The sequence below is a fragment of the Kitasatospora sp. NBC_00039 genome, from assembly GCF_045160625.1.
In the GTDB taxonomy this organism is placed as follows: domain Bacteria; phylum Actinomycetota; class Actinomycetes; order Streptomycetales; family Streptomycetaceae; genus Kitasatospora.
This window is the reverse complement of the sequence record NZ_CP108289.1, coordinates 4,737,164-4,794,834: the sequence shown is the minus strand read 5'-3', so window position 1 is coordinate 4,794,834 and position 57,671 is coordinate 4,737,164. Positions and strand designations below refer to the sequence as shown.

Here is a 57,671-nt window from a genome sequence, read left to right as displayed (position 1 = left end):
GCGGGCCGTCCGGCGCGGCCAGCAGGCGCAGCACGGTGGCGAAGCGCTCGCGGGCGACCGGGTCGGTGACGAACCAGCGGTAGAGGCCGGTCATCATCGCGGTGGCCCTGCCGTCGCCGAGCAGGGCGCGCTGCTTCTCCGGGCTGCGGTCGGCCAGGGCGTCGCGCAGGGCGACGTAGATGTCGAAGTCGGCGGCGAAGACCGGCAGGTGGTGCAGGGTCACGCCGTCCGGGGTGGTGCGCTCCACGGTGATCGGGGCGGCGGAGAGCTCGGCTGCCGCGATCTCGGCGACCGGCAGGCCGGGAACGCGGTCGGGGCCGGCCTCGCGGACCTCGTCGAGGCTGCGCAGGTCGACCACCTGGCGCAGGCCGAGCGAGCCGAGCAGGCCGAGGTCCTCGTCGGTGAGCCGGTTGAGGCCGTCGCTACGGAGCGCGACGCCGTGCCGCAGCACCCGGCCGTCGGCCGTCCGGTAGCCGCCGAGATCGCGGGCGTTGGCGGCGCCGCGCAGGCCGAGACTCCGGGCCTGTGCGGCGGCCTCCCGGGCGCCCTGCGCCGACGTCTGAGCCGCTTTCCCGGTGGCCTGGATAGCGGCGGTCTCGGTCTGCTGCTCGGTCACGCGGTGGCCTCCATTGGATATTCGGACTGTGACATGGCACAACCCAGCGCGATATTGCATGAACCTGCCCGGCGGAACGCGGGATGTGCGAGAGTGTCATGCGCAACGCCGCCAGTGTAGGGCGCGGCGGCCCCACCCCCGCTACACGGTCGGTGAGCAGCAGTTACGCTCAGGTTCCGGTTTTTAATTTTCAATTCATTATTTGCGCCGAGGGTGCAGTTCCGGCCACAATCAGCGCCTTCATGGCATCGCCATGAACGTTGGTAACAGATTCGCTGCACTCCCGCCCATTTGGTCCCAATCGGTGCGGAGTATCCACCAGGATGGGCGCCGGGCAGCCTGCTGCCCGCGAACAGCGACAGGGCAGGAGAGCGCCGAGCAGCGGAGCGCCCTGCCCAGGGGAGGAACACCACATGGGTCGAGCGACCCGAAGAGTTGCCGCGTGCGCGGCAGCAGTCCTGCTGGCCGGCGGCCTGCAGTCGTCCCTCGCACACGGTGCCGGCACGGCCCCCAGGATCGACCTCACGGTCCTGGTGATCAGTGACGGCGGGCCCGCGACGGCGGCCGTCGCCGCCGAGCTGAAGAGCCAGGGCACCCCGTACAAGCTCGTCGACCTCAACGACGCCAACCGCCCGGTCATCGACGCCGCCTTCCTCAGCGACACGGTCAACGGGCAGCCCCGGGGCAAGTACCAGGGCATCGTGATGCCCAACAACAACCCGTTCGCGGCGGGCTCCGCCGAGATGACGGCCCTCGCCACCTACGAGGCCGCGTTCGGCGTCCGCCAGGTCGACGCCTACACCTACGCCCAGCCTGACGTCGGCCTGAACTGGGCGGCCGACCCGGGCTACATGGGCAAGCTGGACGGCGTCCAAGGGCAGGTCACCGGTGCCGGCCTGGCCGGCCCGTTCGGCTACCTCAAGGGCGCCGTCCCGTTCGAGGACAACGACCCGTCGGTGGACGAGAGCTACGGCTACCTGGCCACCCCCCTGGCCTCCCTGCCGGCCGGTGCCTCGTTCACGCCGCTGGTGGACGCCCCGATCCCGGGCTCCACCGCGCGCGGCTCGCTGGTCGGCGAGTACAGCCACGACGGCCGCAAGGAACTGGTCGTCACCTTCGTCTACAACCAGTACCAGCAGCAGTACCGGCTGCTGGCCCGCGGCATCGTCGACTGGATCACCCAGGGCGTCCACCTCGGCTACGACCGCAACTACTTCGCGGCCCACGTGGACGACGTCTTCCTGGCCGACGACCGCTGGGACACCGTGCTCAAGTGCACCCCCGGCGACGTCACCTGCCCGCCCGGCACCCCCGAGACGGCCGACCCGATCCGGATGACGGTCGCCGACGCGCAGTACGCGAAGCAGTGGCAGACCGCCAACAACTTCACCATGGACATGGTGTTCAACGGCGGCGGCAGCGAGGACTGGAAGGCCGACCACACGGCCACCACCGACCCGGTGGCGGACCAGATGATCGCCGACCAGGCCAGCTACCGGTGGGTCAACCACACCTACACGCACCCGTACCTGGGCTGCCTGCAGGACGTCTCGGTGGTGCCGTGGAAGTGCACCAAGGACGCCACCGGCAACACCGTCTGGGTCGACCAGGCCACCATCACGTCCCAGGTCAAGAACAACCTCGACTGGGCCGCGGCGCACCACCTGACCGTCGACAAGACCGAGCTGGTCACCGGTGAGCACTCCGGCCTGCTGACCGCCCCGCAGGAGACCAGCGACAACCCGTACCTGGCGCCCTCGCTGGCCGCCAACGGGGTCAAGTGGACCGCGAGCGACGCCTCCCGCGAGCCCGCCCAGCGGGCCGTCGGCTCGTCCACGCTGACCGTGCCGCGGTACCCGATGAACGTCTTCTACAACGCCGCCACGGCGAAGGAGGAGACCGACGAGTACAACTGGATCTACACCAGCGCGGCCAACGGCGGCAGTGGCGTCTGCGAGAACAACGCCAACTCCACCTGCCTGCCGGCACCGCTGGACGTCAACACCGGCTACCAGTCGTACATCGTGCCGCTGGAGGCCCGGATCGACCTCGGCCACGTGCTGAGCAACGACCCGCGGCCGCACTTCATCCACCAGTCGAACCTGTCCGAGGACCGGATCGTCTACCCGGTGCTGGAGAAGGTCCTCTCGACCTACCGCTCGCTGCACGCCGACAACGCCCCGATCGTGAACCTGGCGCAGAAGGACATCGGCGTCGAGTTCCAGCGCCGGGCGGCCTGGAACGCGGCCGTCGCCGCCGGCCAGGTCACCGCGTACCGGGTCGGCGACACCGTGACGGTGTCCGCCCCGGCCGGCGTCCAGATCCAGGCCACCATGCCCACCGGCACCACCCAGAAGCTGTCCATCGGCTCGACCGCGTTCGGCACCGCCTACGCCGGTACGCTGTCCGGCTGGGTGAAGCCCGCGGCGCTGCAGAGCACGGTCACGCTGAAGCTGGCCGCAGCCCCGGCCGCGGCCCCGGCCGTCGCGCCGAGCATCGCCGCCAAGTCGGTGACCGCCCCGGCGCCGGCCGACAAGAAGGTCGTGCCGCAGGGCACCGCCGACGCCGTCCCGGCCGGTCCCGGCGACACCGCCCGGACCGACGCGCCGGTGCTGGTCCCCGGCAGCGGGGCACCGGTGGCCGGCAAGGGCGTCACCACCGGCAAGGGCGCCGCCGGAAAGAGCACCACCCAGGGCAACGCCAAGGGCGGCGCCCAGAACGGCAAGGCCTCCGGGGGGAAGGCCGACCCCGCCAAGAAGACCGCCGGCCAGACCGGCACCCGCTGAACAGGTGATACCGGTGGTGGGGCCGGGCCGTCCCCCGGCCCCGCCACCGGCACCCGACCCGGCCGCCAGGCCGGGCGCTTGACGCAAGGACAGGAGGGGGGAAGACCATGCGCGTCACCCTGCTCACCGAGGGGACGTACCCGCACCAGCACGGCGGCGTGAGCGTCTGGTGCGACCAGCTCGTCCAGGGCATGCCGGACGTCGACTTCGACGTCATCGCCGTCACCGGAACCGGCCACGAACCGCTGGCCTGGGAACTGCCCGCCAACGTGCGCTCCGTCACGACCGCACCACTCTGGGGCCCGGCCACCGAAGGCAGAGCCCCGCGCGGCAAGGAGATGCGCCGCTTCCTCAACGCGTACGAGCGCTTCCTGCACTCCATCCTGGACCCGGTCTACACCACCCACTTCGGCACCGAGCTGTACGGCTTCGCCGACCTCGCCCGGCGCGGGCTGCTCAGCCCGGCGCTGCGCAGCGAGCGCGCCCTGCGCACCCTCCAGCACGTCTGGACCCGCGACTACCTCTCCACCGCCGTCTCCCGGCCCACGCTGCACGACGCGCTCAACGCCACCGACCTGCTGGAGCACGCGCTGCGCCCGCTCTCGGTCGAACCGCCCAAGGAGGGCGTCGCGCACGCGGCCAGCGGCGGCCTGGCCACCCTGCCGGGGCTGATCGCCTCCCAGCAGTACGGCGTACCGTTCCTCCTCACCGAGCACGGCATCTACCTGCGCGAACGCTACCTCGGCTACCGCACCGGCCCGTACCGCTGGCCGGTCAAGGCGCTGCTGCTGGGCTTCTACCGGATGCTCGCCGAGGAGAGCTACCGGCGGGCCGCGCTGGTCACCCCCGGCAATCGGTACAACCGGCGCTGGGAGGAGCGCGGCGGCACGCCGTCCGCACACATCCGCACCGTCTACAACGGCGTCGACCCGGCGGCCTTCCCGCCCGCCGGGCCCGAGCCCGAGACGCCCACGCTCAGCTGGGCCGGCCGGGTCGACCCGATCAAGGACCTCGAGACGCTGATCCGGGCCTTCGCCATCGTCCGCCGCGAGATACCCGACGCCCGGCTGCGGCTCTTCGGCGGGACTCCCAAGGGCGGCGAGGCCTACCGTGACGGCTGCATAGCCCTGGCCGCCGAGCTCGGTATAGCCGACTCGGTGGCCTTCGAGGGCCGCGTCGCCGACATCACCGACGCGTACGCGGCGGGCAACGTGGTGATGCTCTCCAGCATCAGCGAGGGCTTCCCGTTCACCCTGATCGAGGCGATGTCCTGCGGCCGCTCCACCGTTTCGACCGACGTCGGCGGCGTGCGCGAGGCCGTCGGTGACACCGGCCTGGTCGTCCCGCCGCGCGAACCCGAACCCATGGCCGCCGCCGCCGTCGAGCTGCTGCGCGACCCGGAGCGCCGCGCCCGGCTGGGCGAGCAGGCCCGGCTCCGGGTGATCGAGCAGTTCACGCTCCGCCAGAACATCGACGGCTTCCGCGGCATCTACACCGAGCTGCTGGGCACCGCCCGCTGGCTGCCGAACGGCGTCGTCGCGGTGACGGACGCAGTCCCCGACGCGTGGGAGCCCGTGGCCGCCGCCGAGCGCAGCGAGGTGGGCGCGTGAGCGGGCCCCTCCGCCTCGTCCCGGACGAGGCCGGCTCCGACTGGGCCGAGCAGACCGTGCAGCTTCGCACCCTCCCCCGCAGGAACCGCCGTCCGGCGGCGCCCGCGCAGACGGCCGTGCCGGAGGAGCAGCTCGACCTCTCCCCCGACCCGTTGGACGAACTCGCCGAGCGGCTGGCCGACGTCTGCGCGGACGCCGTCCACCCCTACGAGATCGCGGCCTTCCTGGAGTCCGACGGTCTCTCCGACGAGCAGGCCGGGCTGCTGTACGGCCGCCCCGACGCGTTCACCGTCGCCGAGGAGCTGTTCGAGCGGGTCGAGCGCCGCTACCCGGGCCCGAGCGCCGAGTTCGCCAACCCCTGGCGGGCCGATCCCTGGCGCTGCGTGGTGCGCGGCCTGGTCTTCGCCCTGCCCGGCCTCGGCTACCTGCTCGGCGCCAACCTGTTCGCGGCCACCCGGATGCGCTTCGGCCTCCCCTCGGGGATGCTCGCGCTCTCCCTGTCCACCCTGGTCAGCTGGTCCTGGAACCAGGCGCTGGCGCACCGCTCGTACGCCTGGCTGGGCCGCGGCCGGCGCCGTGCGGCCGGGCGCTGCCTGGCCGTCGGCGCACCGGTGGGGGCGCTGGTCGCGGCCACCACCGGGTACGTGGTCGGCGGCCCGCTCGGCGCGCTCTGTTTCGCCGCCGGGCAGTCCGGCTACCTGGCGGCGGCCACCGTACTGCTGGTGCTCGGGCGGGAGAAGTTCCTGCTGGTCGCACTGGCGCCGTCGGCGGTCGGAGCCGGGGTGGTGCTGGCCGTGGAGGTGCCGCAACTGGCCCGGACGGTCGTCCTGCTGGCCTCGCTCGGGCTTGCGGTCGGGCTGGCCGCCCGGGAGATCCTCCGCTGCCTGCGCAGCGAGCAGGACGCCACCGAGCTGAAGCTGCCGGTCCTGCACGAGCTGCCGCACCTGCTGTTCGGGCTGGCGGTCGGCACGCTCACCCTGATCGCCGGTCTGGGCGCCACCGTCCACCAGGCGGTCCGGACCGGGGCCACCGAAGGCGCGTCCGCCAGCCCGACGGGGCCGGCCATGATCGCGCTGACGCTGAGTCTCGGACTCGCCGAGTGGCTGCTCTTCCGCTACCGGGCGATGGCCGTGGCCGCACTGCGGACCACGCACACGGCCGCCGCGTTCACCCGCCGCACCGGCGGCATCCTGCTGGGCTGCCTGTTCATCTACCTCACCACCGTGGCCGCGCTGGACGCCGCCGCCACCGTGCTCTGGCCCGGCGCCCCGGCGCTCGGCGTCCCGGAGCTCGGTGCGCTGCTGCTGCTGGGCGGCTCGCTCTGGCTGGCGCTGCTGCTGAACGCCTTCGGGCTCAGCTGGAGCACCGCCCTGATCTGTCTGGCAGCCGCCGGCGCCGAGTGCGCCGGGCTGCTGACCGGTGTGGATCCGACCGTCCTGCAGCTGATCGGCTGCGGGGGCGCGGCGGCCCTCCTCACCGCCATCGCCGGGCCCGTGCTCGGCCGCACCACCAAGCACCGCTGAACCGTCGGACACCACCGACACAGCGCCGGGCCACCACGCACCGTCCCCGCCCGGCCGTCCCCGAAGAACAGAAAGCGATTCACGTATGAGCAGCGTCGCCGTCACCGGAGCCGAGGGCTTCATCGGCTCCCACCTCGTCGAAACCCTGGTCGCCGACGGCCACCAGGTCCGCGCCATGGTCCAGTACAACTCCTTCTCGTCCTTCGGCTGGCTGGAGACCCTCCCCAAGGACGTGCTGGAGTCGGTCGAGATCGTCCTCGGCGACGTCCGCGACCCGGGCTCGGTCAACGGCCTGGTCAAGGGCACCGAGGCGGTCTACCACCTGGCCGCCCTGATCGCGATCCCGTACTCGTACCGGGCCCCGCACTCGTACATCGAGACCAACGTCACCGGCACCCTGAACGTGCTGGAGGCCGTGCGCCACCTGGACATCCCCCGTCTGGTGCACACCTCCACCAGCGAGACCTACGGCACCGCGCAGACCGTGCCGATCACCGAGGACCACCCGATCAACACCCAGTCCCCGTACGCCGCCTCCAAGGCCGGCGGGGACCGGCTGGCCGACAGCTACCACGCCAGCTTCGAGACCCCGGTCGTCACGCTGCGCCCGTTCAACACCTTCGGCCCGCGCCAGTCGATGCGCGCCGTCATCCCCACCGTGATCGCCCAGCTGGCGGCCGGCGAGACCGAGATCACCCTCGGCGACCTGCGCCCCACCCGCGACTTCACCTTCGTCAAGGACACCGCCAACGCCTTCCGCACGGTCGGCACCGCCCCGGCGGAGGCCGTGGTCGGCAAGACCTTCAACGCCGGCACCGGCGGCGAGATCTCGGTCGGCGACCTGGTCACCCTGGTCGGCAAGCTGATGGGCGTGGACGTCGCGGTGAAGGAGGACGAGCAGCGCATCCGCCCGGCCAACTCCGAGGTGATGCGCCTGGTCGCCGACGCCACCCGGCTGCGCGCCGCCACCGGCTGGGCCCCCGCCTTCTCCCTGGAGCAGGGCCTGGAGCAGACCATCGAGTTCTTCCGCGACCCGGCCAACCTGGCCCGCTACAAGACCGACATCTACAACGTCTGACCCTCGTACACCTGCCAGTCCTGGCTCAAAGGCTCCTGTCGCACTATTTCCGTGGGGGAAACACCATGCATGCAGTGATCCTGGCCGGCGGTAAGGGCGTTCGCCTCCGTCCCTACACCACCGCGCTCCCCAAGCCGCTCGTCCCGATCGGCGACCAGCACGCGATCCTCGAGATCGTGATGCGCCAGCTCGCCGCCGCGGGCTTCAAGACCGTCACCCTGGCCATCGGCCACCTCGGCCACATCATCCGCGCCTACGTCGGCAACGGCTCCCAGTGGGGCCTGCGGGTCGGCTACGCCGTCGAGGACAGCCCGCTCGGCACCATGGGCCCCCTGCTCACCATGCAGGACCGGCTGCCCGAGCACTTCCTGGTGATGAACGGCGACATCCTCACCGACCTGGACTTCGCCGGGGTGCTCAAGCACCACGAGGCCTCCGGGGCGCCGCTCACCATCGCCACCTACGCCCGCCAGGTGAAGATCGACTTCGGCGTGCTGACCACCGAGTCCGGCTCCGTCACCGGCTTCCAGGAGAAGCCGAGCATCGACTACCGGGTCTCGATGGGCGTCTACGGCGTCTCCCGCTCGGCACTCGCCAAGTACACCCCCGGCCTGCCGCTCGGCTTCGACGAGCTGGTGCTGGACCTGCTGGCCGCCCAGACCCCGCCGTCCGCCTACGAGTTCGGCGGCTACTGGCTGGACATCGGCCGCCCGGACGACTACGACCGGGCCAACGCCGAGTTCGCACTCATTCGCTCGCAGCTGATGCCGGGCGAGCCCGAGGGCCTGTACGCCGTCCCCGGCGGGCCGGAGCTGCCCGTCCCGGCCGCCCGCACCGCACCGGACGACGCCGACCGGCCCGCCGTGGCCGCCACCGGCCCCGAGAACGACGGACGGGCCGCGTGAGAATCCTGCTGCTCGGCGCGGACGGCTTCCTCGGCCGCCACGCCGCCACCGTCCTGCGGTCGGTGCCCGGCGCCACGGTGCTGACCGCCGGACGCCGGCCCGACCACGACCTGCGTCTCGACCTGGCCACCGCCCAGGCCGGCCCGCTCGGCGAGGAACTGGCCGCGCTCGCCCCCGACGCCGTGGTCAACTTCGCCGGCGCGGTGGCCGGCAGCGCGGTCACGCTCGCCGAGGTCAACGCCCGCGGCCCGGCCGTGCTCTGCGAGGCGCTCCACCAGGGCGCCCCGAAGGCACGGCTGGTGCACGTCGGCTCGGCCGGCGAGTACGGCGTCTGCGCCCCCGGCAGCTCGCTCGCCGAGGACGCCGACGCCCGCCCGGTCGGCGTCTACGGCGCCACCAAGCTGGCCGGCTCCCTCGCGGTGGCCGGCTCGCCGCTGGACGCCGTGGTGCTGCGGGTGTTCAACCCGGTCGGCCCGGGCGCCCCGGCCGGCTCGCTGCCCGGCCGGCTCGCCGCCGAGCTGCGCCGGGCCGCGCCCGAGGGTGCCGACGGCGTCGTGAAGGTCGGGGACCTCTCGGCCCACCGCGACTTCGTCGACGCCCGGGACGTCGCCCGCGCCGTCGGCCTGGCCGTCACCGCCGAGCGCCCGCTGCCGCGGGTGCTCAACCTGGCCTCCGGCCGGGCCCAGCCGGTCCGGGCAATCGCCGACGGCCTGGTCGCGGCGGCCGGCTTCACCGGCCGGATCGACGAGAGCGGCGCCGGCTCCGAGCGCTCGGCCGCCGTCTCCTGGCAGCAGGCCGACGTCTCGGCCGCCGCCCGGGAGCTCGGCTGGCACCCGGAGACCGGCCTCGCCGACACCCTGCGCGACCTCTGGCTCAGCACCGAACCGCTGGTCACCGCATGACCGGCGCGAGCCTGCCCGACGGCCGCCTGCTGGTGCCGCTGTACGTCCACCCCGCGGTGGACCCGGCGGCCTGGCAGGCGGTCGCCGCCGCCGACCCCGACCGGATCGCCGCCGTCGTGCTCAACCTCGCCGACGGCCCCGGTGACACCCCCGACAACGTCTTCGCCGAGGCCGCCGACGAGCTGCGCAAGGCCGGCCTCCCCCTGCTCGGCTACGCCGACACCGACTACGGACGCCGGCCGCACGCCGCCGTGGTGAACGACATCCTGACCTACCGCCAGCGCCACGGCATCACCGGTGTCTACCTCGACCAGGTCGCCACCCACCCGGGCGCGCTGGCCCACTACCGGCGCCTCGCCACCGCGGCCCGCGCCGCCGGCTGCGCCACCGTGGTGTTCGGCCACGGCGACCACCCCGACCCCGGCTACGCCGAGGTCGGCCTCGCCGACCTGCTGGTCACCTTCGAGGGCGACTGGACGGCGTACCGGGAGATGACCCTGCCGGTCTGGACCGGGCGCCACGCCGCCGCCCGGTTCTGCCACCTCGTGTACGACGTGCCCGCCGACCAGGCCCGGGACGCCGTCGCCCTGATCGCCGCCCGGCGGGCCGGTGTCGGCTGCGCCGTGCCGGGTGCCGGGGAGAACCCCTGGAGCACCCTGCCGCACGGCCTGGCCGTCTGACCGTCCGGCCGTCCGGCGACCGCCCGCTCCCCTTACCGTCGCCCCACGCACCACCACCGCCGCACGCACCGTCGCCGAGCCGACCTGACCCGACCCGGAGTTCGACTACCGTGACCCGCCGCACCCGGCCCCTGCTGGCCGCCCTCGCCCTGACCACCGCCCTGCTGGCCACCTCGTGCAGCAGCTCGGGTTCGGAGGACGAGGACGACCCCTCGGCCGACGCCACCGGCGCCCAGCCGCCCGCGGCCACCGCCGCCCCCGTCCCGGGCACCCCGTCCGCACCCGGGACGACCACCCCCGGGACCACGCCAAGCACGCCCGGCACCCCCGGTACCCCCGGTACCCCCGGTACGCCGTCCGCGCCCGGTACGCCGACGCAGCCCGCCGGCACCCGGTGGCAGCCCACCCCCGGCCTCGCCTGGCAGTGGCAACTCGGCGGCGGCGTCGACCAGTCGGTGGACGTCCCGGTCTACGACATCGACGGCTTCGAGACCGACGCCGCGACCGTCGCCGCCCTGCACGCCAAGGGCCGCAAGGTGATCTGCTACATCAACGCCGGCTCCTGGGAGGACTTCCGCCCCGACTCCAAGGCCTTCGCCAAGGCCCTCCAGGGCGACAGCAACGGCTGGAAGGGCGAGAAGTGGTTCGACATCCGCAAGCTCGACCAGCTGAAGCCGCTGATGGCGGCCCGCTTCGACATGTGCCGGACCAAGGGCTTCGACGCGGTCGAGCCGGACACCATCGAGGCCTACAACCAGAACAGCGGCTTCCCGCTCACCGCCGACGACCAGCTCAGGTACAACCGCATGCTGGCCGGGCTCGCGCACGAGCGCGGCATGGCGATCGGCCTGAAGAACGACCTGGAGCAGATCCCCGCCCTGCTGCCCGACTTCGACTTCGCCGTGAACGAGGAGTGCGCCCAGTTCGACGAGTGCGCCCGGCTCTCGCCGTTCGTCCAGGCGGGCAAGGCGGTCTTCCATGTCGAGTACAAGCTCGGCACGGAGAAGTTCTGCGAGCGGACCAAAACCCTCGGCTTCAGCTCGATGCAGAAGAAGCTCGAACTGGACGCCTGGCGGAAGCCCTGCTGAACCAGCAGAGCGGGCAGTCCGCCAGGCACTCCGTCGAGAGGGTTACTTGACCGCCAGCCAGATGACGGCACCCAGAACGGCCAGCGCGACGACGGCGATCACCGCGATCATGCCGGTCCGGCTGCTGCCGCCACTGCTGCCGTAGGTGGAGACGGAGCCCGGTGCCTGCGGTGCCGGGCTCTCGTCGACGAACGCCCGGAACATCTGGGTGCTGCCGGCGGGGTCGTAGTCGTTGTCAGCCATGGCACGGACTCTAACGAATCCACGGACCCCGCCGACACCCCGGACCCTCCTCCGGTCCGTTCCCCCCACCAGTGCGACACAGGTGCGACAGGCGTGTGAAGTCCGTCCGGATCATGGAATGCCCGCCCGCCCGATCCGGTTGACCCCGGGCATGACCGGAAACCGCAGTGACGCCCCCGGCCGGGTCCGGCTGGGCACCTCCGACCTCGCCGTGCACCCGCTCTCCCTCGGCGGCAACGTCTTCGGGTGGACGGCCGACGAGCAGCAGTCCTTCGCCGTCCTCGACGCCTACGCGGCCGCCGGCGGCAACTTCGTCGACACCGCCGACACCTACTCCTCCTGGGTGCCCGGCAACACCGGCGGCGAGTCCGAGACCATCATCGGCAACTGGATCCGCAGCCGGGGCAACCGCGACGACCTGGTGATCGCCACCAAGGTCGGCCTCCACCCCGAGGCCCGCGGCCTCGGCGCGGCCACCATCAAGTCCTCGGTCGAGGGCTCGCTGCGCCGCCTGGGCACCGACCGCATCGACCTCTACTACACCCACCAGGACGACGACACCCCGGTCGAGGAGTTCGTCACCGCGCTGACCGAGCTGGTGAAGGAGGGCAAGGTCCGCGAGATCGCCGCCTCCAACATCGGCGCCGAGCGGCTCGCGGAGGCACTGGCCTTCGCCGAGCGGGAGGGCCTGGCCAAGTACGTCGCCGTCCAGCCGCACTACAACCTGGTCTCCCGCGCCACGTTCGAGGGCCCGCTGGCCGACGTGGTCGCCGACCACGGCCTCGCCACCGTCCCCTACTACGCGCTCGCCTCCGGGTTCCTCACCGGCAAGTACCGCCCCGGCGGCGGCGAGGTCGCGAGCGCCCGGTCCGAGGGCGCCTCCCGCTACCTGGCCGACCCGCGCGGCCCCAAGGTCCTGGCGGCGCTGGACAGCGTCGCCGCCGAGCACGGCGCCGAGCTCGCCACCGTCGCCCTGGCCTGGCTCAACACCCGCCCGACGGTCGCCGCCCCGATCGCCAGTGCCCGCACGGTCGAGCAGCTCCCCCCGCTGCTGGCCGCCGCCTCCCTGCGGCTCACCCCGGAGCAGCTGACCCTGCTGAACACCGCCTCCGCCTGAGCCCGGCCCGACCGGCAGCCGCCGAACCACGGCAACGGCCCCCGACGGATCCGATTCCGTCGGGGGCCGCTGTTCCCACCGCTGTTCCCACCGCGGTGTAGGTTCCGGATCTTCCTGTCGTGGCTGGCGACCTGCGAGCTGCGGCTTCGAGGCGGTGTCTCACTGACTTGTCGTGGTCCGTGTGTCATCGTTCTGTCGGATTCCTCACGCCGATGGCCGGATCGCGCTCGGTCAGGAACTCGTCGAGTAGCTCGAAGAGAACCTTGATGACGCGTTCTTCGGCCTCGGGAGACAGTTCCCAGCTGTCCCAGCCCTCGGGCATCGCGATATGCCGGACCTGGCCGGGCCATGCGTGGTTGCAGTCGCGGCCTCGGCGGGCGACGAGCCAGTCCCGCCAGCCGTCCAGTCCAGGGCCTCCGTGGCGCCTCGCGTGCTGGTCATAGCCTTCCAAGTACGCGGTCAGGCCATCGAACGACGAGCGCCCGATGAACATGCCCGGTCGCTTGGCAACGTTGGCGAAGTACTCGCGCTCGCTCATTTCCACGAGGCTTTTCATGTTCTCGTCCCCCTCGACTCGTCACGATGACGTGACCGGCTCAGCTCCACCCGTCATGGATCACCTTGGGAATCCTGTCACTCGCCTGTGGGCAGGTGGGATGATCGCGCGATGATGCGAAGCGTCGAGATCACCACAGTACTGACCGGCCAGTTCCGCGCCCCTGGTTTTCACAACCTGCACTGGCGGAGCAGGATCGGCATGAATCTGGACTGCTTCATCTGCGAGCGGACCGGTCGGACGACCTACATAGAGCTCGGGGCCGAGCGTGCCGTCTGCTCGGGCGATCGGGTCCGTGGTGAGCACTTCACCGCCGCGAGGATCGCCGCGTTCGACCGCACGGAGGAGCGCGAGCGGCTGACCCTCCGAGCGGTAGTGGACTTCTGGTGGGCCCCGTTCCAGGACGAGAAGCGCGACCGAGCGGCCTCGGCGCTCACTGCGTCGCCGTGGGTGCGACTTCACCTCGGGCATCACTGCCCGGAGAACCAGGTATCCGGGGAAGCAACGATTCAGAGCAACATGGTCAGGCCGGTGGACATCCGATGTGAGTCCTGCGGCCAACTGCTCGCCAGCAGCATCGAGGCGCCGACCATCCGACTGCTGAACTGACGTGCCTGGCCCCGCTGCCGACCATGCCGGAGACCAGTTCAGTTTCGCGTCAGCCGCCCGCGTGGCGCTTTGGAGTCAAGCTCCATTGGGCGACGTGGCCTCGTAGTGGTCCAGATACTCCTGCATCGCGGCATCGAGTGGCGCAACGCCCGCGCCGTTGACAGCTCGGGGCCGGCTGCTACGGGCGGCCGAAGTGGGTCGGGTAGAAGCCGCTGCTGACGGTCGAGACCCGGACCGTTTTGCCCGGCCGGGGCGCCTCGACGAACTTGCCGCCGCCCAGGTAGATCCCCACGTGGTGGATGCCGGAGGCGCGGCCGGTGTCCGACCAGAACAGCAGGTCACCGCGGCGCAGCTGCCCCACGCCGATCGGGGTGGTGGCCGCGTACTGGTCGTCGGCCACCCGCGGCAGGCTGATCCCGCTGCGCAGGTACGCCTGCTGGACCAGCCCCGAGCAGTCGTAGCCGGACGGGCCGTTGCCGCCCCAGACGTACGGCTTGCCGAGCTGGGCGAGTGCGTAGTCGACCGCCGCCTCGACACTGTCGGAGGGCGGCGTGGTCTCCGGGGCCGGGGCCGGCTCGGCGGGCGAGGCGCCATCGCCGGACTGGCCGGTGCGGCTCAGGTAGATGTCGTAGTGGCTGGTGTACCGCCACTCGCCGCCGCTGTTCTTGAACCAGTACTTCGACCCGTCCCAGCCCTGCTTGCCGGCCGCGGCGTGCGCGGACCCGGCTCCGGCCGTCAGGCCGACCACACCGGCACCGGCCAGCACGGTGGTGGCCAGGCAGGTATTTCGCGCGGCGCGGTGTATTCGTCCGCCACCGGACGCCGCGGAGGGGCGCGCGGTGCGCGGCCGGGCCGCGCAGGCTGGGCAGGCGCACCCCGTGACCGCGGGGATGCTGCCGAGGCTCTCCTCGAAGCCGATCAGCGCGGCGTCGGCGTCGAAGCCCGCGAACTCCGCATCGAATCCCGCGAGCTCCGCGTCAAGGTCGGTCCCGAAGTCGGCTTCCGAGCCGGTGGCTGTCTTCATGCCGGTCGTCCTTCCTTCCGCCCGGCCCGGGCGGCCGGGGGCGGTACCGAGGCGGCCACTCCGGCCGGGGCGACGAAGGCGACCAGCAGCTGCTCCATCAGGGCGCTGCGGGCGGCCTCGTCCAGTTCGTGCGCGGTGGCGCGCTCCAGCCGGCGGACGGCGAGCGCCGCCGCCTCCACCGCGTCGTCCACCAGCACCGTGCGCAGGCCCGCGTCCAGATCGGCCAGCCGGCGGCGGCGCATCGACTCGGCGACCTCGGGCGCGTAGTCCAGCGCCAGCGGCTGCACCGAGTACACCTCCAGGCCCGCCGGGGCGACCTCGGCGGCCAGCGCCCGGGTCAGCTCGTCGGCGAACCACTGGCCGTCGCGCAGCGCCGGACCGGGCGCCGCGTTGCTGTCGCACGGCAGGGCGGACGCGGTGCGGGTCAGCACGGCCTGCACCTGCTCGCGCAGGTAGGCCTCGTGGTCCGCGATCGCCAGCAGCGCCCGGGCGGTGTCCTTGACCCGCCAGACGATCAGCAGCCGGACGACGATCGGCGTGCCCGTCCGGTCGACCACCTTGACCGGCTCGCTGCGCCAGTGCCGCAGCCGGACGTCCACCCGGCGGCGGCGCAGCAGCGGGTTGACCCAGAGCAGACCGGTCCGCCGGACGGTGCCGCGGTAGCTGCCCCAGCGGCTGAGCACCCGGGTCTCGCCGCCCGCGTTGGCCAGCAGCCCGGCCAGCGAGAAGACGATCAGCAGGCCGGCTGCGGTGACGGCGGTGACCAACCGGGCGTCGACGTCGGCCCGGCCGCCCGCCCGGGCGGCGGTGCCGCGCAGGTCGGGCAGCGCGTCCCAGTACGGGACGACGCCGTCGTGCAGCAGGACGAGCAGGACGGCCGCCAGGCCGACCAGCACCGCCAGCAGGGCGATCCAGCCGGGCAGTGCGGTGGCGCCGTGCTCGCGCAGCGCCTGATCGGCACGCGGGGGTCGGCGGGAGGTGGTCGCGACGACCGCGCCGGCCGGGGTGGCCTCCGGGACCTCCACGGTCTCCGGGCCCGCCGTTTCCAGCGGGTCCCGCAGGTCGACGGGCGTGACCGCCGGGCCGGGGACAACCGCCAGCGGCATGGTGGCCGGGCCGCCTCCGACCGGCTTGGCGGTCTTGGGCGCCGCGGTCGCCGGGGTCACCGGCGTCCTGGTGGCCGCCCGCCTGGCCAGCGGGCTGGAGCCGGAGGCGAAACGTTCCGGCACGGCCGGGGGCAGCGCCTTGGGCGGGTTGTCGGGTCGCTGCGAAGAGTCGCGGGTGACGTCCATGCACGGATCCTCGGGTTCAGTGTGTCGCGCAACGGGCGGCCCGGATCTGACGGGCAGTGCCAGAGCCAGGCTAAGTTCATACATCATCAAATGCGACATTTGCGATAGTACGTGTCGACATTTCCTGACGAATCATCCGAAGCAGACCTGACGCGCAGGCACATGAGCGGATGGTCGGGGTGGTTCAGCGCCGCCATGCGCCGGGGCCGCGGGCGAAGACCCGACGGGTGATCAGCCCCACCCCGGTGAGCAGCAGCAGGACACCGGCGAGGCCGCCGCGCCAGCCGTCCGACCGCGGCCGGTCGGACGCCGCCTGCGACGCCTCCGCCGCGGCCCCGACGGGCTGCTGGTCCGGTGGCGCGGCCGGTGCCCGGGAGGTCTCGGCGGACACCTGTCCGGGGGACACGGCCTCCGCCGTCCAGGGCGCGACCGCCGGGGCGGCGGCCACGGTGGCGGACGGGGAGGGCGAGGCCAGGGACCTCGGGGACACCGCCGGGGCGGACGGGGACGGGAACGAAGTGGCGGTCGGGCTCGGGCTCTGGCTCCGGCTCGGCTTTGCGCCGACCGAGGCGTTGGCCGGGGCCGCGGGCGCCGGCGGACCGGCGGCCGAGCCGGGGGCGGCCGGGACGACGATCGGCAGCAGGCCGGGAAGAACGGGCTCCAGCGCGGCCTCGGGGCCGGGAACGGACGGGACCGCCTGAACAGCCGAGACGGACGGGGCGGCCGGGACGGACGGGGTCGGCGGGACCGGCACCGTGGGCGACACCGTCGGCACGGACGCCGAGGGCACCGAGGACGTCGAGGGCGCCGTCGCCGGGTTCGGGGACGCGGACGCGGACGGCGACGGAACGACCGGCGACGGGACAGCCGGAGCCGCCCCAGGCGACGCCGCCGGAGCCCCGGCCGCCGCGACCCGGACCGTGACCGCGTCGGCCGCCGTCCCGTTGCCCGCCCGGTCGGTCGCCGTGACGACCAGCCACTGCTCGCCGTCCGCCAGGTCCCGGCCGGCCGTGCAGCTCCAGCTGCCGTCCGCGGCGGCGGTGACCCCGCAGGCTACGATCCGCTCGGCCGAGGCCGCGCCGCCCGACCGGGCGGTGACGGTCACCCCGGCCCCCGGCTCCGCCCGCCCGGCGAGCTTCGGCCGGGCGGCCCGGACGGTCTCGCCGGCGGCGGGCGTCGTCAGCACCGGCCGGTCCGGCGGGGCGGTGTCCACGATGAGCGGCACCGGCCGCCCCGGCGTCCGGTTCCCGGCGGCGTCGACGGCATCCGGGATGAGCTGGTGCCGCCCGTCCGGCAGGTTCTCGACCGGCAGGCAGGACCAGCCGCCGTCCGGCCGCACCGCCGTGCTGCACAGCTCGGCGGTGGCGCCGCCGCGGGCCCCGGCCGGCTGGTCCGTGACCGAGACGGTGCTGCCCGGCTCCCCGGTACCGGTCAGCTGGAGGCCCGGGTCGTTGGTGTACTCGGGGAGGCTGAGCACGGGGACGGCCGGCGGCGCGGTCTTCACGGTGATCCGGACCGGTTCGCCGCGCAGCACCACCCCGCCGCTGGTGGTCTCGACCGGGGTGAGGCTGTGCGCCCCCACGCCGGCCGGGCCGCCCGGCCGGCAGGACCAGTCGCCGCCCCTTTCGACCCGGGCCTTGCAGACCACCGCGTCGCCGTCCCGGACCTCGACCGTCGCACCGGCCACCGCGCCCTCGCCCCGCACCTGCGGGCGGGCGTCGGAGACGATTGTGCCGTCGACCGGGGTGGCGATCTCGGGCCGGGACGCGCCGACGGTCAGCCGGATCCGCTGGTCGGAGACCTGCCCGGAGTCGGCGAAACCGCCGGCCGGCACCAGCTGCGCCGCGTCCCGGCCGATCCGCAGCCGGGCCCAGGTCTCCCCGGACGCGGCGTCGGCGGGGACGGTCCACTCCAGGGTGGCGCTGTCGGCGCCCGCCGGGATCTCGGTCTGCACCCGCTCGACGGGGTCGAAGTGCCCGTTGCGGTCGAAGTCGACCCAGCCGGCCAGGGTGGCGGGCGCGCCGCTCACCGCGACCGGGACGGTGAGCCGGTAGTAGCGGCCGATCGCCGCCTCCGCCGGATAGCTGACGGCCGGGTCGGCGCCCTGGTACTCGCCGCGCCCGGGCTGGAGCTTCGGCGGCACCGGGTCGGACCAGACGCTGCGCCGCGCGGCGCCGTGGTCGAGCTGGACCGACGGCTCGTCGGCCGCCCCCCGCGCGACGGTGGCGGGTCGCCGGGCGAGCCGGGTCGCGTCGGTGGCGTCCGCACCGAGGAAGAGGTCGGAGAGCACGTGGGAGGCGTTGCCGTAGACCTGCGGGGCGGTCCCGACGCCCTCGTCCAGGGTGATGGTGGACGCCAGGTCCAGCGGCTGCGGTGCGGTGGTGGAGCCGGCCCGGGCGGTGGAGCGCTGCTCGACCCGGAAGACGGCGGTACGGAAGGTGCCGGCCAGCTCCAGGCTGCCCTCGGCGGCGGCCCCGGCCTCGGCGTCGGCGCTGCCGTCCGCACCGGCAGGGGCGAGTGTGTTGCCGTCGACCGTCCAGCCGGGCCAGTCGGTGCGGTTGACCAGGGTCGGGGCGCTCGGCGAGCCGCCGGTGAGCGTCAGCCGGGTCGCGGTGCTGGTGGCACCGCCCTCCCCGGTCGCCGTTCCGGCGAGTCCGCTGAGATGCAGCCGGGGATTCCGGACCGGCCGGGAAAAGCCGAGCTGAAGTGTTCCGACCGTGTGCCAGGAACCATCCGTCGGCGGACGGTCCTTCGCGATCCTGAAGATCTGCGCGGGATCTCCGGGCCGAACTCCGTCCGTATGGAGAGCGGCCGCCCGGCCTCCTCCGGCCCGGTCGGCCAATTCACCCGGTTCGGCCGCGGCGGCCGAACCGGGTGCGGCGGAGAAGTCGAGCTGGACGACGAGACCGGAGGGCAGGACCGCGCGGTGATCTCCCGACCAGGTGTCAGGGGACTGCTGGGCCGAGGAGAGCGGCGGGTTCCAGGCGATCAGCAGGCCGGCCGCCAGGGCCGCCGAAGCGCCGGCCGCCGCCAGCCGGAGCCGCCGCACCCCTCCTGCCCGGGCGTCACGCCGGTGCGGGGCCGGGGCGGACAGGGCGGCGTCGTAAGGAAACTGTCGGCTCATCCGGCTCTCCTTCGGTATCGGCTGCCGGGGGGCCGGTGGCCAGTGACCGAGGGCCAGTGATCATCGGTCGGCAGTCTGGGCACAAGATCCGACAAAACGGAATCACGATCCCGAGCCGGTCATACCGCGACACCTGCACTCATGGTCGAATGCCACCCGATCGGCGGTCATCCGACCGGCAGGACAGGATGTACCCGAAAGGGATGTATTTCATCCGTTAGGCGGCGCATCGAGGCGAATCCCGGTGAATCCCGATGAATCCCGATGATTCCAACCAGGTGCCGCCGCCCGGCACCTGACTATCCACCGGGCTGCTCTGCTCGAATTACCGGACCACTCAGCAGAGTCGGGACCCGTGACTATTGACCCCGTTCTCGTCAAGAGCGGTTTCGCGGCCGTCGAACCCCATGGCCCCGCCGTCGCCGGGTACTTCTACCAGCATCTGTTCGAGCACAATCCCGACGTCCGCGGCCTCTTCGCCGAGCACCTGGACGAACAGCAGGACCGGCTCTGGGCCGCCCTCGGCGCGCTGCTCACCCGTCTGGAGGACACCGACACGCTGGTCGGCATCCTGCGGGACCTCGGCGCCCGGCACGCCGGGTACGGGGCGGTCACCGTTCTCCGGCCACTCGTGGACGCCCGAGACCGAGAAGGCGTGGACCGAGGCGTTCACGGTGATCGCCCAGGTGATGACCGAGGCCGCCGCCGACGTCCCGGCCGGCGGCACCGGCTGGGGCAGACCCTGGCGCTGCTGGAACAGCTCGCCGCCCGCTCGAAGGGCGAGCAGTACGACCTGGCCGCCGCCGGGCGGCAGCTCGCCCGGAACAACCGGCTCCGGGTGCTGCTCGCCGCCCCCGCGCCGGGGAACCGGCGGGACGACGCGGTCGGGATGGTCCGCGCCGTGCTGCTGCGGCACGGCGACTGGTCCGGCTGGGACGTCCACCTCAGCGGTCCGCCGGACCTCGCCCCGGCACTCGCCGAGCTGCCGGCCGGCCTCGGCGCCGACCCCGGCCGGGTCCTGCACGACCCGGTGCCGGTGACCTTCGACCGGACCCGGCCGCTGACCTCCTCCGACTGGTTCCTGGACCAGCGGGACGTGCCCTGGATCAACCGCACCGAGCTGGGGTGAGCCCGGCCGGCGCCGGAAACGGGAGAAGCCCCCGGCCGGTGGCCGGGGGCTTCTCGCTGGTGCGCTCAGCAGGATTCGAACCTGCAACCTCTTGATCCGTAGTCAAGTGCTCTATCCGTTGAGCTATGAGCGCAAGTGCCGGGCGGACCCGGTCTTGCGGGGTTTGGTGCGCTCAGCAGGATTCGAACCTGCAACCTCTTGATCCGTAGTCAAGTGCTCTATCCGTTGAGCTATGAGCGCTCGCCCTGGTGAACGTGCCACCGGGGCGGTGCGGGGACAACATTACATGACCTGCGACGCGGGGCGAAATCGATTGATCCGGACACCCCAGGGCGCCGTCCCGGGGCCTCACCGGCCCCCTCCGGCCGCCTGCCGCGAGCTGCCCGGCGCATCGAGCCCGGACATGCGAAAAGCCCCGCCGACGTGATCGTCGACGGGGCTCCCGGCTGGCGGAGGCTGAGGGATTTGAACCCTCGATGGGCTTTAAGACCCAAACCGCATTAGCAGTGCGGCGCCATAGACCGGACTAGGCGAAGCCTCCCCACATGAAACGCGCCCGCGTGGCGGACCCGCTCCGTGTGCCAGTGATGATGCCACAACCCGGGGGCTCGGCACCAACCACCGACAACGTTACTAGGCGGGTCGTCCCCGTCGCAAAGAAGAATGAGATACTGCCGTCTCCGGAGGAGCTGCCCTGAGCCGAGGAGACCTGTCGACGTGAGCAGCAGGCCGATCCGAGGCGCTGCTCGCCTCGCCGCCATACTCGACGCCCTGCCCGACGCGTTGCTGCTGGTGAACAGCAACGGCACCGTCGTCGATGCCAACAACGCAGCCGTCCAGGCGCTCCAGGCGCCCGGCACCTCGCTGGTCGGCATGGGCGTCCTCGACCTCTTGCCGGAGTTCGACCCGAGCCGGATCCCCGGCTCGATGCGGCCGACCCCGCGCGAGGACGACGCCCTCGACCGCCCGGTGCGGATGACCGCCCGTCGCACGGACGGCACGACCTTCCCGGTCGAGGTCTCCGGCAACGACTTCGCCGACGACGGCGCCTCCGGCGAGGGCCGGGGCTACGCGCTCTCGCCGCTCGTCCCCTACGACCCGTACCGCGAGAGTTCCCGGCCCTCCGGCAGCGACCTGCTCCTGCTGCTGGTCCGCGACCTCTCCAGCCGGCTCGGCGTCGAGGCGGAGCTGCGGCGCCAGCACAAGCAGACCGAGATGATCCTGCGCGCAGCCGCCGAGGGCGTGCTCGGCGTTGACCTCGAAGGCCGCTGCGTGCTGGTCAACCCGGCCGCCGCGCACATCCTGGAGTACCGGGCGAGCGAGCTCGGCGGTCGCGAGCTGCACCCGCTGATCCAGCACTCCCGGGCCGACGGAACCCCGCTGGCGCTGGAGGAGTCCGCACTGCTGGACACCCTCACCTCCGGACGCAAGCACCGGGTGCGCGGCACCGTGCTCTGGCGCAAGGACGGCCGGCCGGTCACCGTCGACCTCACCACCGCCCCCGTCCGGGACGGCGACCAGCTGGTCGGCGCGGTGATGACCTTCACCGACCGCAGCCGCGAGCTGGCCCTCGTCGCCCGCAACGAGCACCTCACCGCCGTCCTGGAGAGCGAGCTGGGCGGCGCGCTGACGGCGCTGCATCGCCGGATCGACGCACTCGCCGCCGACCCGGCCGGCCAGCTCTGGCCCGAGGCCAACTGGACGCTGCGCCGGCTGGCCGACGAGTGCCGCCGGTTCGGCAAGCTGATCGACGGCGTGCTCGCCCACCAGCGCTCCGAGGCGGGCGAGGCCTCGGCCGGCTCCGGGCCGGGCGACGCCAGGGACGAGGGCAAGGAGGACGGCAAGGCCGGCCGGAAGGCCCCCGAGCGCGTCCCGGTCGCCCTGGACAAGGTGGTCCGGCAGGCCGTCGAGCACGCGGGCGAGCTGGTCGGCGCCGGCCGGGTGCGGTTCTCCGTGCACGCCGCCGCCGTCGAGGTGATCGCCGACGAGCAGCGGCTCGCCCAGGCGCTGGCCCACCTGGTCGCCGACGTCAGCGGGGTCGCGCTCTCGCTGGACGCTCCGCCCGCCCTCCCCTCCCCCGGTCTGGCCGCCCCCGGTCCGGGCATCGCCGCCGGGGCGACCCTGCCGCCCACCGGCGGCGACGCGCCGATGGTGGTGCTCGCCGCCGCCCAGCGCGGCGACGTCGCCCGGGTGGAGATCCGCGGCCCCGGCCGGGGTGGCAGCCCCGTCCACCTGCCGATCGCCCGCGCGGTGGTCGAGCGGCACGGCGGCGTGCTCCAGCCGCACGAACTGCCCGGCAAGGCCGGCACCACGTACGTCGTCGAGCTGCCGCTGGACCCGGTCGCGGCGAAGGCCGCCGCCGAGCGCGCGGGGGCCGAGGGGCGGTCGGACCGTCCCAAGGAGACCGACTCCGCCGTCCTGCCCGACCTGCCGGGCATCCCGCAGCTGCCCACCGCACACCACCCCGAGGACGACACCGACGCGGCGTCCGGCGGTGAGAGCCCGAAGCCGGTGACGGAGCAGCGGGCGGACGAGCAGCCCGCCGAGGAGCCGGTCGCCGAGCGGCGCGGACGCCGCGGCCGGCCGGCCGTCGAACCGCCGCCGGCTCCCCCCGCCGCGCCCCCCGCTCCGGCGGCTGACGCTCCCGCCGGGGCCGCCGACCAGTGGCCGCACGCCCCCGCGCGGGTCGAGCGGGCCGTCCCCGAGCAGTGGCACGGCACCGGCAACGACCCCGCGTACGGGCGGCAGGGCCTCGGCGGCCCGACCGCCCAGCCGACCGACCCGTGGGGCAAGGACGACGGCCGGTCCGGCACCGCGTACGCCGTGCCGGTCGACGGTCTCGACGGCGCCGACGGCCGCCCGGAGGACCACCGCGCCCAGGCCGGCACGGCCGGCCCGCGCGGCCCGCTCGCGCTCGGGCCCGCACCCGCGCCCACTGCCGAGGCCCCCGGCACACCGGCGGGCGGGACTCCCGTGGACGGCACCCCGGCCGCCGGCACCCCCGCCGACGGCACGCCGACCGGCGGCACCCCCGCCCGGGGAATCCAGGCCGACGGCACCCCCGCCGACGGCACGCCGGTCGGCCAGGACAGCGGCCGGGCCGACGGCGGGCAGGGCCCCAAGCCGTCCCGGCGACGCCGGGCGCTGCCGGCCAACGAGGACTCCTCAGGCGGGTTCGCCCTCCCCGGCGTCCCCGACCCCGCCACCGTCTACCCCGGCCTGGAGCACGCGCTGCCGGCCGGGCCCGCACCCGCGCTGCCCGAACCGGCCGCCGCCCCACCGACCGGCCGCCGCCGCCGACTGGCCGTCCCGCCCGGCCCCGGTGCCGAGGCCCAGGAGCCCTCCGCCTCCGACGCCGTCCCCACCGCGCCGGCCCCCGCCCGGCCGGCGCTGCCCGCCCCCGGGTCGGACGGTCCGGCCGCGGCCGGCCAGGCCGACGGCCCGCAGCCCGTCGGCACCGGGCTCGCCGAGCTGGCGCCGCCGCGTCCGCTCCAGGCTCCGGGTGCACCGGGCGGCCCGGCCGCCCTCGCCCCGGAGGCCCCCGCCCCGGCCCGGCCGGCCGGTGCGCCGCAACTGCCCGCCGTACCGGAGGCCCGGACCGCGCCGCGGCCGATGGCCGAGCTGCCCGCCGCTGGCCACGACGACCCCGCCGAGCACCCCGCGCTGCCCGCCCCCGGCGGGGACGGCGGCCCGCGCCGCCTGCTGGTCTGGCCCGAGCCCGACCCGGCCACCAAGCAGGCCCTCCAGGACCGCGGCTACCGCCCGGTGATCGTCCGCTCCCGCGAAGAGGTGGACGCCCAGGTCTCCGGCTTCCCCGCCGCGCTCTTCGTCGACCCGCTGACCGGCCCGATCACCCGGACCGCGCTGCAGTCGCTGCGCACCGCCGCGCTCAACAGCCGGGTCCCGGTGCTGGTCACCGCCGGCCTCGGCCAGGCCACCCGGGACGCCGCGTACGGCGCCGACCCGGCCGTGCTGCTGCGCGCGCTCGCCCCGCGCGACGGCGAGCACCACGCCCCGCGCGTCCTGCTGGTCGAGGGCGACCCGGACATCGCCGCCGCCATGATCAGCAGCCTGGAACGGCGCGGTATGCACGTCGAGCACGCGGTGGACGAGAACGACGCCGTCTCCCGGGCCAGCAGCGTGCAGCCGAACCTGGTGGTGATGGACCTCTTCCAGATCCGCCGCCGCCGGGTCGGCCTGCTCGACTGGCTGCGCGCCAACGACCGGCTGCACCGCACCCCGCTGGTCGTCTACACCTCGGTGGACCTCGACCCGCGCGAACTGCCCCGGCTGCGCACCGGCGAGACGGTGCTCTTCCTCGCCGAGCGCTCGACCAGCGCGGACGTGCAGTCGCGGATCGTCGACCTGCTCGGGCGGATCGGCGCCATGGGCGAGGCGGGCGTCCCGGCCGCCGGGTGACCTCGGACGGACACGGCTGAGGGCCGGTCACCCCGTGCGGGGTGACCGGCCCTCAGCCGTGGTCCCGGCCGGCCCGTCGGCTACTCCTTGCCGAGCACCGTGACGTCCAGCTCGTCCGCGGCGTAGTGGGCGCGGATCACCTTCTTGTCGAACTTGCCGACCGAGGTCTTCGGCACCGACTCGACGATCGCCCAGCGCTCCGGCAGCTGCCAGGAGGCGATCCGCCCGGCGAGAAAGGCGCGCAGCTCCTTCAGGCCGGCCGTGGCTCCCGGCCGCAGCACGACGGTGGCCAGCGGCCGCTCGCCCCACTTCTCGTCCGGCACGGCCACCACGGCCGCCTCGGCGACCTCCGGGTGGGCCATCAGCTGGTTCTCCAGGTCCACCGAGGAGATCCACTCGCCGCCGGACTTGATCACGTCCTTGGCCCGGTCGGTCAGGGTCAGGTAGCCGTCCGCGGTGATGGTGCCCACGTCACCGGTGCGCAGCCAGCCGTCCTCGGAGAACTTGTCCTCCGGGCGCTCCGGGTCGTGGCCGGCGCCGCCGTAGTACGCGCCGGCGATCCACGGCCCGCGCACCTCCAGCTCGCCCGCCGAGACGCCGTCGTGCGGCATCCGCTCGCCGGCCGGGCCCATCAGCCGGGCCTCGACCGAGGCCGGGAAGATGCCCTGGGTGACCCGGTACGGCCACTCCTCCTCGGGGGTGAGCCCGCCGGGCGGCTGGGCGAAGGAGCCGAGCGGCGAGGTCTCCGTCATCCCCCAGGCGTGCACGACCCGGATGCCGTGGCGCTCGTCGAACCCCTGCATCAGCGACGGCGGGCAGGCCGAGCCGCCGATGACCACCATCCGCAGGCTGGAGGTGTCGTAGTCGCCCGCGTCCAGCTCGTCCAGCAGGCCGCTCCAGATCGTCGGCACGGCGGCGCTGACGGTGGGCCTCACCCGGGCGATCATCTCGGCCATCGGCTTCGGCTGAAGGAACCGGTCGGGCATCAGCAGGCCGGCGCCGGACATGAAGGCGGCGTGCGGGATGCCCCAGGCGTTCACGTGGAACATCGGGACGACCGGCAGCGCGATGTCACGCGGGGTGAAGGCGAAGTTGTCGCCGGTGTTGACCTGGAGACAGTGCAGGTAGACCGAACGGTGGCTGTAGAGCACGCCCTTCGGGTCGCCGGTGGTGCCGGAGGTGTAGCAGAGCACGGCGGCCTGGCGCTCGTCGATGTCGGTCAGCCAGGGGTACTCGGCCGGCCGGCCGGCGAGCAGCTCCTCGTAGTCGTGCACGGTACCCGCGAAGCCGGCCAGCACGGACCGGTCGCCGGGGCCGCTGACCACGATGTGCCTGAGCGTCGGGCCGAGCTCCGGGAGGACGGCGGCCAGCAGGGGCAGCACGGTGCCGTTGACGATGATCACGCGGTCGGCGGCGTGGTTGATGATGAACGACAGCTGGTGCGCCGGGAGCCGCAGGTTCAGCGTGTGCAGCACCGCGCCCATCGACGGCACCGCGAGGTACGCCTCCAGGTGCTCGGCGTTGTTCCACATCAAGGTCGCGACCCGGTCGTCCCCGGTCACCCCGAGCTCGTCCCGCAGCGCGCACGCCAGCTGTGCGGCCCGCGCCCCGACCTCGGCGTACGTCCGGACCACCGGCCCGGTGCCGTCCCAGGTGGTGACCGTCGACCGCCCGTGGATGGTGGCCCCGTGGGTGAGGATCCGGGCGACGGTGAGCGGTACGTCCTGCATCGTGCTGAACACGGGTCCTCCTTGACCGGGCGGCACTGCGGCTGCGACCGCGCCGCCACTACTCGTCGGTAACGCGGGCGGTCGAGCCCGATTGTGCCTCTCCACCCACCCGATGTCAGCATTCCGACCCCGTTGCACGGGTCACGGATTCACCGCGGATGCCGCACTCCGCGCCCGCCGGGACGCCCGGACGCACCCGGCTGCGGCACCCGGGGTGGCCGGGGCGGGCGATACTGATGGGCATGAGTGGCAGAGATGGGGATCCTCGGGCCGACCGGGGGGCGGGCGGGTTCCGGGTGCCCTGCCCGTGCTGTTCCGGCGGGGTGCGGATGCGGGCGCGGCTGGGGGTGCGGGCGGACCGGTCGGGGACGGGGCACATCTCGGAGACCTGCCAGGACTGCGGGGGCCTCGGCTGGCTGACGCTCGCTCTGAAGGAGTAGGGGACACCGCCGGGTGACGCCGGGTCAGCCCTGCTCCGGGCGGTGGAGGCGGACGCAGTGCTCGGGCTCCGGCGTGTAGGCCGGGTCGAGGACGTAGCCCTGTTCGGCGGCGATGCGCAGGACCGCCTGAGCCCCGGCGCCGCGGTAGGTGGCGAGATTGATCCGGATGCGCCGCGGAAGGCCCGAGCCCGGGGAGTCGGGGCGTCGGCGGGTCCCGCGGGCCAGGACGCGGCGGATGTGGCGGTCCCAGGCGGCGGCACTGCCTGACAGCTCGGCCCAGAAGGCGCACGGGCCGACCGCCCAGCGGGCACCCCAGCGGTCCCAGTGGTCCGGCTCCGGGTGGTTCACCCAGAAGGCCAGCAGGCTGAGCACCCCGTAGACGGGGACGTAGACGATCTGCAGGACGAACATGAACGGCAGCAGGAGGGCGAACCGGCCCGGACGCGGCCCCCACGGCGTGCCGGGGGCGGCCGGCGGGTCCTGCGGGCCCGGAGCGGGCACCCGGGGCGGGGCGGGGAAGACGCGGCGGATCCAGACGCTGCCCGCGCCGGCGCCGACGGATCCGCGCTCCCAGCCGTACCGCTCGGCGAGCCGCACAACGCCGGCCGCGCCGAGGCCCCGGTAGAGGCGGACCGAGAACTTGACGTGCATCACGCGGGTGAGGTCGTCGCCGACCTCACCGCCGCCGGCGGCGTGCGTCGCCTCGGCCGCGCGGATCCGCCGTTCGAGGATCGGCGTGAGGTACCGCTCCCAGACCTCCGGCCGGCCGGTGAGCTCCGCCTTGAGGCGGCGCGGCGGGATGAAGGTGCGGTTGACCTTCAGCCAGGAGTCGGAGCCGGACGGGCCGCTCGCACCGCTCCAGAGCAGGGCCACGAACAGGGCCGCCAGGGCGGCGATCCAGAGCGGCGCGTAGATCCACTGGAGGGTGAACTGGAGCAGCACGCCGACCCGGCTGCGGCGCGGCCCCGGGCCGAGGTGGCCGGTGCCCAGGGGTGCGGCGGGCGGCGCAGCGGGCGCGGGCGCGGGCGCGGGCGCGGGCGCGGGCGCGGGCGCGGGCGCGGGCGCGGGCGCGGGCGCGGGCGCGGGCGTCGGCTGCTGGTACGGGGTGCCCTGCGGGTACGGGCCGGGCTGGGGGCCGGGCTGCGCGTACGGGTTCGGCTGCGCGTACGGGTTCGGCTGCGGCGCGCCCTGCCCGTACGGACTGCCCTGCCCGTACGGGCTCGCCCCGCCCTGCGTGTACGGGCCGGGCTGCTGACCCCCCTGCGCGTACGGGTTCGGCTGCGGCGCGGCGCCGTGCCCGCCCGCGCCGCCGTAGTACCCCTGGCCTTCCGACACGCTCGTCCCCCTCCGCGTGATCGAGCTCTGCCCGCCCGAGTCGACGGGACACCCTATCCGCTCACGGGTGCCGGACCGTCAGCCCGCCAGCGGGGCGTCGACCTGATTGCGGTCGATGGTGAGCGTGGCACCGCCGTACGTCTCCTCGACGTTGCCGTGGTACTGGTGGACGCGTTGGCGGTCGGCCCACAGGTCGGGGGTGAGGGCGCCGCCGCCGGCCGTGTCCGCCTGGTCGTTCCAGCGGGCGTACCAGAGGGTGTCGGGCAGCGGGGAGCTGCCGGCGCGGGCGGCGGCGGCGAGGTCGGCGATGCCGGAGTCGAGGCTGGAGTAGAAGCCGGACCGGTAGCCGGCGTTGTGCAGGCCCTGGGTCCAGCCGAGGACGAAGTCGACGACGGCCTGACCGCAGGCCGGGTCGCGCATGGGGTAGGCCTCGATGTCGAGGAAGACCGGGCTGCCCTTGCCCAGGCCGACGGCCTTGAGGCCGCGGACCGCGTCCGCCGCCTCGTCACGGCCCTGCTGGGCGGCCCGGGCCGGGTCGATGCGGCTCGGCTTGCCCTTGAGTTCGCTGCACGGCGCCTGGAGGCCGACGTGGACGGGGAGGAACCGCCAGCCCATCGCCCGCGCCTGGCGGACCCAGTCGGCGGTGAGCCTCGGCTGGGCGCAGCCGCGCTGGGCGCCGCTGGTGTAGATGCCGATCGCACCGTACGGCGAGGCGCCGCGCCAGGCACGGAGGGCGTCGAGCGGCGGCGCGGTGCAGGCGTCGAAGGCGGCGCCGCTGTAGAGGTCGCGGACGCGGACGTCGGGGGGACCGGCCCGGTCCGGGAGGACCGAGGCCCGGATGCGGGGCACGGCGGCGGCCACCGGGGCGGTCGCCTCGGCGCTCACGTCCGTCCCGTCGGTGGCCAGCAGGAGGACGAGGGAGGCGGCGGCCACGGCCGCCGGGCGGAGATAGCGCACCCGGCCTTGATACTGACGGACCATCGGACGAATCCGGCAGCCGCGCCGCGCACGCCGGAGAACCCCACCCTTTCGGTCCTACCCGTCCGCATCCGTCCCGATTTTTGTAACGAGCTTGCCCCCACCTGACTCCTTACGGCAAACTCGCCAGCATGCCCACGCCCAACCCCAGCGAAACCGTCGCCGAGGCCCTTGCCATGCCGCCCGCCCCCAAGGGCGAGCCGGCCGGCGAGCGGGGCGGCCGGCGACGAGGCGGGGCGCCCGGCACCGGGACGCCACCGGACGCGGTCCCCGGCCGGCCCGCCGGCCGGCGGTTCCCGAAGTTCCTGCGGCGCCCGATGGGGGACCCCCCGGCCGAAGGCTGGGGGAGGATCCCGGCGCCGCTCTTCTGTCTGGTCGCGATGTTCCTGGTCCAGCTCGGCATCGCGCTCTCCAAGCCGCTGTTCGGCCCCCTCGGGGTCAGCGGCACGACCTTCCTCCGGCTGAGCTTCGCGGCGGTGATCCTGCTCGCCGTCACCCGGCCCCGGCTGCGCGGTCGCCGTCCGCGCGACCTGGCCGCCGCCGGCCTGCTCGGCATGGCCTCCGCCGGGATGACGCTGCTGTTCGCCGGGGCGATCGACCGGCTGCCGATGGGCACCGCCGCGACCATCGAGTTCCTCGGGCCGCTCGCGGTGGCGCTCGTCTTCGCGCGCCGGGCCAGCCACCTGGTCTGGGCACTGCTGGCGGCCGGCGGCGTGGCGCTGCTGACGCTGCTCGGCGAGGGCGGCGGCGGATCCTCGCTGGACCCGGTCGGCCTCATGTACGCCTTCGGGGCCGCCGCCTGCTACGCCGCATACATCCTGTTCACGGACAAGGTCGGCGCCGCCTTCCAGGGCTTCCAGGGGCTCGCCGTCTCGATGACGGTGGGCGCCCTGACGCTGGCGCCGTTCGGGCTCGGCCAGGCCTGGGACGGGCTGACCGCGCCCGGCGCCTCACCGCTGACGCTGCTGCTCGCGGTGGCCGGGGTGTCGCTGCTGCTGCCGGTGATCCCGTACGCGCTGGAGATGACGGCGCTGCGACGGATGCCGCAGCGGGTGTTCAGCGTGATGGTCAGCCTGGAGCCGGCGGTCAGCGCGCTGGTCGGGCTGGTGGTGCTGGGCCAGCTGCTGGGTGCGGCGCAGCTGGCCGGGATCGGCTGCGTGGTGGCCGCCAGTGTCGGGGCCACGCTGACCGGTCGGCGCTGAGCCGCGCCCGGTGGGCGCGCGGGGCGCCGGGTGCGCCGTGCCCGGCGAGGTACGCCGGGCTTGCGGCGCACGGCGGGCGGGCCGGTGGCCTGCGGCGCACGGACCGGCTACGGCCAGAGCAGCGTCCGCGACCACTCCGGGGTGCGGACCGGTCCGGTCCGGGTGTAGCGCAGCCGGACGTGGCGGCGGTCCGCGTCGCCCTGCCAGAACTCCACCTCGTGCGCCCAGAGCGTGTAGACGGCGTGCCCGGCGGCCACCGCGTCCGGGGTGGCCTCCAGGCGGCGGCGGGCGACCGCGACCGCCTCGTCGTACTCGGCGAGGGAGGCCAGCGGCTCGCTCTGCCGGCCGACCAGCGCGCCGACCCGGGCGGCCGGGGAGCGGGTGGCGAACTCGGCGCCGGCGACCTGGTCGGCGGCCCGCTCGACGGTGCCCCGGACCCGGACCTGCCGGCCCAGCGGCGGCCAGTACAGCGTGAGCGCGGCGGCCGGATGATCCGCGAGCTGGCGGCCCTTCGGGCTGTCGGCGGCGGCCGAGAAGACCCAGCCGGTGCCGGCCGCGTCCACGTCGCGCAGCACCAGCACCCGGGCGTCCGGCAGGCCGTCGGCGTCGACCGTGGAGAGGGTGGCGACCTGCGGGTCCAGCACACCGGCCGCGAGGGCGGTGGCGAGCCAGTCGACGAAGAGCGGGCCGGGCTCGGCCGGGGCCGCCTCGGCGTCGAAGGACGGCAGTGGGCGGGCCATCGGCGGGCGGCCGAGCAGCAGCTCGGGTACGGACCTGGGCTCGGGCCTGGTCTCGGGCCTCGGCGCCGGCCACGACTCGGGCCCCGACTCCGGTCCCGGTGCGGGCATGGCCTCGCCCGGACCGGTCAGGCCCTCCTCCTCCGCTGCCATCGCGCCCTTCCTTCCGGTTGCCGCGGTCGCAGCCCCTCGCCGGACGGGCCTCGGGGGCCCGGGCACGGGGTGCGCTGTCGGAGCGCAACCGTACCGCCGAGGAGTGACGGCTCCGCGCGCGCCCTGGCTCGACGAGGGTCCGCGGGCGGCCGGATCGGCGGCCGATGACGCGGTCGCCCACGCGGTCGGGGCGGCGGCCGGATCGGCGGGCGTGCACGCGTTCGCGTCGGCGCCCGCGCCTGCCCGGGGCCGGCGGCCCCGTTCCCGGGCCAGATGTCCCCGGCCCGGGCGGGCTGCCCCCGGCCGGCACCGATGCGTGCCGGAAGGACCCGCGCCCGGACGCACTCGTGGGCGGCGCCGTCGATCGGCACCGCCCACGACGCCGGTTGGCGGTGACCCTTTCCGCTGCCCCGGTCGTTCCCTGCGATTTTCGCGTCGTGTCGCTTCGAGCCCCACCGCGAGTGCTCAGCTCACCCGCGGCCGACCACCCCCGGCGCCCCCGCCGGCGGTGGTACCCGTTCCGGTCAGTGGAAGACCGGGGCGAAGACGAGGTTGACGTTCTTGTTGGACTGGCTGGCCAGGATGACGCCCGAGTTGTCCTTCACCGTGAGGGTGTTGGCCTGGTTCGAGGCTCCGGAGCCGGTGGCCGTCTGCTGGGTGGAGACGTAGTTGCCGTCGACCGAGCCGAAGACGTTGCCCGTGCCGACGTTCGACACCACGCCACTGTTGGAGCCGTCGTTGGCCGCCGCGCCGTTGTCGGCGGCGGCGGAACCGGCGCCCGCGAGCAGCAGACCGGCCGCGAGCGGAGCGGCCAACAGAAGTCCGGCCAGTCGGCGATTGCGGATGCGAGCCATGAGTTGCCTCCAAGAAAAACTGTCAATCAGGTATTCGTGCATTGGTGCGGGAGTTCGTCGGCCAGACGAACACCTGCCGGCTGCGACGCCGAGGGAAAGACTTCCGCAACAAATCGACAAAGCACCACCTCGCACCGGAAGTTTCGCCCGTTAGCGTGATATCAAGGGCGGCGAGGAATAACGGACGGCCCGACGGAAAGCGCTCCGACGCACCGCCATCGACCTGGGACTTTGCCCGATGAATGGCAGGCGCCGGAGCCCTCGGGAACAGCGCACGGGGAGCACACGGAGAACCCAAGCGCGCCACCCTGGCGCAGGGATTCGCCAGTCACACCCCCTCAAGGTGGCGCGACCGACCCATGTCGATATTTCCAGCCATCCTGCGACTATTCCAACAATCCTATTTAGCCGACGGCGACAGCCTTCGACCAGCGGCAGTTTCCGACGGGAAAAGCGGTCCGCCCGGGGTCGGCAGAGCTCGAAAAGCCGACCATCAGACCGCCTTCCCGGGATTGAGGATGCCCAACGGGTCGAAGACCGCCTTCACCTGCCGCTGCAGCTCCACCGCCACCGGCCCCAGCTCGCGCGCCAGCCACTCCCGCTTCAGCAGCCCGACCCCGTGCTCCCCGGTGATCGTGCCGCCCAACTCCAGCCCCAGCGCCATGATCTCGTCGAACGACCGCTGCGCCCGGGCCGTCTCCTCCGGATCGGCGGCGTCGAAGATGACGATCGGGTGCGTGTTGCCGTCCCCCGCGTGGCTCACCACCCCGATGGTCAGCTCGTACCGTTCGGCGATTCCGGCCACGCCGTTCAGCATCTCGGCCAGCCGGGAGCGCGGCACCGCCACGTCGTCGATCATCGTGGTACCCAGCCGGTCCAGCGCCGGCAGCGCCAACCGCCTGGCCTCCAGCAGCATGTCCGACTCGGTCTGGTCCTCGGCCGGCACCACCTCCGTCGCACCCGCCGCCCGGCAGATCTCCCCCACCACCGCCAGCTCGGCCGCCGGGTCCGTCCCGTCGAAGGCCACCAGCAGCAGCGCCTGCGTCGACTCCGGCAGCCCCATCTGCCCCAGCTCGTTGACCGCCCGCACGGCCACCGAGTCCATGAGCTCCATCAGCGACGGCGCGAGGCCGCGGGCCATCACCTCACAGACCGCGGCGCCCGCCGCGTCCGCGCTCGGGAACTCCGCCGCCAGCGCCAACTGCGGTGCGGGCGCGGGCCGCAGGGACAGCACCGCCCGCACCACCACCCCCAGGGTGCCCTCCGAACCGACCAGCAGCCGGGTCAGGTCGTAGCCGGCGACGCCCTTGGCCGTCCGCCGCCCGGTGGAGAGCAGCCGCCCGTCCGCCAGTACCACGTCCAGCCCGAGCACGTATTCGCTGGTGACGCCGTACTTGACGCAGCAGAGCCCGCCCGCGCCGGTGCCGATGTTGCCGCCGATCGTGCAGGACTCCCAGCTGGAGGGGTCCGGCGGGTAGGCGAGCCCCAACTCTCCTGCTGCCCGAGAGAGTTCCGCGTTCACCACACCCGGCTCGACCACCGCGATCCGGTTCACCGGGTCGATCTCCAGGATGCGGTTCATCCTGACCATCGACAGCACGATGCAGCCGTCGACGGCGTTGGCCGCGCCGGAGAGCCCAGTCCGGGCGCCCTGCGGCACCACCGGGACGCGCAGCTCGGTGGCGGTCCGCAGGACGTGCTGCACCTGCTCGACCGTCTCCGGGAAGACCACCACAGCTGGGGTTCCGGCCTCGCAGAACCCGGCCATGTCGTGGCTGTAGGCGGCCATCACATCCGGGTCCACCGCCAGTGCGCCGGTCGGGAGCCCCTGGGCCAGCCGGTCCGTCAGATCACTCATCGCCGCCTCCGATCACCACCCGGCGCACGCCGTCCGGCGATACGCCGCTCTGCCACGCGCGCCGCCCGACGCCGTACGCCGCTCGGCGGCCGCAGGTGCCCGGACGCGGGCCACGCGGTCGCACGCCGCCCGACGCCCCTGTCCGCACTCTGCCCGGCGGCCGGACGAGCGGCAAGTACGCCGCTCCGGCGCGACCCCCGGCCTGGCCCCGCCCACCCATGACCGAGAGCAGCCCCCAGGGAGCCGTTCAGGGAGCTGCGCGGCGCGCCACGCAGCGGCATGCGTCTGACCCGGCGCAGTGCGGCCGACGTCAGCGCGGCGAACCCGGCCGCACCGGCCGCGAGCGCGCAGAGCACCATCGGCGGGCGCGCCCCGGCCACGTCGGCGAGGACGCCGAGCAGGCCCGTCGACAGGACCAGCGCGGCGCTCTGCACCAGCGTCAGCAGGGCCTGCACCCGGGAGAGATGGCCGGCCGGGGCGCTCCCCAGGACCAGCGGTCCGAGGCGGCAGGCGAAGAGACCCGATCCGGCCCCGGCCACCACGCCGCCCGCGACCGCCGCCGGCACACCGGGTGACCAGGCCAGCACCGCGATCCCCGCCGAGGCCGTGCAGAGCCCGGCCGGTCCGCCACCGCGCCGCCCAGCAGCACCAGGGCGGTGCGCGGCAGCGTGATCGCGGTCAGCACCAGGCCCGCCGCGCCCCCGCCGTGGACGGACGCGGCCCAGCCCAGCGCGAAGTGGAGCGCGGCATCGCCCAGCAGGCCGGTGGGCACCGGCCAGCCAGAGCAGGTACGGGCCTGGGAGCGCGGTCCGCCGTACCGGTGCGGCGTCGGCGCCGGCGGGCGCGGCTCCGGCGAGTGCGGTGCCGGCGGGCGGGGTGCCGGCAGGCGTGGGTGTCGTCGTGCTCCCGGTGGCCGTGTTGTCCGTGGTCGTCGCCATACCCGCCGACCGTAGGACCCTCGACCGGGTCGAGGGCAAGCCACCTCCACCGGCCCCGCTGTACTACACCCGGGCCACCGGCTCCTGGAGCTCCGTCACCCAGTCCGCCGGGGCGTCCGGGCACTCCAGGTACACCTCCCGGGCGTACCCCGCCGAACGGTAGCCGTTCTCGTCGACGAAGCGGGCCAGCGTCTGGAAGGCACCCACCGTGTCGTCCATCGACCCGCGGTGCACGATGGTCGCCGCCTCCTCGATCTCCGGCAGGTCGACCACCGCGAAGCCGTACTCCCCCTCCACGGCCAGGGACGCCGAAACAGGGACCGCGACCCGGATCAACACCGCGCCGTCCCCGTCCGGCACGTCCTCGTACCGGGCGACCGACGGGCCGGCCTCCGCCACCCCGGCCTCCGCCAGCCGGCGGCAGAGCTCGGCGAACAGCGGGCCGATCACCGGCCCGATCTCCTCCGGCTCGTAACTCGCCGCGACGCCCGTCAGCTCCGCCACCCGGACCGACGGCACCCGCTTCACCACCACGTCGTGCGCAGACATCGTTCCCTCGCTCTCGATCGTCCGGAGCCTCGCCTCGACCCGGGCCAGCCGCCGGGCGTCCGCCGCCATCGCCGCGGCGAGTTCGGCCCGCCGCAGCCGCAGCATCCCGCGCAGCTCGGCCGCGTCCACCCGGTCGTCCAGGACGGCCAGCACCTGGTGGAGCGTGAAGCCGAGGTCCTTGAGCGCGATGACGCGGTTGAGCCGGGCGAGTTGGGCGGCCTCGTAGAAGCGGTAGCCGCTGGCCGGGTCGACACGCGCCGGGCGCAGCAGCCCGATCGCGTCGTAGTGGCGCAGCATGCGGACCGACACCCGGCCGTGCTTGGCGAAGTCTCCGATGTTGAACATGATTCCTCCAGTGCAGGCCCTCACACCGTGTCATGGTCAAGCACCCGGTCCGTCCTCCCGGCCGCCGGCCCTCCGCCGCCCCTCAGTCGGTCACGTCGAACCCCCGCCGCTGCCCCAACTCCCGCAGGCTGCGCTGCCCCGGGATGCCGTTCGCGTCCGAGCCCGCGTAACCGAGGCTGCGCTGGAAGGCCGCGTACGCCTGCACCGTCCTGGTGCCGAGCGAGCCGTCGACCCAACGCTGCTCCAGGAACCCCTCGTCGGCCAGCGCCTGTTCGACGATCCGGACCTCGCCGCCGTAGGACTGGTGCCCCTGCTCGGCACCGGGGTCGGTCCGCGCCGCCGTGACGATGTGGGCCAGCGAGACCCGGTTCGGCGAGGGCAGTCGGCCGAGCAGCCGGCGCAGCGAGTCCTCGCCCGGCACGCCGTCCGCGGCGGATCCCGAGTAGCCCAGACTGCGCTGGTAGTCCTGGTAGTTGAGGGTGTCGGCGTCCCGCCAGTCCTCGTCAGGCCCGGCCGTGTAGTGCGAGCCGTGCCCCGACGCCACCAGCGCCTCCCCCACCTCCCGGACCTGCGGGCCGTGGGCGCCGTAGCCGTACTCCAGGCCGTTGATGGTCACCCGGTACCGGGCCGGCGGCGGCAGCGGTGTGCCCGCGCCGCCCGCACCCGCGGCGATACCGGGCAGCACCGCGTCCCTGAACTGCTGCACCCGCGCATCGCCGGGGCAGGCGGTACCGCCGTCCGACCAGTCCGGGAAGAGCCGGTGGTACCCGAAGCCCGGGTCGTCCGCGCTGCGGCAGACCCGTACGGGGATCCCGTGCTCCCTGTGCAGCCAGACCCCGAGCGCGATCAGCGCCGCGACCTGCGCGTCCGTCCACGGATCGGTGTGCCGGTCGTTGCTGGCCGACTCGACACTCACCGCCCCCGTCCCGTCCGCCCGCCGGTTGGCCCGCATGTTGGCGTCCGCCCGGGTCTGCGTGCCGATGAACTGGCCCACGCACCCGTCGTAGCCGACCCCGAAGTGCGACTCCAGATTGGTCGAGTCCCGCCAGTACTCGTACATGCGCCGCGGCGTCCACGGCGCCGCGATGCTGTGGAAGATCACCTGCGTCGGCACGATCGCCGGCTGCTCGTCCGACTCGGGCTGAAGCTCCATCTTCTCAGCGCCGGGGTACCAGGCCATTCGTCTCTCCTCGCCGGGCCCAGGGCGGTCCGCCCCTTACCTCCGACTAACGAGACCTCCGCCCCCACAAGAGGACACCCCTCCCCAAACCCCCCGTTCAGGTGAAACCGGACTCCCCTCACGACCCCGGAAACGCAGAAGGCGGGTGCCGACGCGATGTCGGCACCCGCCTTGAGCAGGTGGTTCTCCTACCGGCGGAGAGCGTGGGATTCGAACCCACGGTGACGGGTCACGCCACGACAGTTTTCAAGGGCACCCGGCCAGACCGACTAGTCCCCTCTCCGTACCTGCGAGACCGTCACTGCCTGCTCGTCAACTCCGAAGGTTCGTTCCACGCATGTTCCACGACTCAGGCGGGGCAGAGCTCATCCCTCTGAGCTGGGATATCGACGCCTGCGGGCCTACCACTCATCGCCACGCGAGCACCTGCGGTTCCCTGGATCCCCCTGGGTTCCGTGGGTTCCCCGTCCAACCTGGCACAGCCGTGGCACGCCGAGGACGGTTGCTGGGCACCCGATCCCCAGAGGAGCCGACCAATGTGCTGCCATGCGGTGTCGTAGCTCGAAGGACTTAACGAAACGATGTAGTCCAGCTGACGCCAGTTCACTCAAGCCCTAGACTGATCCCAGGTGTGACTCGCAATAGTCGACTGTGATTCACGGGTGCGTACCAAGGGAGGCGCAGCTAAAGTGTCACCACTTGTTGCCCCGCGTTTTACTAAGCGCTTTCGCCGCTTGTGTCAGGTTGCTGCAATATCCGGAACAGGTCGAAGCCAGCAAGTGGTAGATGGCCTACTCCCCGTTGCCATGGTTTATGGCAACGGGCAGTGGCAGGATCCCGAAGACTGGATAAGCGCCATTGAGTCACTATTTGGCCTATCCCTGTCGGAAGCCGACATTTTGGCCGCGCGAGACCGGGCTATCCGCACAAATATTCTCGCCTACAATACCTACCGCGGTCAGTACGTGCTCACAACTGAGGCACAGAAAGCCACAATAGACCAGATCCAGGCGGGCGAGGATCTGGAGCGCAGAGCGCAGGCTTCCTGGCTGGCCGAGGTAGAAAACCTGCTTCCCGAGCAATCGAGCGATGCCCTCTGGTCCTGCCTTCTGGCCTACGCAGGAAGGGCATTTCTTAGCCACGGGATTGACGCAGTGAAGCTCCTCGACCCATCCGCAACTGACTTTTCTGACCTTTCAGGTGATGATTCACCAGAGTCTCTCCTCAAAGAGGCAGTATCCGAGTCGGGGCTACCTGATGGCATCTTTCCCGAGATATCGCAAGCAGTTGCAGTATTTTTCGACGGGCGCAACATCGATCGCGTAGAATACGTTTCAGAGCTCGTCAATAGCACATTCAACTTCTTGGCACTCGGCCTCGACGACGAAACTCGCGGAAGCCTTATCGAGAATGTCCCCGAGCTGACTATTTTCGTGGATACCAATGTAATTTACAGCATTATCGGAGCCCACGCGAATCCCCATGATGCCATTTCTGCAGATCTATTCGATCTGCTACGAGAAGGCGGATTTCCGTTCAAAGTGTTTTACCACGAAAAGACCCTGGGCGAACTCGATAAGACGATGTCTGCCATCGGGGACCGGCTACGACAGTTGCACTACACGCCTGCACTCAGCCGTGCGCGCCTCAGCTTCCCCCGCGCAATGTCTAGCATCGAGATAAGATACCATCAGCTCAATAGTGAAATCGCCACTTCAGTGGATATCTTCCTCGGGCGCTATTCAAACCTTCCCGTACTCCTTGCACAGCACGGCCTCACCATCTTTCGCGAGTCAGAAATGTCACAAGAGGAGAGCCGCAGGCGCGCCGAACTGGTAGAGGAATACAAGGCCTACATGGCCGAGAAGTATCACAAGGAAAAGGCATACGCGACCTTGGACCATGACGTCGCTATTTGGCTGGCGGCAGCCAACCGACAGAAGCCGAGAGGGAAGGGCCCGCTGTTTTCTGGGGCTCTCATAGTTAGCGCGGACAATATATTCCGCAGATTTGATCGCGACGTCCTCTCGCCAGTCTACGGATCGGGTACGTGGATCGTTACGCGACCTGACACTCTCTCGCGGGCGCTTCGCCTCTTCCTAGCATCGAACCGACAATCCGATGGTGCGTTCGCCCAAATCTTCGCCATGCCCGAGTTTCGTGGCATCGGGCAAGGTCGTAACGAGATCGTTAGCAGAGTTGCCGCCTATCTTGCAACCTATGCAGGCCTCCCCGAGGAGACTGCGACAAAGCTCCTGACAAACGACTTGCTCATGTCGCGCATGAAAGATGCTGACAGAAGAGACGGCTCTTTTGAACGTCTCATCCAAGAAGAGCTTGTGCGGGAAAACGAGTCGCTCTTGGAGGAGCGGGAATCCGCCCTAGCCCATGTGCGGCGAGTAACCAGTGATGTCCAGAAGGAGATGGCGAGCATATCCGGGGAGCTCGGCGCACTGGGAGAACCAGACCTCGTTGATCGGATCGAGAAGCTTGAGAAGCTCATCAGCCGGAGCTTCCCAGTAAATATAGGAAAGGTTGTCATGACGAACGACTACTCGGGCGGATATTTTGACAATAATCAGAGCCAGGTAGGAGCCCAAGGGCCCAACGCGAAAGCCCAAGATTTCACCCAACAGGCAGATCAGCGTCAACTGGCAGCAGATCTGCCGACATTGGCGCTTGAGCTTGAAAGGCTGAAGCAGCAGCTTGTTCTAGAAGCGACGAGCTCATCCGACTATCAGGCCGTAGCTGAAATTCAAGCCGCGAGGGAGGCCGCAGATGAGGGGGACGAGGGCGGAGCGGGCCAGCACCTTGCGAGGGCTGGCCGGTGGGCTCTCGACGTAGCGACCCGGATCGGGACGTCGGTGGCAGAAGCCGCACTTATGCAAGCTCTCGGTGCTGGATGACAAAGTCGGATGCGCATTGCGGATCCGGAGGTCGGCCGAGCAGTGTTGAGATGACCACGAAGCGTACTAGGCGCGAGACGTCTTACGGTAACCGCTCGCCGCAGGCCCGGCAGATACCGGGCCTGCGGCGAGCGGGGCGCGCGTTTTGATGAGGGTTCGAATCGGGTAACAGTCACGCTCAGAGCAGGGCCGTCGCGATGGCCTGCATTGAGGTCACGATGACCACAGCGCCAGCGGCAGCCAGCCGCACATCCTTCCCCGGCTTATTGGCGTACCCGATGGTGGCGACCCCTGCGGCGTCACCGGCCTCGACATCCCTCTCTGCGTCACCGATGAAGATGCACTCTTCCGGCTTATGGCCAGTGGACTTCATGGCCTCCAGGAGAAGCCTCGGGTTCGGCTTCATGGACGAAGGATCACCGGGCGTCCGGCCGTACACACCGGCTACGTAGCCACTGAGTCCGTGATCGGCAAGATAAATCTCGATCGCGGCGCCCGCGTTATTGCTAACCACCGAGACAGAGCGACCGGACCGAGAACACGCACGCAGAACCGATTCACCTCCTGGAGTCGGCCGGCCGACGCATACCGCCTCGGTCTCCAGCTTTGCGAGTGCGCCATCCGTATCTTCGACAAGATCCGGCCGAGCATCAGCAATCAGCCGGAGCAGGGCAAGCGGGTCTGCCTCGGCCTCCACCTCAGGCGGGACCTCCTCACCAGAAGCAAGCAGGCCCGCTCGAAGACGTCGGGCGACCTCCGGCGCCGGCAGCCCTGCGAACACTGAGCAGACCGGGCCGTCGAAGTCGAGCAGGACGTGCTTCACGGGGCGAAGCACGTCAGCGAGCGAGGAGGAAGCCGCGGTCACGACTGACGCTCGTACGCGATCGTCGCCCAGACGCTGTCAAACCACATCTGGGCCTGCTGGACGTACTGCGAGCCCAGCGACGCATCGTCAGGGCCGGCAGCGTGGTGGAACAGGGTGGTGTCCTTGCCGGTCACGTCGTAGAAGGTGTGCGCCGCGCTGTCGATCGAAATGGTGCGCTCACGCAGGGGGTAGAAGCCGAAGAACGCCTCCGACCGGTTCAGGATGTAGAGCTTGAACAGGCTGGATGCCCGGTGGACCTTCACCTCGACGCTGGCCGACTGGACCAGGCCGAGCTCCGCCAACATCTCCACCGAGTGCGCGATGCCGCCGGCGTTGGTGAGCGCGATGTTCCGGGCGCGCTCGCGGAGTGCTTCCTCGTCCTTGAGACCGTCGACCAGCACGGGGACGGCCATCGGTTCCGTGGTGTCCGGCAGCAGTAGGCGCACGGTGATGGACTCCGGGGTGAGCCGGCCTGAGCGGACCTTGTCGAGCGGCTCCTGGAGCGCGTTGTGGAGCGTCTCACTGGAGAAGCCGGCGAAGTCGAGCGTCACCTGCTTCTGCTCGAACGCCGCCTCCAGGTGCGGCCGCAGCCCGACCGGGCGGGACGTGCGCTCCCGGACGAAGGACCCGCTCCCCTGGCGCGTCACGATCAGGCCTTCAGTACGGAGCAGGTCGAGGGCCTTGTCGACCGTCCCCCGCGCCACGCCGAAGAACTTGGCCAGCTCGGGGCCTGACGGAAGTTTGTCGGCGGTCTCGTAGCCGGGCTTCTTGGTGAGGATCGCGGCCCGCAGATAGCTGCCGACCTGCTGATACGGGGGACGCGAGTCGTCCGGGTCTAGGGCCATGCGCCAATGCTAGGGCAGCCACCCAACACAGGCGAGAAACCCAACTCTCTTGACCTGCCTAAGCAGGTTCTCTATGTTGTGAGTGTCGCACCGAGTGAGACAGGCGTGACACAGAGGGGCCTTCTTTGGGCTGCTCTGACCTGCACGAATGCGCCCGTAGATGGCCGGCCTTCCGCCGCGCCCAGGGCGAAGGGGCCCGGGACAGATCGGGCCGAGGCATCCCGGCGCCTTGTCAGATCGGAGACCTAGATCAAAAGGCCGCGCCCGCCTACCAGGGCGCAGACCTGCTGGCCGTCCCGGGCAACCGGGGCGGCCAGTGCTGTTGATCGCACGTTGGCCTGGCCTGTGAGAACGGGGCCGCCGCGCCTTCCTTGGCCGGAGCGCGGCGGCCCCTCACGGGCCCACACCCCAGAGAAGAGGTAAGCCCATGAAGCTGATTATCGCGGGCCAGACGGCCGCGGACGAGGACGAGTTCGCCGAGTTGGCGCTCGGCGTGGACGAGCAGCTGTTCGCCGGTGTCGCCGGCGAGGACGAGATCGAGCGCGCGGCCCGGCTGGACGCGGCGCACTCGATGCTGACGGACCTGCGCCGGGAGGACCCGGAACTGGCCGCCTACGCCGAGCGCCTCTTGCGGTCGGCGCCGGTGCCGTTGCGGCGCCCTGCGGTCATCCGCCGTACGGCGAGCGTCGAGCGGATGGCCGCGTGACCACCATGACCGCGCCGGCACACGTTTCAGCGCCGCCCACTGCGGCTTCAACCGCACGGCCCGCCGCTTCGAGCGCGTCGGTGACGGCGCCGGGCGCGCTGATGCTGAGCCTGACGATCCTGGCCGCCGTCGGCGGTTCCGTGCTAGCCGGGATCGGCTTCTCCGGCTCGTACTCCGCGCTTCGGGACCTCGGTTTCAGGCACGGCCTCGGCAACTTCAGCTATGCGTTCCCGGTCGGTGTGGACGCCGGGATCGTGGCCCTGCTGGCGATGGATCTGCACCTGATCCGCAAGGGCACCCCGTGGCCGATGCTCCGTCTGCTGGCCCACGGTTTCACCGCCGCGACGATCTACTTCAACGCCGCGAGCGCGGGCCCGCTGCTGGTCGATCCGACCGGCACGGCGATGCACGCGGTCATCCCGATCATGTTCGTGGCGGTGGTGGAGGCGGGGCGGCGCCTGGTCATCCGGATCACCCGGATCGAGGCCGGCGACGGCCGCGACGGGGTGCCGCTGCACCGCTGGCTCCTCGCCCCCTGGCGAGCGTTCACGATGTACCGGCGGATGCGCCTCAACGGCATCCCTTCCTACTCCCGGGCGGTCTCCCTGGAGCAGGACCTGCTCGTCTACGAGGTCATGCTGAAGCGCGAGTACGGCGACGACCTGTCCGACGTGGCGCCCGACCTGCTGCTTCCTCTCACCATGGCCCGGTTCGGCCTCGGCGTGGACGAGGCCCTGGCCCTGCCCATGGAGGCCGAGGAACAGGCCCGGCTGCGGGCCGAACGGCTGCAGGCATTCGAGGCCGAGGTGAACTCCCGCGCCGAGGCTCGCGCCGCCGAGGCCCGCATCACCCGACTGCGGACCGAAGGCCGGGTCCAGGCCGCCGGGTACGAGGTCGGCGCCGAAACGGCGACGGCCAAGGCCCACGCCCACGCCCGCACCGTCGCCGCCGGCCGGGAGGCCGAGGCCGCCGAACGCCTCGACCAGGCCGAGGCCGTCATGGCCGCCGCCACGGCCGAGCAGGAGGCCGCCGAGGCCCGCCAACGCGCCGCCGAAACCGACCGGACCGCCGCTGAAACGGAGCAGGCCGCCGCTGAAACCCGCCGCCGCGCCGCCGAAACAGACCGCGAGGCGGCGGCCGTCGAGCGGACCCGCGCCGAGGACGACGAGGCGGCCGAGCAGGTCCGGCTGCGCAGGGCCGAAACGGCCAAGGCTGCGGCTGAAGCCGAGGAGGCCGCCGCCGAAGCGCGCCGCCGCGGCGCTGAAGCCGACCGCGACGCCGCCAACGCCAAGCGCGTCCAGGCCGCCGACGAGCAGGCCGCCGAGGCCGCCCGCCAGGGTGCCGCAGAAGCGCGCGAGCGCACCGCTGAAGCGGAACTGCACGCGGTCGAAGCGGAGGACGCGGCGAAGCTGACCCCCGCCGCCCGCGCCACCCGCAAGGTCGCCCGCATGATCCTCGCCGACGGCGCCGGCAACCCCGAGAGCGTCACGCTCCAGACCATCGCCGAGGCCCTGGACGTCTCCCTCGCCACCGCCTCTCAGCGCCGCTCCGAGGCCGCCGAGCTGATCGCCTCCGGCTACCACCCCGCCGCCTCGACCCGCTGACCAGCACAGGAGTCACCATGCAGACCGCATCCGACCTGCTCAACGCCGCCGGGGCGCTGATGGCCGCGCTCAGCGCCCACGCCGACCTGCCCGTTCCCAAGGTCACCAGCGAACAGGTCGTGTCCGCCGAACGCGACGCCTCCGGCGACCTGGTCCTCGTCTGGGGCCTGGGCTTCGGCTTCCACCGCGACACCGCGCTGAGCGACTTCGAGCAGTGGCGCCAGGCCCTCGTGGTCGACCCCGCCACTGTCGACCACGGCAGCACCGGTCCCCACGCCTGGCTGAGCGCCGCCACCACCTACGCCGGCGTCCCGCTGACCCTGACCGGCTACTACAGCCTCGCCCTCGGCAATCACGTCCGCGACCCGCACGTCGACCCCGGCATGCCGGTCGGCGAGGACGGCGGTGCGAAGTGAGCAAGCCGATTACTTCCCTGCCGCTGGTCGGCATCGTCCGCCGCGACGGCATCGCCTACCGCGTCGCCGACCCCGTACCGCTGGACGTGGTCAGCGGCCTGATCCGCGAGCCGTGGTGCTCGCGCCTGGTCGTCACCGACGCCAGGAGCGGCGGCGCCTGCCCCGGCGAGTTCACCGCGATGTGCGTGGTCGACGGCGAGCCGTTCGTCCTCGTCGGCCGCATCAGGCAGCGCTGATGTTCGACCGCGACCCGAAGCCGCCCGAGTCCGGCCAGCAGCGGCGCGCGAAGGCCGTCCGCGAGGCGGACCGCGCCGGGCAGCGCCAGATCGACTCCCGCCGCACCAGCCGGTCCACCACCGCCTGGCACCGCGCCAAGTCCCCCCGCGCCTGGTGGCGCTCCTCCTGACCCACTCCCCGATGCGCGCCCCGCACCCCCTCTGTGTGCGGGGCGCGCATCCTCTCTGACCTGGGAGTTTCCATGGGCTACCTGCTGAGCCTGTTCCTCGTGCTCCTCGACGCCGCGATCGCCGGCATCGCCGTCCGCGAGCTGATCCGCCGGGGGTCGAACCGATGACCACCCCGCACAACGGCGACTGGGACGACGACCTGGCCGACGTCCTGCAGAGGCTCGTCACCCTCGCCCCTCCTGCCTCCACCCCGTCGGCCCCTCCCGTTCCGCCGATGCCGTCGGCGCCGCCGACGGTCCCGCCCCAGACCCCGCCCGCCGCGGCCGGCACCGGGCCGGTGGTCGACGAGTGGTGGCGCAAGTCCGGCCCCGTCGTGCACACGCCCGTCCCGCTCGACGGCGACCAGCCCGCCCGGCCGTCCTTCGAGGCCGCCGCGCAGGCGTTCTGGGCGCCGGTCGGCCGGATCCTGTCCGAGCAGGTCCCCACCATCGCCTCGCAGGTCGGGCAGCAGGTCAACCTGCTCCTGACCGAGACCGAGGCCCAGCGCGCGGCCCGCGAACAGGTCCAGTACGAGACCCTGATCGCCCAGCAGCGCGCCGAGCGCGACGCCGCATTCACCGCCGCCGGCGAGAGCGCCGAGCAGCGGGCCGAGCGCCACCGCGTCGAGCAGCTGCTCGCGCCCGGCCACCGCCGCGACGACCTCGTCGGCATGGTCGACCTGCTGGCCGAGCGGATCGGCGAGACCCCCGAGGAGCGGGCGACCCGCCGTCAGGCCGAACACGAGCTGGACCGGCAGCGGGCCCGTGCCCGGGAGGACGCCGAGCGCGCGGCCGCCGGGGAGACCCCCGAGCAGCGCACCCGCCGCCACCGCGAGCAGCGGCTCGTCGACCAGCGCGAGGCCCGCACCCGGGCCCGCCGCCAGCGCCGCCGCGCCGCCCGCACCGCCGGTCCGTCCGACCGCACCCGACGCTTCCGCCGCTGGTGCGTGCTCACCGCGATCAGCGCGACCGGCGGCTACGCGACCGGCCTGGTGTCGCTGATCGCCCCCGGTGGGCCCTTCGTCGGCCTGCTGGTCGCCGCCTTCGGCTGGGCCCTGGACCTTCAGGTCCGCGACCGGGGCCGCCAGCGCGTCTCCGAGGTCCGCGGCCCCTGGCCGCTGGTGACCCTCGTCGCCCTGCGCGTCCCGGTCGCCTCCGGCCTGGCCGTGGCCGCCGGCATCGACCGCCTCTTCGCCGCCCTCCCCCTCCACTGATCGAAGGAGACGCACCATGAGCAGCCTCATCGCACTCGGCACGGGCGGCGCCGCCACCGTCACCACCATGTACCTCTATGTCGGCGTGCGCGGCAAGAACAAGATCAGCGTCGCGGACGAGCACGTCCCCTACTGGGCGTTCGGGATCGGTCTGCTGTCGGCCAACGCGGGCACCGCGTTCCAGCAGCTGGCGGGCATCGGCCAGCAGCTGAGCAGCTCTTTCCAGGGCAACGCCGCCCTGGGGGAGTGGCAGACCGGCGCCACCGCGGCCGTCCTGACGATCGCCGTGTTCGGGCTCAAGCCGAAGCCGTGGAAGGACGCGCTGTGCGGCGCCGTCGCCCCGTCCCTGTTCGCCGCCGCCGGCGGACTCTGGGCCCTCCCGGCCAGCATCCTCAGCGGCCTGATCACCTCGTTCATCGGCTGACCGCCATGGCCGAGAAGATCTTCCCCACCGACACGGTCGTCGCCACCATCCTGTACCCGTTCACCGGCCTGGCCGCCGGGACGCCCGTCCTCGTCCGGAAGCTGATGGCCCCCCAGCGCGAGCGGCGCGCCGAGGCCGCCGCGCTCAAGGGCAAGCAGGACGGGATCGCCGCCCTGGCGGCCGAGGCCGCCGAGGCCACGTTCGCGAGGAGGCTCGCGGCCGAGCCCGACGCGGCCAAGCGCGCCGCGATGTTCCAGGCCCAGGAGGCTGCGGAGGTCACAGCCCGCCAGCTGGAGCTGGAGCGTGCCAAGGCCGACCGCAAGGCCAAGCGCAGCAAGCTCGGCGACGCCGCCGGCGCGGCGGCCCTGCTGCTGATCGTCGGCGGACCGCTGGTCTGGTCCCTCGTCGGCCCCTGGGTCCGGCCCGGGGTCGGCCTGTTCATAGGGGGGTGGTGGATCGCCGCGCTCATCCACGCCCCCTCCCCCGTAAAGGCCCCCGAGGCCACCGGGGAGGACGTGGACGAGGACTTCGACGACCCGGCCGCCGACGCCGACCAGGAGCAGCCCGAGCTGCCCTCCACCACCCTCTCCCCCGACCAACTGGTGACCGCCGTCGAGCGCATGGTCGCGATCCGCGCACTGAGCGACGGCGGCGCCGGAAAGGTCCACCTCTCCGAGGTCCTAGCCAGCCTCCAGCGGCACGGCCTCTACCCGGGCCTCGACCCGAGGGACTTCGGGGCCGTCGCGAGGGCCGCCGGCCTGCCCGTCGAGAAGGGCCTCCGGGTGAAGGGCAAGGGGGTCTCCGTCGGCCTCACCGCGGCCGCCCTGAGGAACCACCTCGGGCACACCCCCCGGCTGCCGCCCGAGGCGGTCGCCGACCACACCCCCGCCGCCGCTGTCTGACCACCCCACCACCGGCCCGCCCCGGGCCACCGGACGGGGGCTCTCGCGGACCTCTCCGCATCCCTTCCTCGCCCCTCTCCCCCGGCCCGCCCCAGACCCCCTCCCGCCCGACAACACCCGCCTCCTGACCTGTGACAACAACACGGCAACACCCCCGACAACACGCCGACTACACCCCCCGGCAACACCTCCCGGCAGGCCGCCGCTCCGGGCACCAGCCGGACGCCCTGCTCTGCCCTCCCTCCCCTTCTCGGCCCGCACCCGGCACCGCCCGGGTGCGGGCCGCCCCGCTCCGTTTGAAAGGAGCTGCGTTGAGCACCGAGCCCGCGCACCCGAACGTGATCCCGTTCCGGCCCGAACCCGCCGAGGTCAAGGCCGCCGAACAGGCCGTCATCGGCGCCGCCCTGCTCGACCCCGTCCAGGTCCCCGCGCTCGCCGCCCAGCTCGGCGACCCCGGCGCGTTCTACCACCCCGCGCACGAGACGATCTGGCGGGCCATCACCCGCATGGCCGCCGGCGAGCGGCCGGTGGACCCGCTGCTGCTGACCGGCGTCCTGCGCGCGCAGGGCGACCTCGGGCGCATCGGTGGAGCCGGCTACCTGCACGCCTGCGTGGAGGCCACCCCGACCGCCGCGAACGGCGACTACTACGCCGAGATCGTGCGCGTCGCCGCCGAGCGGCGCCGGATCAACACCGCGACCAGCCGCCTCGCCCACATGGCCGGCGACGGCCAGGCCGACCTGGACGACGTGCGCGCCGCCGCCCTGGCCGCGCTCGCCGACCTCGCCACCGGCGAGACCTGGCTCGACCCCGTCCCCCTCGGCTCCCACAGCACCCTGCCGACCTTCCCCGTCCACGCCCTCCCGAAGTGGGTCGGCGCATACGTGGACGCGGTGGCCGAGTTCACCCAGACCCCGCCCGACATGGCCGCCACCATGGCCCTCGCCGCCCTGTCGACGGCCGCCGGCGGACGGGTCGGCGTGGAGATCCGGCCCGGATGGCGCGAGCAGTCCAACCTCTACCTGGTGTGCGCGATGCCCCCGGCCAGCCGCAAGTCCGACGTCTTCGCGACCATGACCGCACCGATCTACCGCGTCGAGGACGAACTCCGCGCCGACGCCCGCGCCCGGATCATCGAGGCCGAGACCGCCAAGGAGACCGCGCTCGCCGAGGTCGACGCGCTCATGGCCAAGGCCCGCAAGAACCCCGACCTCGACCGCGCGCACCTGGTCGCCGAGATCGCCGGCGCCCGCATGCTGGCCGACGAGATCGTGGTGCCGCCCAGCCCGCGCCTCACTCTGTCCGGGGACATCACCCCGGAGACCGTCACCCACCAGCTCGGCGTCCACCGCTGCCTGGCCGCGCTCTCCCCCGAAGGCGACCTGTTCGACAGCATCGTCGGCCGCTACAGCAGCAAGCCGAACCTGGGCGTGTTCCTCCAGGCGCACAAGGGCGAGCGTCTGCAGGCCGACCGGATCACCCGCGAGCAGCCCACCGTCGACAAGCCCGCGCTGACGATCGGCGTCACCCCGCAGCCTGCTGTGCTGCAGGAGCTCGGCGCCGCCCCCGGCGCTCGGGATCGGGGCCTGCTCGCCCGCTTCCTGTACTCCCTGCCGCCCTCCAACCTCGGCTACCGCAAGATCCGCACCACGCCCGTCCCGGAGCAGGTCGCCTCCGCCTACGACCTGCGCCTCACCGCGCTCCTGCACATGCTCACCGCCCTCGACGAGCCGGTCACCGTCAAGCTGGCCGAGGCCGCCGACCTCGCCGTGGAGAAGCTGCAGGAGAAGTTCGAGGTCCAGCTCCGCCCGGACGAGCCGCTGGCCCACATCAAGGACTGGGCGGGCAAGCTGGTCGGCCACATCGCCCGCGTCGCCGTCCTGCTCCACCTCGCCGACCACGTCAACGGCGACTGGCGCGCGCCCGTCGAGGCCGCCACCGTCGACCGGGCCGCCGAGATCGCGGAGTACTACACCGCGCACACCCTCGCCGTGTTCGACCTAATCGCCGCCGACCCCGCCACCGAGGACGCCCACGCCCTCCTCCAGTGGCTCCGACGCCCAAAGAAGGACGGCACCCACCGCACCCACATCAAGGCCCACGACGCCGTCGCCAGCAGCCGCCGCTTCAAGAAGGTCGCCGACGTCGAACCGGCCCTCGCCCTCCTCGAACAGCACGGCTGGCTCCGCACCGACCAGCCGCCCGCCGGCGGCCAGCGCGGCCGCACCCCGGCCGTCACGTTCCGTGTCCACCCGGCCGTGAGCACCCCCACGGACGGGGCCGAAGCCCCGTAACCGTCAGGGATGTCAGGGGAAATCCCTGACCGGCCACAACGCCGCCGGACGACCTGTCAGGCCACGTCAGGGATGTCAGGGAAAAGGCCTAATTTCCCTGACATCCCTGACAATCCCTGACGCCCTGCCAGGAGCCGAAGCCGCAGGTCAGCGATTTTCCCTGACATCCCTGACACTTTCCGCCCTCCGCCTCCGTCCGCGAGAGGGCCAGTAACACTCCGCAACCACCATTCGCACCCGCCGATGGAGTCGCCGCCATGCCCACGCAGGACCCGAAGCTCAAGCTCGCCGCCGTCCTCGAAGAGCTGGAGATGTCCCGCTCCGCCTTCTACCGCATGGTCGCCCGCGGAAAGGCCCCGAAGCTCATCAAGCTCCCCAACCACCAGATCCGCGTCCGCCGCAGCGACCTCGACGCCTGGTGGGCCGCGCAGGAGCAGAACGCCGCCGCCTGAACCGCGCCCGCCCTTCCCTCGCAGCCCCCGGCCGACTCGGCCGGGGGCTGCTCTCTTTCTGGAGCCCAATTGCTCACCTACGACGTCCAGATCCACGCCATCCGCGATCTCGGACGCGGTCGACGGCCGCACCAACTCCGCTGGCGCGTGGGGAAGAACCCCCACTCCGCGACCTTCGCCACCTTCCCGCTCGCCGACGGCCGGCGGGCGGAACTGCTGACCGCCATGCGCAAGGGCGAGCAGTTCGAGACCGAGACCGGCCTGCCCGCGTCCGAGTTCCGGAAGCTGAACCAGGTGTCGTGGTTCGCCCACGCCAAGGAGTACGCCGAGGCGAAGTGGACGCGCTCGTCGGCGAAGAACCGCGCCACCCGGGCGGATGCCCTGGCCACACTCACCGAGGCGCTAGTGACGGATCGTCGCGGGAAGCCGGACCGGAAGGTTCTCCGCCGTGCGCTCTCCTGCTGGGCGTTCAACTTCTCCGAGCACCTGGCCGAGCCGCCCGAGGAGATCACCTCGGCCTTGGCCTGGGTGACCAAGAAGTCCATCCCTCTGGGCCAGTTGGAGGACTCCGAGAACGTCCGCCGCGGGCTGGAGGCCATCGCCCGGCTGATGGACGGGAGCGTCGCCGCGGACACCACGCTCACCCGGAAGCGGATGGTCTTCAACAACGCCCTGCGGTACGCGGTCGAGCGCCGGCGGCTGCCCAGCAACCCCCTCCAGTTCGTCGACTGGACGCCGCCGGCCACGAGCGACGAGATCGATTTCCGGTGGGTGCCCAGCCCGCAACAGGGCCGGGCACTGCTGGAGGCCACCGGGCAGGCCTCGGCCCGGGGACGGCACCTGCGGGCGTTCTACGGATGCATCCTGTACGCCGCGACGCGGCCGGCCGAGGCCACGAACCTGCGTCTCGTCGACTGCACCCTGCCGGAGAGCGGGTGGGGCGAGCTGGTGCTCGGCAGCAGCTCGCCCCGGGTCGGGTCGCGCTGGACGAACGACGGCCAGTCGCACGAGGAGCGCGGCCTCAAGCGGCGGGCCCGGAACGCCACCCGCGAGGTGCCGATCCCGCCCGTGCTGGTCCAGTTGCTCCGTGAGCACGTCGCCGCGTACGGGGTGGCGCCGGACGGCCGGCTGTTCCGGGCGGCGCGGGGCGGGCGGCTGCTGACCAAGGAGACCGCGGCCGTCTGGAAGCGGGCCCGGGGGATCGCCCTCACCCCGAAGGAGCTGAAGACCAAGCTCGCCGAGGTGCCCTACTCCTGCCGTCATACCGCCGTCTCCGGGTGGCTGGCGGCCGGTGTGGACCAGACCGAGGTGGCCCGGCGGGCGGGGCACAGCGTGGCGGTCCTGCTCCGGTTCTACGCGAAGGTCATCAACGGGCGGCAGGAGCGCGCGAATGGCCTGATCGAGCGGTTCCTCGACGGCGACGAGCCCGCCGCGTAGGGCCCGAATCCGTTCCACAGGCGTTCCACACAGGGTGGTCCGGAGGGGCATCCGGGTGGGACACCCCGGGACGGAATCGAAAAGAGCGGGTATCGGCATGTAGCCGATACCCGCTCTGATCAGGTCTTTCCCCACCAGCGGAGAGCGTGGGATTCGAACCCACGGTACGGGGTCACCGCACGACAGTTTTCAAGACTGTTCCCTTAGGCCGCTCGGGCAGCTCTCCAGGCGGAGGTCAGCCTAACGGGTCCGGCGGGGTTCGGTGCACCGGGTTTCGGGGGTCGAGGGGGTCGGTCAGTCGCCGACGCGCTCGGCGAGGGTGACCTTGGTGGTGAAGGTCTGGCCGTTGCGGGTGTACTCGACGTCGACGGTCTCGCCGGGCTTGTGCGTCCAGATCTTGCTGACCAGGGCGGGGCCGTTCTCGATCGGGCTGCCGCCGAGCTTGGTGATGACGTCGCCGGGCTTGAGGCCGGCCTTGTCGGCGGCGCCGCCGGGGGTGACGGCGGGGGTGCCCTGGATGTCCCGGGTCTGGATCTGGGCGCCGTCGCCCTTGTAGTCGTCGTTGCGCAGGACGTCGAGCTTGGCGTAGACCGGCTTGCCGGTCTTGATCAGCGTCTCGGCGACCCACTTGGCCTGGTTGATCGGGATGGCGAAGCCGAGGCCGATGCTGCCGGCCCGGCCGGTGCTGGAGGTGTTGGACTGGATCGCCGAGTTGATGCCCATCACCGCGCCGCTGGAGTCCAGCAGCGGGCCGCCGGAGTTGCCGGGGTTGATGGAGGCGTCGGTCTGCAGGGCGTTCATGTACGAGGACTGGGCGCCGGTCTCGTCGCCGGAGGCGACCGGGCGGTCCTTGGCACTGATGATGCCGGTGGTGACGGTGGACTCCAGGCCGTACGGCGCACCGATGGCGATGGTGGAGTCGCCGACGTTGACCTTGTCGGAGTCGGCCAGCGGAAGCGGCGTCAGCTTGCCCTTGGGCGGGCTGTCGAGCTTGATGACGGCGACGTCGTAGCCCTCGGCGCGGCCGAGCACGGACGCGTTGTAGGACGAGCCGTCGGCGAACTTGACGGTCAGTTTTCCGCCGCTGGAGGCGGGCGCGACAACGTGGTTGTTGGTGAGGATGTGGCCCTCGGTGTCGAAGACGAAGCCGGTGCCGGTGCCGGACTCGCCGTTGCCCTGCGCCTTGATGGTGACGACGCTGGGCAGCGCCTTCTGCGCGATGCCGGCGACGGAACCGGGGGCGGGCTCGTTCTTGCCCGGGTTGCTGGCCTGGACGGGGGTGCTCCTGTGGTCGTCCGCGGCGGAGATGCTGGTGTCGTTGCGGTCGGCGATGGTGACGCCGACCGCGCCGCCGGCCACACCGGCGACGAGGGCGACGGCGGCGACCAGGGCGATCAGGCCGCCGCGCTTCTTGCGCGGGCCGCCGGGCTCGGGGGCGGCGGGGTACTCGCCCGGGTAGCCGAGCGGGCCGCCGGGGTAGCCGGGGCCACCGGGCGTGCCGGCACCGCCGGCGCCACCGGCGGTGGAGTCGTGCATGCCCCAGCCGCCGAGCGGCTGGCCGGCGCCGAACGGGTGGTGCTGGCCCGGCGCGGCGGGCGCGCCGGGGGCCGCCGGGGCGCCGTACGGGTCGTGGGCGGGGGTGGCCGCCGCGACCGGGGCGACGGGCGCGGCCGGGGTCGCGTACGGGTTGCCGGCCGGAGCGGCGGGCGCCGGGGCCGCGGGGGCCGCGGGGGCCGCGTGGGCGGCGGGCGCGGGCGGGGCGGGCGGCAGGACCGGCGGCGGGGCGTCGATGTACCCGGCGTCGGTCACCGCGGGGGCGGCCGGAGCGGCCGGGGCGGCCTCCACAGCGGGCGCGGCGGCCGGCTCGGGGGCGGCCACCTTGCTGAACGCCAGCGTCGGCGTCGACCGGCCGGCGGCCGGCGTACCCGCCGCGGCGTCGGTCAGGGTGTAGTCGGCCTCGGGCGCCTCTGCGGGGGCGGAACCGGCGGACGCGGACTGCGCCGGGCCGTCAGGAGCGGGACCCACCACCCCCTGGCCACCGGAGGGCTGCTCCCCCTGCGGCCCGGTGGACCCAATCTCGCGCTCGGTGCTCACGGACGACCTCCATAGCTGACAGGACCAACAACCATAGTTTTTCGCACACTCGATTCGATTGCCGTAAGGACCCTTCTGAAGAACTCATAAGAATCCTTAGCCCGGTCCAACAGCAGCCCCGATTCGACACCCCCGCCCGGCACCCCGGCCGGCGGCCCCCGGCCACCCTCCGCGGCGTCCCGCGATGCGGACCGCAGGCGCCTGGCCTTGGCGTACACCCCCGCGCCGGTTAGCCTGTCGCTCCAAACTGACACGCGGGAGCTTGGACCCACCAGGCTGAGAGTGCGCCGGTCGACCGTACGCCACGGACTCCGTGGACGGATCGTCGAGGGGGCGCAGACCGCCGGAACCTGTCCGGGTAATGCCGGCGTAGGGAGTATCGGCCATGCCGCCTGCTTCGCCATCCTCTTCTTCGGGCGCGCCCGCGTCCAAGGATTTCCCCGGGTCGTCCCCGGACGTCCACCCCACGACCGCTGATTCCGACGCGGCCGCCCCCGCCTCCGGTTCCACCGCCGCGCTGGACCGTCCGCAGCGGACCGAGCGGGTCGAGGCGCCGCTCGTCCTGGACACCGCGCCGCCGCGCACGCTCCGCTTCCGGGACCACTTCGCGCTCTGGATGAACCTCGGCGTCAGCCTGATCGGCTTCACCACCGCCGCCACCGTGCTCGGCGCGCAGGGCAGCGAGCTGTCGCTGGCCGCCGCCGTCACCGCGATCGTGGCCGGCACCGTGGCCGGCACGGCGATGCTCGGCGTGGCCGCGCTGATCGGGGCGCGAACCGGTGCGCCGGCGATGGCGAACCTGCGCGGGCTGTTCGGGACGCGGCTCTCGTACGTCCCGACCGTGCTGAACATCGTCCAGTGCATCGGCTGGGGCGTGTACGAGCTGCTGGTCATCGCGATGGGCGCGCAGACCGTGGCGCACACCGAGGGCTACCGCTGGGTGTTCGTCGTGCTGGCCGGTGCGGTGACGACCGCGCTGACCATCTGGCCGCTGGGCGCGATCGCGGTGCTGCGCCGTTTCGTCGCCGCGGCGGTGGCGGTCGCGATGGTGTACTTCACCGTCCAGCTGGGCCGCCACGGCGTGCCGGACCCGGGCGCGGGCAACTGGCACGGCTTCCTGAAGGCCACCGACGCGATGATCGCCGTCTCGATCTCGTTCGTGCCGCTGGCCGCCGACTACACCCGCCACTCGCGCACGCCGCGCGCCGCGTTCTGGGGCAGCTTCTCCGGCTACACCGTCGCCCAGGTCTGGTGCTACGTGCTCGGGCTGTTCGCGCTGCTGCAGTCCGACGGCGACGCCACCAGGATCTTCGACTCGTTCCTGGGCGTCTGGGCCGGCTGGTTCTTCCTGCTGGTCCTGGTGCTGCGCGAGACCGACCAGTCCTTCGCCAACGTGTACTCGACCGCGATGTCGGTCCACAACCTGCTGCCGAAGGTGGACCGCCGGGTGCTCACCGGCGGGACCGGTGTGCTGATCACGGTGCTGGCGCTGCAGATCACCGAGTTCACCGACTCCTACTACGCCTTCCTGGGCCTGATCGGCTCGGTGTTCGTGCCGATGTTCGCGGTGCTGGCGGTGGACTACTTCCTCGGCGCCGGCCGGCGCGGCTGGAACCTCGCCGACGACGCGCCGTCCCGCTGGCTGATGCTGCTGCCGTGGGCGCTCGGCTTCGCGGTGTACCAGCTGATCGCGCCGACCGCGATCGCCGGCTGGTGGACGGACTTCTGGACCTCCGTCCAGGAGGCGCTGCACTTCACGCCGCAGGAGTGGACCTCGGCGTCGCTGTTCGGCTTCCTGGTGCCGGCCCTGGCCACCTGGGCGCTCACCCCACTGACCCGCCGGTCCGCGCCGTCCGGGACCCCCACCGCCTGACCCGGCCGCCCGAGCGGCGACGGCTCCACCGAAGACGGCCCCTCGATTGGGGCCGTCTTCGCTTTCGCGTCACTTCCGCCGCCTATCGTGGAGGGTGTGACCAGCCCAGACCTCTCCCCGGCGACGGCGCGCACCGCGCCGCCCGTCCAAGTGATCGCCCACCGTGGTTCCTCGCACGCGCTGCCCGAGCACACGCTCGCGGCCTACCGCCGGGCGCTCGAGGAGGGCGCGGACGCCGTCGAGTGCGACGTCCGGGTGACCGCCGACGGGGAGCTCGTCTGCGTCCACGACCGCCGGATCGGCCGGGTCTCTGACGGCCGCGGCACGGTTTCCGCGATGACGCTGGCGCAGCTGGAGGCGCACGACTTCGGCGCGTGGAAGACCGGCGTGCCGAGCGAGGACCCGGAGCTGCGCGGCGTGCTGCGGCTGGAGAGCCTGCTGGAGCTGGTCGCGGACTGCGGACGGCCGGTGGACCTGGCGATCGAGACCAAGCACCCGGTCCGTTTCCGGGGGCGGGTGGAGAGCGAGCTGCTGCGGATGCTCGACCGGTTCAAGATCGGCGGGGCGCAGCAGGGCGAGGAGCCCCGCGAGGACGACCGCCCGCAGGCCCGGATCATGAGCTTCTCCTCGCTGGCCCTGACCCGGGTGGCCGCCGCCGCGCCGGAGTACCCGCGGGTCTTCCTGTTCGAGCGGATGCTGGCGCTCCAGGGCCGGCTGCGCCCGGGCGCGCCCCTGCCGGGCCGGGCCCGGATCGCCGGGCCGGGCATCGACCTGGTGCGGGCCAGGCCCCGGCTGGTGACGCGGCTGCGCGAGCTGGGCCACCAGGTGCACGTCTGGACCGTGGACGAGCCGGCCGACGTGGAGCTCTGTCTGGAGCTCGGGGTGTCGGCGATCATCACCAACCGCCCGGCGGAGGTGCTGGCCCAGCTCGGCCGGTGATCCCGTTCCGGTTCGTTCGCTCGGTCGCCCGTCGGGTCGCCCGTCCGTCCGTCCGGTCGCCGGTCGGTTGATCGTTCCGGGAGGAACGCAAACCTTCCACGATCGTTTGTGCCGGAGATTATCCGTTTTAACGACGGAGGGTGAGCACCGAATCACCTGTCGCGCACCGAGGGTCGCGGGTCTTGAAATGTCCGCGCGGGATCGCCGCGCGGTCGTTTCCGACGCATTACCAAGGGGCATCCATCCCTCGGCATACGCTGAAGGAGGTCCGGGGGTGGCGTTGATGGTGGCGCGTGAAGTGCCGACTTCATCGACCATGGCAGTGCCGCACGGCCCAGCGAGTGTCGGGGTCGCACGGCGCCGACTGCGTCGAGATCTGGGTGACCGGGAGATACCGGAACCGGTCATTGATGATGCTGTTCTGATCCTTTCCGAACTGCTGAGCAATGCCTGTCGATACGCCCGGCCACTCGGCCCGCTCCTCGCGCTCGGCCGCAGTGCCCGCGCCGAGGTGGTGGACCAGGTGCTGGTCGGCGTCCCCTCCGGGGCCGCCGGTGCAGCGGGCGCCAAGACCCGGGCGCAGGCCCAGCCGGCCGACGGAGAGGCCGACGGCGGCATCCTGGTCCGCTGGCAGATGCACGCGGACGGAATCCTCACCCTGGAGGTGACCGACGGCGGGTCGCAGACCCGGCCGTCCCCGGCCAGCCCGTCGCTGACCTCGCGCGGCGGCCGCGGGCTGGGCATCGTCGGCCGGCTGGCCAGCGACTGGGGCGTGCGCGACGCGCCCGGCGAGGTCACGGTGTGGGCGGCGCTGCCCGCCCGGGCCCGGCACGCCCGGCGCGCAGGCGGTGATGCCCGCAGCGCCTGACCGTCTGCGGACACCCCGCCCCGCTCGGCGTCCCGGTGCGTGCCCACGTGCCGGGAGAACGTCAGTAGGCTGCCCGGAGCACAACACAACCGTCCCCGGGAGAGCCGCACCATGGGCAAGAAGGCCGCCAAGAAGGCGCCGCAGCGCAGCCAGTCCACCACCGCCGTCACGGGTGAGATCCCCGTGGTCGGGGCCCGCGAGAACTGCCCCTGCGGTTCGGGCCGCCGGTACAAGGCCTGCCACGGCCGGGAGGCCTCGCACGCCGTGCAGGAGCTGGTGCACCGCCCGTTCGAGGGCCTGCCGGGCGAGGCCGACTGGGTGGCGCTGCGCGAGCTGGTGCCGGCCGCGACGGCGCCGCTGACGCTGGCCGCAGGGGTGGCCGAGGCC

The 57,671-nt window shown here is 72.8% G+C and carries 46 protein-coding genes, 4 tRNA genes, 1 pseudogene and 1 riboswitch (2 of these 52 running past the window's edge); of the genes and pseudogenes, 29 read left to right on the top strand and 22 right to left on the bottom strand.

Annotated features, from left to right (window positions below):
- Positions 1-616 carry the 5' portion of a tyrosine-protein phosphatase gene (locus OG286_RS21185; protein WP_396324076.1) on the bottom strand. 350 nt of this gene lie to the left of the window's left edge, so only the first 616 of its 966 coding nucleotides appear in the window; it begins with the start codon at positions 614-616; its stop codon lies off the left edge, out of view.
- Positions 617-1,029: 413 nt separating this feature from the next.
- Between OG286_RS21185 and OG286_RS21180 the strand changes: the two genes are divergently transcribed.
- The 8 genes and pseudogenes from OG286_RS21180 (at position 1,030) to OG286_RS21145 (ending at position 11,188) form a co-directional block, all read left to right on the top strand.
- Positions 1,030-3,402 (top strand): hypothetical protein, encoded by a 2,373-nt coding sequence (locus OG286_RS21180; protein WP_396324077.1) that lies wholly within the window; start codon positions 1,030-1,032, stop codon positions 3,400-3,402.
- A gap of 107 nt (positions 3,403-3,509) precedes the next feature.
- Positions 3,510-5,012: a GT4 family glycosyltransferase PelF gene (pelF, locus tag OG286_RS21175; protein WP_396324078.1), complete on the top strand. Its 1,503-nt coding sequence runs from the start codon at positions 3,510-3,512 to the stop codon at positions 5,010-5,012.
- Positions 5,009-6,535, top strand: a complete 1,527-nt coding sequence (locus OG286_RS21170) for a hypothetical protein (RefSeq protein ID WP_405365672.1) — start codon at positions 5,009-5,011, stop codon at positions 6,533-6,535. The genes pelF and OG286_RS21170 overlap by 4 nt, the downstream gene beginning before the upstream one ends.
- Positions 6,536-6,620: 85 nt before the next feature.
- Positions 6,621-7,613 (top strand): SDR family NAD(P)-dependent oxidoreductase, encoded by a 993-nt coding sequence (locus OG286_RS21165; RefSeq protein ID WP_396324080.1) that lies wholly within the window; start codon positions 6,621-6,623, stop codon positions 7,611-7,613.
- Positions 7,614-7,678: 65 nt separating this feature from the next.
- Positions 7,679-8,386, top strand: a pseudogene (locus OG286_RS21160) (NDP-sugar synthase); the annotation flags it as partial.
- A gap of 128 nt (positions 8,387-8,514) precedes the next feature.
- The gene (locus tag OG286_RS21155) at positions 8,515-9,420 is read left to right on the top strand and encodes an NAD-dependent epimerase/dehydratase family protein (RefSeq protein ID WP_396324081.1); all 906 of its coding nucleotides are present in this window, start codon (positions 8,515-8,517) and stop codon (positions 9,418-9,420) included.
- Entirely contained in the window at positions 9,417-10,100 is a 684-nt protein-coding gene (locus tag OG286_RS21150) for a spherulation-specific family 4 protein (RefSeq protein ID WP_396324082.1), read from the top strand. The genes OG286_RS21155 and OG286_RS21150 overlap by 4 nt, the downstream gene beginning before the upstream one ends.
- Positions 10,101-10,210: 110 nt before the next feature.
- Entirely contained in the window at positions 10,211-11,188 is a 978-nt protein-coding gene (locus OG286_RS21145; protein ID WP_405360456.1) for an endo alpha-1,4 polygalactosaminidase, read from the top strand.
- Positions 11,189-11,230: 42 nt separating this feature from the next.
- Here OG286_RS21145 and OG286_RS21140 read toward each other — a convergent pair whose 3' ends face one another.
- Positions 11,231-11,431, bottom strand: a complete 201-nt coding sequence (locus OG286_RS21140) for a hypothetical protein (RefSeq protein ID WP_396324084.1) — start codon at positions 11,429-11,431, stop codon at positions 11,231-11,233.
- 151 nt (positions 11,432-11,582) lie between these two features.
- Between OG286_RS21140 and OG286_RS21135 the strand changes: the two genes are divergently transcribed.
- Positions 11,583-12,548, top strand: coding sequence for an aldo/keto reductase (locus OG286_RS21135; protein WP_396324085.1), 966 nt, complete (start codon positions 11,583-11,585; stop codon positions 12,546-12,548).
- A 184-nt stretch (positions 12,549-12,732) separates the two neighbouring features.
- Here OG286_RS21135 and OG286_RS21130 read toward each other — a convergent pair whose 3' ends face one another.
- Positions 12,733-13,086, bottom strand: a complete 354-nt coding sequence (locus OG286_RS21130) for a hypothetical protein (protein ID WP_396324086.1) — start codon at positions 13,084-13,086, stop codon at positions 12,733-12,735.
- Between the two features lie 129 nt (positions 13,087-13,215).
- Here OG286_RS21130 and OG286_RS21125 point away from each other — a divergent pair, with 129 nt between their 5' ends.
- Positions 13,216-13,713, top strand: coding sequence for a hypothetical protein (locus tag OG286_RS21125; RefSeq protein ID WP_405365671.1), 498 nt, complete (start codon positions 13,216-13,218; stop codon positions 13,711-13,713).
- Between the two features lie 178 nt (positions 13,714-13,891).
- On the opposite strand, the gene OG286_RS21120 is transcribed toward OG286_RS21125, so the two are convergent.
- The 3 genes from OG286_RS21120 to OG286_RS21110 form a co-directional block, all read right to left on the bottom strand.
- A complete protein-coding gene (locus OG286_RS21120) occupies positions 13,892-14,737 on the bottom strand; it encodes a C40 family peptidase (RefSeq protein ID WP_405360459.1) in 846 nt (281 codons plus the stop codon).
- On the bottom strand, positions 14,734-16,029 hold the full coding sequence (locus OG286_RS21115) for an SPFH domain-containing protein (RefSeq protein WP_405360461.1): 1,296 nt from the start codon (positions 16,027-16,029) through the stop codon (positions 14,734-14,736). Before OG286_RS21115 ends, OG286_RS21120 begins: the two co-directional genes overlap by 4 nt.
- A 184-nt stretch (positions 16,030-16,213) precedes the next feature.
- Complete coding sequence (locus OG286_RS21110; RefSeq protein ID WP_405365670.1) at positions 16,214-19,153, bottom strand: Ig-like domain-containing protein; 2,940 nt, start codon at positions 19,151-19,153, stop codon at positions 16,214-16,216.
- Positions 19,154-19,508: 355 nt separating this feature from the next.
- Here OG286_RS21110 and OG286_RS21105 point away from each other — a divergent pair, with 355 nt between their 5' ends.
- Positions 19,509-20,282 carry a hypothetical protein gene (locus OG286_RS21105; RefSeq protein ID WP_396324091.1) on the top strand — a complete coding sequence of 258 codons (774 nt, stop codon included), beginning with the start codon at positions 19,509-19,511 and terminating at the stop codon, positions 20,280-20,282.
- A gap of 57 nt (positions 20,283-20,339) precedes the next feature.
- Here the strand turns inward: OG286_RS21105 and OG286_RS21100 are convergent.
- The 3 genes from OG286_RS21100 to OG286_RS21090 all read right to left on the bottom strand — a co-directional run bounded on the left by OG286_RS21100 (position 20,340) and on the right by OG286_RS21090 (position 20,823).
- Positions 20,340-20,415: transfer RNA gene (locus OG286_RS21100), tRNA-Arg, on the bottom strand.
- A 31-nt stretch (positions 20,416-20,446) separates the two neighbouring features.
- Positions 20,447-20,522 (bottom strand) — tRNA-Arg (locus OG286_RS21095).
- Between the two features lie 207 nt (positions 20,523-20,729).
- Positions 20,730-20,823: transfer RNA gene (locus OG286_RS21090), tRNA-Ser, on the bottom strand.
- A 176-nt stretch (positions 20,824-20,999) separates the two neighbouring features.
- Between OG286_RS21090 and OG286_RS21085 the strand changes: the two genes are divergently transcribed.
- A complete protein-coding gene (locus OG286_RS21085; RefSeq protein WP_405365669.1) occupies positions 21,000-24,701 on the top strand; it encodes a PAS domain-containing protein in 3,702 nt (1,233 codons plus the stop codon).
- An 80-nt stretch (positions 24,702-24,781) separates the two neighbouring features.
- Here the strand turns inward: OG286_RS21085 and OG286_RS21080 are convergent, their stop codons facing one another.
- The 3 genes from OG286_RS21080 to OG286_RS21070 all read right to left on the bottom strand — a co-directional run bounded on the left by OG286_RS21080 (position 24,782) and on the right by OG286_RS21070 (position 29,163).
- Positions 24,782-26,443, bottom strand: coding sequence for a long-chain fatty acid--CoA ligase (locus tag OG286_RS21080; protein WP_396324093.1), 1,662 nt, complete (start codon positions 26,441-26,443; stop codon positions 24,782-24,784).
- Positions 26,444-26,895: 452 nt separating this feature from the next.
- Entirely contained in the window at positions 26,896-28,206 is a 1,311-nt protein-coding gene (locus OG286_RS21075; protein ID WP_405365668.1) for a hypothetical protein, read from the bottom strand.
- Positions 28,207-28,284: 78 nt separating this feature from the next.
- Complete coding sequence (locus tag OG286_RS21070; RefSeq protein WP_396324095.1) at positions 28,285-29,163, bottom strand: DUF1906 domain-containing protein; 879 nt, start codon at positions 29,161-29,163, stop codon at positions 28,285-28,287.
- A gap of 152 nt (positions 29,164-29,315) precedes the next feature.
- On the opposite strand from OG286_RS21070, the gene OG286_RS21065 reads away from it, so the two are divergent.
- The gene (locus OG286_RS21065; RefSeq protein WP_405365667.1) at positions 29,316-30,386 is read left to right on the top strand and encodes an EamA family transporter; all 1,071 of its coding nucleotides are present in this window, start codon (positions 29,316-29,318) and stop codon (positions 30,384-30,386) included.
- A gap of 107 nt (positions 30,387-30,493) precedes the next feature.
- Here the strand turns inward: OG286_RS21065 and OG286_RS21060 are convergent, their stop codons facing one another.
- The 6 genes from OG286_RS21060 to OG286_RS21035 all read right to left on the bottom strand — a co-directional run bounded on the left by OG286_RS21060 (position 30,494) and on the right by OG286_RS21035 (position 37,000).
- Positions 30,494-31,276 carry a pyridoxal 5'-phosphate synthase gene (locus tag OG286_RS21060; RefSeq protein ID WP_396324097.1) on the bottom strand — a complete coding sequence of 261 codons (783 nt, stop codon included), beginning with the start codon at positions 31,274-31,276 and terminating at the stop codon, positions 30,494-30,496.
- Positions 31,277-31,800: 524 nt separating this feature from the next.
- Complete coding sequence (locus OG286_RS21055; RefSeq protein WP_405365666.1) at positions 31,801-32,130, bottom strand: hypothetical protein; 330 nt, start codon at positions 32,128-32,130, stop codon at positions 31,801-31,803.
- A gap of 493 nt (positions 32,131-32,623) precedes the next feature.
- Positions 32,624-33,988, bottom strand: a complete 1,365-nt coding sequence (locus OG286_RS21050; RefSeq protein WP_405360477.1) for an FAD-binding oxidoreductase — start codon at positions 33,986-33,988, stop codon at positions 32,624-32,626.
- A complete protein-coding gene (locus OG286_RS21045) occupies positions 33,985-34,575 on the bottom strand; it encodes a hypothetical protein (RefSeq protein WP_405365665.1) in 591 nt (196 codons plus the stop codon). Before OG286_RS21045 ends, OG286_RS21050 begins: the two co-directional genes overlap by 4 nt.
- A 414-nt stretch (positions 34,576-34,989) precedes the next feature.
- Complete coding sequence (locus OG286_RS21040) at positions 34,990-35,820, bottom strand: MerR family transcriptional regulator (protein WP_396324100.1); 831 nt, start codon at positions 35,818-35,820, stop codon at positions 34,990-34,992.
- Positions 35,821-35,902: 82 nt separating this feature from the next.
- A complete protein-coding gene (locus tag OG286_RS21035) occupies positions 35,903-37,000 on the bottom strand; it encodes a peptidoglycan-binding protein (RefSeq protein WP_396324101.1) in 1,098 nt (365 codons plus the stop codon).
- 806 nt (positions 37,001-37,806) lie between these two features.
- Here OG286_RS21035 and OG286_RS21030 point away from each other — a divergent pair.
- Positions 37,807-39,906, top strand: coding sequence for a hypothetical protein (locus OG286_RS21030; protein ID WP_405360481.1), 2,100 nt, complete (start codon positions 37,807-37,809; stop codon positions 39,904-39,906).
- Between the two features lie 178 nt (positions 39,907-40,084).
- On the opposite strand, the gene OG286_RS21025 is transcribed toward OG286_RS21030, so the two are convergent.
- Positions 40,085-40,729, bottom strand: a complete 645-nt coding sequence (locus OG286_RS21025) for an HAD family hydrolase (RefSeq protein ID WP_405360483.1) — start codon at positions 40,727-40,729, stop codon at positions 40,085-40,087.
- A gap of 38 nt (positions 40,730-40,767) precedes the next feature.
- A complete protein-coding gene (locus OG286_RS21020; protein WP_405360485.1) occupies positions 40,768-41,616 on the bottom strand; it encodes a GntR family transcriptional regulator in 849 nt (282 codons plus the stop codon).
- 427 nt (positions 41,617-42,043) lie between these two features.
- Between OG286_RS21020 and OG286_RS21015 the strand changes: the two genes are divergently transcribed.
- The 11 genes from OG286_RS21015 (at position 42,044) to OG286_RS20965 (ending at position 51,510) form a co-directional block, all read left to right on the top strand.
- A complete protein-coding gene (locus tag OG286_RS21015; RefSeq protein ID WP_405360487.1) occupies positions 42,044-42,322 on the top strand; it encodes a hypothetical protein in 279 nt (92 codons plus the stop codon).
- A 101-nt stretch (positions 42,323-42,423) separates the two neighbouring features.
- On the top strand, positions 42,424-43,926 hold the full coding sequence (locus OG286_RS21010) for a DUF2637 domain-containing protein (protein ID WP_405360489.1): 1,503 nt from the start codon (positions 42,424-42,426) through the stop codon (positions 43,924-43,926).
- 17 nt (positions 43,927-43,943) lie between these two features.
- The gene (locus OG286_RS21005) at positions 43,944-44,342 is read left to right on the top strand and encodes a hypothetical protein (RefSeq protein WP_405360491.1); all 399 of its coding nucleotides are present in this window, start codon (positions 43,944-43,946) and stop codon (positions 44,340-44,342) included.
- A complete protein-coding gene (locus OG286_RS21000; protein WP_405360493.1) occupies positions 44,339-44,578 on the top strand; it encodes a hypothetical protein in 240 nt (79 codons plus the stop codon). The genes OG286_RS21005 and OG286_RS21000 overlap by 4 nt, the downstream gene beginning before the upstream one ends.
- Positions 44,578-44,748, top strand: a complete 171-nt coding sequence (locus OG286_RS20995) for a hypothetical protein (RefSeq protein ID WP_405360495.1) — start codon at positions 44,578-44,580, stop codon at positions 44,746-44,748. The genes OG286_RS21000 and OG286_RS20995 overlap by 1 nt, the downstream gene beginning before the upstream one ends.
- Before the next feature lie 164 nt (positions 44,749-44,912).
- Positions 44,913-46,001, top strand: a complete 1,089-nt coding sequence (locus OG286_RS20990; RefSeq protein WP_405360497.1) for a hypothetical protein — start codon at positions 44,913-44,915, stop codon at positions 45,999-46,001.
- A 16-nt stretch (positions 46,002-46,017) separates the two neighbouring features.
- Positions 46,018-46,425 carry a hypothetical protein gene (locus OG286_RS20985; RefSeq protein WP_405360499.1) on the top strand — a complete coding sequence of 136 codons (408 nt, stop codon included), beginning with the start codon at positions 46,018-46,020 and terminating at the stop codon, positions 46,423-46,425.
- Between the two features lie 5 nt (positions 46,426-46,430).
- Complete coding sequence (locus OG286_RS20980) at positions 46,431-47,327, top strand: hypothetical protein (protein ID WP_405360501.1); 897 nt, start codon at positions 46,431-46,433, stop codon at positions 47,325-47,327.
- Between the two features lie 311 nt (positions 47,328-47,638).
- On the top strand, positions 47,639-49,621 hold the full coding sequence (locus OG286_RS20975; RefSeq protein ID WP_405360503.1) for a DUF3987 domain-containing protein: 1,983 nt from the start codon (positions 47,639-47,641) through the stop codon (positions 49,619-49,621).
- 257 nt (positions 49,622-49,878) lie between these two features.
- On the top strand, positions 49,879-50,073 hold the full coding sequence (locus OG286_RS20970; protein ID WP_328955754.1) for a helix-turn-helix domain-containing protein: 195 nt from the start codon (positions 49,879-49,881) through the stop codon (positions 50,071-50,073).
- Positions 50,074-50,142: 69 nt separating this feature from the next.
- On the top strand, positions 50,143-51,510 hold the full coding sequence (locus OG286_RS20965; protein ID WP_405360505.1) for a tyrosine-type recombinase/integrase: 1,368 nt from the start codon (positions 50,143-50,145) through the stop codon (positions 51,508-51,510).
- 138 nt (positions 51,511-51,648) lie between these two features.
- On the opposite strand, the gene OG286_RS20960 is transcribed toward OG286_RS20965, so the two are convergent.
- Together OG286_RS20960 and OG286_RS20955 are read right to left on the bottom strand one after the other, a co-directional pair.
- Positions 51,649-51,736: transfer RNA gene (locus OG286_RS20960), tRNA-Ser, on the bottom strand.
- Between the two features lie 68 nt (positions 51,737-51,804).
- Positions 51,805-53,604 (bottom strand): S1C family serine protease, encoded by a 1,800-nt coding sequence (locus tag OG286_RS20955; RefSeq protein WP_405360507.1) that lies wholly within the window; start codon positions 53,602-53,604, stop codon positions 51,805-51,807.
- A gap of 244 nt (positions 53,605-53,848) precedes the next feature.
- Positions 53,849-53,997: riboswitch (TPP riboswitch) on the top strand.
- Between OG286_RS20955 and OG286_RS20950 the strand changes: the two genes are divergently transcribed.
- From OG286_RS20950 to OG286_RS20935, 4 genes are all read left to right on the top strand, one after another.
- The gene (locus tag OG286_RS20950; RefSeq protein WP_405360509.1) at positions 53,990-55,477 is read left to right on the top strand and encodes a purine-cytosine permease family protein; all 1,488 of its coding nucleotides are present in this window, start codon (positions 53,990-53,992) and stop codon (positions 55,475-55,477) included. It overlaps the preceding riboswitch by 8 nt.
- Positions 55,478-55,573: 96 nt before the next feature.
- On the top strand, positions 55,574-56,416 hold the full coding sequence (locus tag OG286_RS20945) for a glycerophosphodiester phosphodiesterase family protein (protein ID WP_396324104.1): 843 nt from the start codon (positions 55,574-55,576) through the stop codon (positions 56,414-56,416).
- A 274-nt stretch (positions 56,417-56,690) separates the two neighbouring features.
- Positions 56,691-57,284 carry an ATP-binding protein gene (locus tag OG286_RS20940; RefSeq protein ID WP_396324128.1) on the top strand — a complete coding sequence of 198 codons (594 nt, stop codon included), beginning with the start codon at positions 56,691-56,693 and terminating at the stop codon, positions 57,282-57,284.
- Between the two features lie 111 nt (positions 57,285-57,395).
- On the top strand, positions 57,396-57,671 hold the start of the coding sequence (locus tag OG286_RS20935; RefSeq protein WP_405365664.1) for a DUF5926 family protein. The gene runs 711 nt beyond the window's last position; the window shows 276 of its 987 coding nt (coding positions 1-276); its start codon is at positions 57,396-57,398; its stop codon lies off the right edge, out of view.

Excerpts from the sequence above, each read along its gene's own strand:
- OG286_RS21180 (WP_396324077.1), top strand. The coding sequence starts at position 1,030 with ATGGGTCGAGCGACCCGAAGAGTTGCCGCGTGCGCGGCAGCAGTCCTG.
- pelF (WP_396324078.1), top strand. The coding sequence starts at position 3,510 with ATGCGCGTCACCCTGCTCACCGAGGGGACGTACCCGCACCAGCACGGC.
- OG286_RS21165 (WP_396324080.1), top strand. The coding sequence starts at position 6,621 with ATGAGCAGCGTCGCCGTCACCGGAGCCGAGGGCTTCATCGGCTCCCAC.
- OG286_RS21150 (WP_396324082.1), top strand. The coding sequence starts at position 9,417 with ATGACCGGCGCGAGCCTGCCCGACGGCCGCCTGCTGGTGCCGCTGTAC.
- OG286_RS21140 (WP_396324084.1), bottom strand. The coding sequence starts at position 11,431 with ATGGCTGACAACGACTACGACCCCGCCGGCAGCACCCAGATGTTCCGG.
- OG286_RS21135 (WP_396324085.1), top strand. The coding sequence starts at position 11,583 with ATGACCGGAAACCGCAGTGACGCCCCCGGCCGGGTCCGGCTGGGCACC.
- OG286_RS21130 (WP_396324086.1), bottom strand. The coding sequence starts at position 13,086 with ATGAGCGAGCGCGAGTACTTCGCCAACGTTGCCAAGCGACCGGGCATG.
- OG286_RS21125 (WP_405365671.1), top strand. The coding sequence starts at position 13,216 with ATGATGCGAAGCGTCGAGATCACCACAGTACTGACCGGCCAGTTCCGC.
- OG286_RS21120 (WP_405360459.1), bottom strand. The coding sequence starts at position 14,737 with ATGAAGACAGCCACCGGCTCGGAAGCCGACTTCGGGACCGACCTTGAC.
- OG286_RS21115 (WP_405360461.1), bottom strand. The coding sequence starts at position 16,029 with ATGGACGTCACCCGCGACTCTTCGCAGCGACCCGACAACCCGCCCAAG.
- OG286_RS21110 (WP_405365670.1), bottom strand. The coding sequence starts at position 19,153 with ATGAGCCGACAGTTTCCTTACGACGCCGCCCTGTCCGCCCCGGCCCCG.
- OG286_RS21065 (WP_405365667.1), top strand. The coding sequence starts at position 29,316 with ATGCCCACGCCCAACCCCAGCGAAACCGTCGCCGAGGCCCTTGCCATG.
- OG286_RS21060 (WP_396324097.1), bottom strand. The coding sequence starts at position 31,276 with ATGGCAGCGGAGGAGGAGGGCCTGACCGGTCCGGGCGAGGCCATGCCC.
- OG286_RS21055 (WP_405365666.1), bottom strand. The coding sequence starts at position 32,130 with ATGGCTCGCATCCGCAATCGCCGACTGGCCGGACTTCTGTTGGCCGCT.
- OG286_RS21050 (WP_405360477.1), bottom strand. The coding sequence starts at position 33,988 with ATGAGTGATCTGACGGACCGGCTGGCCCAGGGGCTCCCGACCGGCGCA.
- OG286_RS21040 (WP_396324100.1), bottom strand. The coding sequence starts at position 35,820 with ATGTTCAACATCGGAGACTTCGCCAAGCACGGCCGGGTGTCGGTCCGC.
- OG286_RS21035 (WP_396324101.1), bottom strand. The coding sequence starts at position 37,000 with ATGGCCTGGTACCCCGGCGCTGAGAAGATGGAGCTTCAGCCCGAGTCG.
- OG286_RS21030 (WP_405360481.1), top strand. The coding sequence starts at position 37,807 with ATGGTTTATGGCAACGGGCAGTGGCAGGATCCCGAAGACTGGATAAGC.
- OG286_RS21020 (WP_405360485.1), bottom strand. The coding sequence starts at position 41,616 with ATGGCCCTAGACCCGGACGACTCGCGTCCCCCGTATCAGCAGGTCGGC.
- OG286_RS21015 (WP_405360487.1), top strand. The coding sequence starts at position 42,044 with ATGAAGCTGATTATCGCGGGCCAGACGGCCGCGGACGAGGACGAGTTC.
- OG286_RS21010 (WP_405360489.1), top strand. The coding sequence starts at position 42,424 with ATGCTGAGCCTGACGATCCTGGCCGCCGTCGGCGGTTCCGTGCTAGCC.
- OG286_RS21005 (WP_405360491.1), top strand. The coding sequence starts at position 43,944 with ATGCAGACCGCATCCGACCTGCTCAACGCCGCCGGGGCGCTGATGGCC.
- OG286_RS20995 (WP_405360495.1), top strand. The coding sequence starts at position 44,578 with ATGTTCGACCGCGACCCGAAGCCGCCCGAGTCCGGCCAGCAGCGGCGC.
- OG286_RS20990 (WP_405360497.1), top strand. The coding sequence starts at position 44,913 with ATGACCACCCCGCACAACGGCGACTGGGACGACGACCTGGCCGACGTC.
- OG286_RS20985 (WP_405360499.1), top strand. The coding sequence starts at position 46,018 with ATGAGCAGCCTCATCGCACTCGGCACGGGCGGCGCCGCCACCGTCACC.
- OG286_RS20980 (WP_405360501.1), top strand. The coding sequence starts at position 46,431 with ATGGCCGAGAAGATCTTCCCCACCGACACGGTCGTCGCCACCATCCTG.
- OG286_RS20970 (WP_328955754.1), top strand. The coding sequence starts at position 49,879 with ATGCCCACGCAGGACCCGAAGCTCAAGCTCGCCGCCGTCCTCGAAGAG.
- OG286_RS20950 (WP_405360509.1), top strand. The coding sequence starts at position 53,990 with ATGCCGCCTGCTTCGCCATCCTCTTCTTCGGGCGCGCCCGCGTCCAAG.